Origin of the sequence: Glutamicibacter halophytocola, assembly GCF_001302565.1 — a bacterium.
In the GTDB taxonomy this organism is placed as follows: domain Bacteria; phylum Actinomycetota; class Actinomycetes; order Actinomycetales; family Micrococcaceae; genus Glutamicibacter; species Glutamicibacter halophytocola.
In genome coordinates this window covers 2,118,520-2,176,190 of record NZ_CP012750.1, presented here as the reverse complement: position 1 = coordinate 2,176,190, position 57,671 = coordinate 2,118,520, and the positions used below count along the sequence as shown (strand labels likewise).

Sequence of the window (57,671 nt, the reverse complement as noted above, 5' to 3'; positions counted from 1 at the left end):
ACCGACTGGTCTTCCTGAAGCACGCACTGAGCTTCATCCTGGCCTTCATCGGCGTCAAGCTGGTCTTCCACGCGCTGCATGAAAACAACCTGCCATTCATCAACGGCGGCGAGCCACTGCACTACGCATGGCTGGACATCTCCGTGGGACTGTCCCTGCTGGTGATCCTGGGCGCCATTGTTGTTGCCACCGTCTTGTCGCTGTGGACCCCATGGGGCAAGCGCGCGGCAGCCAACGCCGAGGCTGAAGAAGTCACCAAGGCGTCTGAAAAGGCCGCAAACTCAAACGAAAAGTAGCTAGCAGACGTCAGCCCGCCGGCTGGCCCCTTTGGGCCGGACGGCGGGTTTTCTCTGGCCAGCTTCTATTTCATGGAACTTCTCGTGGGGGATAGCAAATGAGTGATGCACCGCTTGATGCAGGAGCCGTAGCCACCGATCTGGCCCTGGCTTCAGGAACCATGTCCCGCCTGTTGGGGCAGGCCGCCGGGCAGGGGCGCTCTGTCACCGCTTGGCGGGTGCTTTCGTCGCTGGACCGGCTGGGAGCCCAGCGCGTTGGAGACCTGGCAATTGAACAGCGTGTCGCCCAGCCGACGATGACCGGACTGATTATCCGTCTCGAAAACGACCACATGGTGCAGCGCGAACCTGATCCAAAGGACGGGCGGGCAAGCCTGGTCAGCTTGACCGGGACTGGCCGTGAAGAAATCCACGGCTACCGCCAGCGGGCCATCAACGTGCTGCTCGGCGGCATGGACGAGTTCAGCGATGCAGAGCAGCAGGCCCTGGCCCGCGTGGTTCCACTGATGCTGCGAATCAACGATCGGATCGCCGCCGACTTGGACGGCTAGGTTCTGGATTTTATAAAGTCGCGCCGCTCCATGAGGGGAGCAGCGCGACTTTGCTGTTGAACCCTACTGGTCCTTGGCAGCGGCCTCGGGATCCGCGCCGTTGGCCATGGCCAAAAGCCGGCGGAAGATCGCCGGTCCTTCGTCACCGATGCCATCGTGATGGTATTCGTTCGTAACCCAGGCCTGTAGCCCGGCGACCTGGGATGCGGTGCGCAATGACAGCTCGCGGTCGACATAGACATCATCGTGGTACACAGCTGCGGCCACCGGCACGGTGTTCCTTGCGAGCACGTCCAGATCATAGAGCGGAGCAAAATGCTCGTGCTCGGCCAGAATCCGGGCCACATCTTCCAGCGGGCGCAAGGCCGGATCCTCGGCAAAATGCCAGCGGAAGATCATTTCACCGGTCAACAGCGGCGTGGCCGCATGCACGGTGAAATCGGGGAATTCCGGCAGTACCTGTTCGGCGGCGAAGTTTGTTGCCTCGCCCTGGGCATAGATCGTTTCATGCATCAGCGCGTAGAGCGGGTTTGAAGCGAATGATGATTGAGCCTGCAACGCATCGAGGAAGGCATCGGAAAGCCGCGGCCCGCCTGGCGTTTGATTGAAGGCTTCCTCGAAAATGTGGTGCAACAGGTGCACCCGGGTATTGCCGCCCAAGTACATGCCGAGCATCTGCACCAGCGGGACGGTGACCTGCTGGCCGTTGGGCAATCGCTCGTCGCGGTTCTCGCGCACATGCTCGTAGATCCGGTGCAGGGTTTCGAAGTCCTGCGGATACCAGGAAAAGTATTCGCGGTTGCGTTCGGCCATGCGCTGATAGGTGGCCCGGTATACGGTCTTCGCATCTTGATCCAGCGATGCCAGGCCTCCGGTGACCAGGCAGCGGGCGAGGGACTGCGGGAAGAGCGAGAGATAGGTCAGGGTGCAGAACCCGCCGTAGCTTTGTCCCAGTGTGCTCCACTGATCGATGCCCAGATATTCACGGAAGGCCTCTGCATCACGCACGATCGAGTCAGCACGGAAGTGCTCCAGATAGCGTGCCTGGGCCGCTGAGTCTCCGCGCAGCGGCAAGGTTTTTCGGTTCGCCGGTGTTGACAGGCCGGTGCCACGCTGATCAAGCAAGAGAACACGGAAGTGCTTTACCGCTTCTGCCAGCCAGCCCGACAACGAACCGGGCCTTGGCGATTTTCCTCCCGGACCGCCCTGCAGGAACAACAGCCAGGGCTTCGTTGAATCGGTGCTGACTTCTCGGGCGAACACCGAGATTTTTTCGCCTTCTGGATGCGAGTGATCCAGCGGGACCTCGATCCGGTGATCGGTGACGTCCATGCCGCGGTAATGCGCCATTACTTTGCTCCTTGTGTTCCGAGGGCCTGCAGCGCGTCGCCGTCCAGGCGCCGGGTGGTCCATCCGTCCAACGCGCCGGCGCCGATTGCGTCATAAAATTTGATGGCCGGTTCGTTCCAGTCGAGAACTTGCCACTCCAGGCGCTTGTATCCTCGTTCAACGCAGATATTCGCCAGCGTGCGCAACAAGGCACTTCCGGTGCCCAATCCGCGCTGGTTTGCTCGAACGTACAAGTCCTCCAGATGAATTCCGTGGCGGCCTTTCCACGTGGAATAGGTCAGATACCAAATGGCTATGCCGACGACTCCGGATTCGTCCTCAGCCACATGAGCGAACGCCTGGGGGCTGTTGCCAAACAGATGCTGCTCAAGGTCCTCAACGGTGTTGCGCACCGCGTCTGGCTCCTTCTCATAGTCCGCGAGTTCCTGGATCAATTCCAGAATTTGAGGGCAATCATCGATGACAGCTTCACGCACAATACTCATGTGTCCTAGCTTACCGCTGTCATATCGCTAAAACGTCGGTGACCAGTCCTAAGGTTGAATGCATGATGGGTGGACACCACGCGGTGAGCGGCGCAGCCGCATGGTTGGCAATTACTACTCCGGTCACCGTGGGCTCGGTTGACCTGGGGCTGGGTACCTTCCAGATGGACCGCTGGGAGACGCTCGCTGGGGCGATCGTTTGCGCTGGTGCAGCATTGCTTCCCGATGCAGATCATCACGGTGCAACCATCGCCCGCGCCCTGCCGCCCTTTTCCAGTATTTTTGCCCGAGTCATCGGTGAAGTTTCCGGGGGACACCGCAACGGCACGCATTCCATTTTGGGCATGGCCTTTTTTATCTTTATCGCGTGGCTTGCAAATGGATGGGACGTTCATACCGCGGCGCTGGGCACGGTTTATCCAGGAGCGGCCCTCTTCGCGGTGCTGCTGATCTCCTTTGCCGTGAAGTCCGTGAAATTCATGCCGCCGGTGCTGTGCTGGGTCATTGCCTTGGCCACCGGAGCCTTTGTCGGGGTGAATGCTCCCGAAGAAAACACCTGGTTCCTGCTGGCAGTGGCCTTGGGAGTCATCGTGCATGTGCTCGGGGACATGCTGACCGTCGGCGGCTGCAATCTCATTTGGCCGATCAAGATTGGTTCGCCACGCTGGTTCCGCAAGCTGCCGCTGGTTGGCGGTTGCTGGAAAGCCAACGGCCGCGTGGCTGTTCCTGTCCTTGCAGAGACGGGATCCACGGCGGAGTGGCTTTTCGCGACCTTGTTGACGACCTACGTCGGCATTGCGCTCATTGTTGCCTGATCCGCCTTCCTCTGGAAGCGTGTCATTGCAGTAGCGCTTGTTAACTAGGCAGTGATCTGGCAGTATCGCATTTCATGCGAATTGAATTCACGAGGCGGGTCTCGTGGCCTGAACTTCCGCAGGAACTACGTTCAATCATTGAATGCCAATTATGCACCCATGTGGTTGGCTCTGTGAGCCGAACAGGTGGATTCTCGCCTGGAAGCGCCGACCTGCTGAAGCTACGAGATGGACGTACGGTGTTTGTTAAAGCAGTGGATGCTGGCGTTAATCAGCATGCGGCCTCATTACACGCGAGAGAGGCAAAGATTGCCGCTAGCTTGCCAGCAACTATTCCGGCCCCGAAATTCTTGTCAGATGTTCGATGGCACGGGTGGCAAGCGCTGATCTTTGCCGCAGCTGAGGGCACCTGCCCCAGTGTCCCGTGGAAAACCGAGGAACTTCATAGGGTTCTGGACACGTTGGTGAGCATTAGTTCAACCGTTGAAGTGCAAGCGGTCGAGAGTCTTCCAATCCTTGAAGAGGAGCTCCGAGAGGACTTTGCAGGTTTCGGCCGGATGATCAAAGACGGATTTGAACCTGACGATCGTTGGATTGCGCAGAATCTTGAGTATCTTGATAAGTTGTCGGAGCTCGGAGCTGATTCACTCTCGGGGGACGATTTGGTTCATTCCGACTTGCGTGCCGACAATATCCTGATTAGTGACAGTGGAGATATTTCATTCGTGGATTGGCCGTGGGCATCCCGCGGTGCCTCGTGGTACGACGCTTTGACAGTGTTGATCGAGGCCAGATTACACGTTCCTGAACTCGACGTTCAGGCTATCGTCGACTCACACCCTGTTTTCGAGTCAATAGCTCCTGAGGCACTGGTTGCTGTACTGGCTGGGTTAACTGGATTTTACTGGGACGCTGCCCGCAGACCGCCGATACCTTCGATGCCTACTTTGCGCGATTATCACGCACAGCAGGCCGTCGCCTGCTCCAGTTGGCTCAAGGAGCTCGCGGGTTGATAACTTCAGTATTTGGCTTGAGCCGCACGAAGGTTTTCGCCTTGATAGACCAATGCCAGCCCGAGCACCAAAAGCCCAGCCTGGAGCAAGGTGGAGAGCAGCGCTTCGGCGGCAAAAAGTGCCGACCAGCCGCTGAGCAGGACGATCAGGACAAACAGTATGACGCAAGCACCTGCCAGGCGCAGCTGTAATCCGTTCATGGCCATACCCTACGACACTGCCCGCTGCCTGGCTATCGATTTATCGATAACCCTGCAACGGGCAGTATCCTTGAGAGATCAAACCGGATATTGAGGCGAAGCTGCCTTGATCGGGCAGCCGGGCGCTTTGGCCCCTATCGTCGAAGAATCCCTGAGAGCGCTGCTTTCTCATGGGGTGCCAGATTTTCGGGAAGCAGATCATCCCTAAACCAGCGTAAATCCGCGGCCTTATCCGGTTCCATGATCCGAGGCGTTCCAGCCCAAGCGGTGGCCAGATAAAAATGATCTGTCATGCCATCGGCGCCTGCCACCGGTTGCTGCCGCGGCACAGTGGCCAGCGCCCGAAGATCGGCCAGAGCAATGCTCACGCCCAATTCTTCCCGAGCTTCCCGGATCGCCGCGGCCTCGCTTGATTCGCCAGGCTCGACGTGTCCAGCAGCAGAAATACCCCAGCAGCCGTCCATGAAGCCCGTGCCCGTCCGAAGCTGCAACAACACCTCGTTGCCCCGGCGGAGCACCACGTAGCTGATGGCGGTCATCGGGCTAGTCCATGCGCCCCACGGAAGTCACGGTCACCACTGGTGCGCCTACTTCATCTGAGTCGTCCAGGGAGATCGTTGCGCTGATACCCCAGTCGTGGTGCTCGGAAGGGTCGGCGAAGATCTGGCGGACTTCCCATACGCGGCTGGGCAGCTCATTGACAATGAACAGCTTCGAGCTGCGCCCGGTCGGGCCATCGTCGATGTCCTCATGCTCGTCGAAGTAGCCATCCATCGCATCGGCCCACGTATCGGCGTCAAAGCCGTTATGTCCATCGAGCTCGGCCAGAGCCTGATCCTGTTCGTCGGCAAATAGCTTGACGCGGCGGAACATCTCATTGCGCACCATCACGCGGAATGCGCGCTTGTTGCTGGTCAGCTTTTCCGGTGCCGGAGGCGGGGCCGTTTCGGTTTCTTCGCTCAGCTCGCCGCGGGAGAGCTCCTCCCACTCGTCCAGCAGCGACGAGTCGATCTGGCGGATCATCTCGCCGAGCCATTCGATCAGGTCTTCAAGGTCCTCGCGCAGGGCGTCCTGCGGGACGGTCTGGCGCAGCGCCTTGTAGGCATCGGTCAGATAGCGCAGCAGGACGCCCTCGGAGCGTGCCAGCTGGTAGTACTGGACAAAATCGGAGAAGCCCATGGCGCGTTCGTACATGTCGCGCACGATGGACTTCGGCGCCAGCTCGAAGTCCGAAAGCCAGGGGGCGCCGGAGCGGTACTGCTCGAACGCGGATTCCAGCTTCTCGGCCAGCGGCATCGCATAGGTGATTTCGTCCAGCGCGTTCATCCGGTCGTTGTAGTCCATGCCTTCGGCCTTCATCGCGGCAATGGCTTCGCCGCGGGCCTTCTTCTCCTGGCCCGAGAGCACCTGGCGCGGCTTTTCCAGGGTCGCTTCGATCACCGAGACCACATCCAGGGCGTAGCTGGCGGAATCCGGATCCAGCAGGTCCAAGGCGGCCAGGGCGAAGGGGGAGAGCGGCTGGTTCAGCGCGAAGTTCTGCTGCAGGTGCACGGTCAGCTCGTAGTAGTTGCCGTACTCGTCGGGCTCTTCGCGGCGCACCACAACTTCTGTGGCGATCAGCTCTCGCAGGATGCCCAGGGCGCGCAGCTTCAGCTTGCGCTGCGAGGCCGGGGTCTCATGGTTCTCGGAGAGCAGGCGCCGGGCGGCTTCGAAGGCATTGTCTTCGCGCTCCAGCAGGTTCAGCAGCATCGAGTGCGAGACCTGGAAGGAGGACTTCAGCGTCTCGGGGGAGGCCTCGACGATCTTCTCGAAGGTCTTTTCGCCCCAGGTCACGAAGTTCTGCGGCGGCTTCTTCTTCGGGATCTGCTTGAGCTTCGACGAACCCTCGCCATGCTTCTTCAGCGCCTTTTCCATGGCCTTGTGGTTCTCGATCGCATGCTCGGGGGCCTGGACCAGCACGGTGCCTGCGGTATCGAAGCCCGCACGACCGGCACGGCCGGCGATCTGGTGGAACTCGCGGGCGTTCACGATACGGGTACGAGTGCCATCGAACTTGGACAGCGCGGTGATGACCACGGTGCGGATCGGCACGTTGATGCCCACGCCCAGCGTGTCGGTGCCGCAGATGACCTTGAGCAGGCCGGCCTGGGCCAGTTGCTCGACCAGGCGGCGGTACTTGGGCAGCATGCCCGCGTGGTGGATGCCGATGCCGTGGCGCACCAGGCGGTTCAAGGTCTTGCCGAAGCCAGCGGCAAAACGGAAGCCGCCGATCATCTCCGAGATCTTTTCCTTCTCCTCGCGGGTGGCCACATTCACGCTCATCAGCCCGGTAGCGCGGTCGATCGCGTCGAGCTGGGAGAAGTGGACGATGTAGATCGGGACCTGCTTGGTCTTGATCAACTCCTCCACCGCTTCCTGCACCGGCTCCATGGAGTAGTAGAAGTGCAGCGGGATCGGGCGCTCGGCATGAGCCACGGTGACCGTCGGGGTGCCGGTGCGCTCTTCGAGTTCCTTCTCGAAGCGGGTGACATCGCCGAGGGTGGCGCTCATCAGCAGGAACTGCGCCTGGGGAAGCTCAATGAGTGGCACCTGCCAGGCCCAGCCGCGCTGCGGGTCGGCGTAGAAGTGGAATTCATCCATGATGACGCAGCCGACATCGGCCTTTGAGCCTTCGCGCAGCGCGATATTCGCCAGGATCTCCGCGGTGCAGCAGATGATCGGCGCGTCCGCATTGACCGAGGAGTCGCCGGTGACCATGCCGACATTCTCGGCACCGAAGATCTTGCACAGGTCGAAGAACTTCTCCGATACCAGCGCCTTGATCGGCGCGGTGTAGAAACTGATCTGGTCGCGGGCCATGGCGTAGAAATGCGCGGCAATGGCCACCATGGACTTGCCTGAGCCTGTGGGGGTGGCCAAGATGACGTTGTTGCCGCCAGCCAGCGCCATCGACGCTTCATCCTGTGCGGGGTAGAGGGTGATGCCGCGGGTTGCGACCCATTGGCCGAACGACTTGTAGATTTCGTCGTCGGATACGTTTTTGCTGTCTGCTGGCAAATATTCGGTGAGCAACATGATGCTACTAGCCTATCGGTTGAGAAGTGTGACTGAGCGCCTGATCGGGGTGCGGTTCAAAGGTTTAGGCTTAGGGCATGAAATGGGATCCAGCAAAGTACACAGAATTCTCTGATTACCGTGGGCGCCCTTACAAGGATTTGCTCGGCCAGCTAGTCGACGTGGAGCCGAAGAAGGTTGTGGATCTGGGCTGCGGTCCGGGCAATATGACTCGGCTCATCGCCCAAAGATGGCCGCAAGCGCAGGTGACGGGGCTGGATTCCTCGCAGGATATGATCGCCAAGGCCGAATCGTCCGAGCATGAAGCGAATCTGGATTTTGCGTTGGCAGATGCGAGACAATGGCAACCAGAGGAGGATCTGGATCTGCTGTTCTCCAACGCAATGCTGCAGTGGTTGCCGGATCATCGTGACTTGCTGGCTGCCTGGCTTGGGAAGATGAAAACCGGCTCGTATGTAGCGATCCAGGTGCCGGGCAACTTCGGTTCGCCTTCACATGCGCTCATGCGGCAGGTCGCTGAAAGCGCGAAGTGGGCTGGCAAGCTCGGCGGCGTTCTGCGCGACGGCCATGTTGTGGGGGAGCCGGAAGACTATCAGCGCCTCTTGCTCGACGCAGGGTTCCAGGCAAATGTGTGGGAGACGACTTTCCAGCAGTTGCTGCTGGGCGACGACCCGATTCTGGATTGGGTCCGCGGCACGGCCCTGCTCCCGGTGCGCCACGCACTGGACGAGCAGGACTACCTCCGTTTTGAAGACGATTACCGGGCCCAGGTCTCCAAGCACTACCCGTTTTTTGAAACCCGCGATGGCACCAGACTGACGAATTTCCCCTTCCGCCGCATTTTCATGATCGGCCATAAGCTCGGCTGAGGTCAGCGAACAGCCGAAGGACGGACTCTGCGCGGCAGCCCGGGCAGCAAATGGATGCAGGCCAGCACGATCAGCGCGCCGAGCGCCAGGCCGGAGAATACATCGTGGACATAGTGCGCTCCCACGCCCACGCGGGCCAGGGCAACCAGCAGGGCAGCAGGAATGGCCACGGCGGCCAACGCGGGTCGAACCAGCAAGCAGGTTGTGGCGATGGCCGCTGCCACCACCGAATGGTTCGAGGGCCAGGACCAATCCCCGGGCTGCGGGCATGCCATTGCCGTGACCGCTTCAAGGGTTCGACAGGGGCGTTCTTCGGTGACCAGCGCCTTGAGCAGTTCGCTCAGTGCGTAGGCCAGCACCGCCCCGAGGGCACCGCAGATCAGACGCCAGAAGGTGTTGCGGTCCCGGAACCAGATAGCCACCGTGAGCAGGATGGCTCCGAGCATCAAGAACTTGAGCAGGGTTTCCGAGCAGAAGACAGCCGCTGCGGACAACACCGCGGAGTCCCTCACGGATCCTGAAAGGCCCAGATACAGGACATCGCGCAACGGGTAGGACACGACCGCAATCAGTGCCAGGGCCGCAATGAAGATGGCTGGCCGAGAAGGCCGGATGGCATAGCGTCGAGGAGAACTAGAATTCACTAGTGGTGATTATACGGGCCGGGATGCGGTGTGGCCGCATGCCCTTAGCCGAGGGCTACCAGCCGCGTTCACGCCACTCGTCCAGATGCGGGCGCTCGGCTCCCAGAGTGGTCGAGTCGCCATGTCCCGGCAGCACTTTGGTTTCATCCGGGAAGCGGTCGAAGATTCGTTCCGATACGTCAGTGATCAATGAAAGGAAGCGCTGCGGATCTTTCCAGGTGTTTCCCACGCCACCGGGGAACAAGCTGTCGCCGCTGAGGACCACTGGCTGACCGGAGGAGTCCACCAGCGCATAGCCGATGGAACCGGGAGTATGCCCGCGCAGGTGGATGGCTTCGATGATGACATCGCCCAGCTTGAGCTGGTCGCCATGATTCAAACCCTTCGTGACCTGGACGCCTGATTCTTTCTTGATGCCTTCCATATCGTCGGCGCCTGCGTAGGTCGTCACCGGGTTTTGCTCGACAAGCTCTGCCAAGGCGCGAACGTGGTCCCAGTGCTGGTGCGTTGTCGCGATTCCTGCAATCCGCGGATGGTCCGCGTCGTTCCTTGCCTCATCGATCAGCCTCGCGATAGCCGTTGCATCATCCGCGGCATCAACGAGCAGCTGTTCGCCCGACCGGCGGTTGGTAATGAGATAGACATTGTTCGACATGTCGGAAACCGAAATCCAGCGGATGGTCACATCATCTAGCAATAGTTCGTTCATACCATCACACTACGTTGGAATATATGCTCAACGCGATAGGCTCGGGACAGCAGAAGTCATAGTCCTGGAGAATGGAACAAAGCATGAGTGAACTAGGTTTCATCAAGATCGACCCCAAGTCCGCCGTGGCGCCGTACCAGCAGGTCCGTGAACAAATTCTCTCCGCGATCGCCAAAGGCAAATTAGCGCCAGGAAGCAAGCTTCCCTCGGTGCGGGCGCTGTCGGGCACACTGAACCTGGCAGTAAATACTGTCGCCAAGGTTTACAAAGAACTTGAGCTGCAGGGCGCAGTTGTAACGCGAGGGCGCCACGGAACAGTAGTACAGGCTGCAGAGAACCGAGCCGAACAAGAAGTTAGCGATGCGGCAGCGGATTTGGCCCGGATTGCGCAGCTGTGGTCAGTCGATGAGGCCACTGCCGTAAAGTACCTGCGTGCCGCCTTCAGCTCCTTGCCTCGCTAAGCGACTAGGCATTTGAGTCCACGAATCAGTGATTGAAAGATTTGTGGATAGCTCTCCTGGAAGCTCGAGATCCCGGTTTAGACTCTGGAACTAATTAACGTTCCCGGAGGCAGGAATCCACCATGAACTCGGATAGGAATGGTCGCACGCACTACGCGAGTTTCGCGGTCATCGCTGCAGGGGCGCTAATTCTCGGTCTTGGGCTGCCAAGCTGTACTGCGAACAAGGCGGAATCAAGCCCAGAGACGCCACAATAGCAGGTGCCCGTGTCCGCGACTGTTGCCTGGGAAAGCGATGAAGTTCTCGTATCTGACGTAAAAGTTCTCGGCGAGGTAGCCATTGCCTATCGGCGCCAGGGACCGCAGATGGCAGTCATTGCCAGAAACCTGAACAACGGCAAGCAGCTTTGGAAAGATGAAGCGCTTGGGGCGGCCGATGCTCAGGGCATCGTTCCGGAAATAATTACCGCCGAGTACAACGGAAAGACGTATGTCGCATACCTCGGGACTAAAACCGGGGCTTATGGCCAGCTGAAAATCACCAATGTCGCCACGGGCAAGCCTTACAGGATCAAAAACAACTTCGAGTTTTGGGGCGATCGACCGTCGGTCTGTGGCGACACCTTCTGTACTGAAGGACGAAAATCTCGTGGCGAGAACTTGCTCGAACGTGTGAACCTCAAGTTCGATTGGGCTTCGAGGCAATGGCAAGTCGTTCCCGAACGCGAACTTGAAAAAGGAATCCGGGAAGGTGGCAGGAGCCTCGGCGAAGGCATCACGTCCTATTGGAACGAGAATGATCAGGAAATCCTGAGCTATTCGCATGGCAAAAAACTCTTGTGGGAACGACCCTACGAAAAAGTTTTCGCCAAAGGGTATGGTTCCACCGGCGGATGGCATTGGGATTCAGTGGGGAAGAACAAAGAGATCCTGATCGGCTTTGGGTCTCTCACGCAGGATGATTTCATCGATTCTGAAAAGAAAAAGGCCAAATATCGGATGGTCGACCTGAACAAACTTGTCGCGTTGGACGCAAAAACCGGACGTACCCTTTGGCAACTACAAGGAATCGCTTATGGGTGTGGAGACCTAACTGGGCAAGGTTTCATGGCCGACGAAAAAACTGCAGTCGTGTGCCACTACGATGCAGGAACGCAGGTGCTGACGAGAAAACGCGGTCGAATCTACGCCAAGACAACCAACGTCACATGGACCGCGAGTGGGATCGATATAAAAACAGGCGCCAGAAAGTGGCGGCTCAAACTGTCAGACCCATACGCTTACGATGAACGACTTGAGGATGCCGGTATTCCTCTAAATAGAAAAGCGATGACGCTACTTCCAGTTGCTGGTGGCGACCAGGCGGTCACTAAAGAAGAAGGAAGAACTATCGCGCTGCAACAGGTGCTGGGGGAAACGACGATTTGCAGGTTTGACCGAGATCCGTATTACATCTATTCCGCGACATTGGGCACAACAGCACCGTGGGACCATAAGGCATCAGGCGATACTTTGTTCCAAGAGGCCCAGGGAGTCTGCAAGCGTGGTTCGTGGAAACCTACTAATTCAATTCCTGCCGTTCAGGAATTTGGACGTGTCGGCTATGACGAAAAAGAGTTGGTTGTACTTAGCACGCTTCAAGGCATGGTGGCCTATCGCTTGATTGATGCCAGTGGAAACTAGCCCCGGATTGGCGCTCGCCGGGACTGCGAATACACCTCGAGAAAAATTTCTGTGAGATAGGTCCATTCGTACACTTATTCGAAGCAGTTTTCGATTAGTATGGCTTCGTGGCTATTACTGCAGAGAGCAAGAAAACAGATCTCACTCGCCTGGTCGTTAAGGGAGCGCGTGAGCACAACCTGAAAAATGTGGACATCGATCTGCCCCGCGACGCGATGATCGTCTTCACCGGACTTTCCGGATCCGGCAAGTCCTCCCTGGCATTCGACACGATCTTCGCTGAAGGCCAGCGGCGTTACGTTGAGTCGCTTTCTGCGTACGCCCGCATGTTCCTCGGGCAGGTAGACAAGCCAGATGTTGACTTCATTGAGGGTTTGTCTCCGGCGGTGTCGATTGACCAAAAGTCCACCAGCCGGAATCCCCGGTCAACAGTAGGCACGATCACCGAGGTCTACGACTACATGCGTCTGTTGTGGGCTCGTGTCGGACGCCCGCATTGCCCCATTTGCCATGAGCCGATCTCCAAGCAGACTCCACAGCAAATCGTGGACCAGCTCATGGAGCTGCCCGAAAAGACTCGCTTCCAGATTCTTGCCCCCGTGGTTCGCGCACGAAAGGGCGAGTTCGTCGACCTCTTCGCCGAGCTGTCCTCGAAGGGATTCTCGCGCGCCCGCGTTGATGGCACCACCATTCAGTTGAATGATCCGCCGAAATTGGCCAAGCAGGTGAAGCACACCATTGAGGTCGTCGTTGACCGCTTGGCCATCAAGGAAGATGCACGCCAACGCCTGACCGATTCGATTGAAACCGCGCTGGGGATCGCCGACGGCCGCGTGCTGGCCGACTTTGTCGACCTTGCCGAAGATGACCCGAAACGAGTTCGGGCATTCTCGGAAAACCTGGCTTGCCCTAATGAGCATCCACTGGCCATCGATGAAATCGAGCCACGCACATTCTCCTTCAACAATCCTTTCGGCGCGTGCTCGGCATGCTCGGGCATCGGCACCAAGCTGGAAGTTGACGAGCACCTGATCGTGCCCGATCCAGAAGTGGCCCTAGCAGACGGCGCAATCGCCCCATGGTCGTTGGGCAAGGCAACCACTGAATACTGGAATCGCCTGATCGAAGGCCTGGGCCACGAGCTCGGCTTCACCATGGAGACCCAGTGGAAGGACCTGTCTGCCAAGGCCCGCGAAGCGATCCTTAACGGCAAAGACCACAAGGTTGTGGTCCAGTACAAGAACCGCTTTGGCCGTGAGCGCAAGTACTCCACCGGTTTCGAAGGGGTCATCTCCTACGTTCACCGCAAGCATGAAGAAACAGAGTCCGATCATGCCCGTGATCGCTACGAACAGTACATGCGACAGATTCCTTGCCCGACGTGTGGCGGAGCGCGCCTGAATCCTGCGTCGCTGTCGGTCCTGATCGGCGGGCGTTCCATCGCTGAAGTGTCGGCTATGGATTTGCGCAGTGCCGCCAACTTCCTGTCGACCATTGAGCTATCGTCCCGCGAGGCGAAGATCGCAGCCCAGGTGCTGAAGGAAATTGACGCCCGCATGAAGTTCCTCTTGGATGTGGGCCTGGAATACCTCACCCTGGAGCGCGCTGCCGGCACCCTGTCCGGTGGCGAGGCTCAGCGCATTCGCTTGGCAACTCAGATCGGTTCCGGTCTGGTCGGTGTCCTGTATGTCCTTGACGAACCATCTATCGGGTTGCATCAGCGCGACAACCGCCGCTTGATCGACACCTTGCTGCATCTGCGCTCCTTGGGCAATACGCTCATCGTTGTTGAACACGACGAAGACACCATCGCCGAAGCCGACTGGATCGTGGATATTGGGCCAGGTGCCGGTGAGCACGGTGGCGAAGTAGTGCACTCGGGCTCGGTCGAAGGATTGAAGGCCAACACCAAGTCGCTGACCGGAGACTACCTCTCGGGGCGCAAGAAGATTGATGTCCCAGCGAAGCGCCGCAAGGTTGATAAGGACCGCAAGCTCAAGGTAGTCGGCGCCAGCGAAAACAACCTGCAGGATGTTTCCGTGGAATTCCCGCTGGGCTTGCTTACCGCAGTGACTGGCGTGTCGGGTTCGGGCAAATCCACTTTGGTCAACGACATCCTGTACAAGGTGCTGGCCAATAAGCTCAATGGCGCCAAGCAAGTACCGGGACGGCATACCCGGGTGCTCGGCCTTGAGCACCTGGACAAAGTCGTACACGTGGACCAGTCGCCGATTGGCCGCACTCCGCGGTCCAATCCTGCTACGTACACGGGAGTTTTCGACCACATTCGCAAGCTCTTTGCCGAGACCAACGAAGCCAAGCTGCGCGGCTACCAGCCGGGTCGATTCTCGTTCAATGTCAAGGGCGGACGTTGCGAGGCGTGCTCTGGCGATGGAACGCTCAAGATCGAGATGAACTTCCTGCCTGATGTCTACGTGCCGTGCGAGGTTTGCCATGGTGCACGCTACAACCGCGAAACATTGCAGGTGCTTTACAAGGGCAAGAACATCGCAGATGTCTTGAACATGCCAATTGCCGAGGGAGCTGAATTCTTCAGCGCCTTCACGCCGATCGCACGCCACCTGCGGACCTTGGTCGATGTCGGATTGGGCTATGTCCGCTTGGGCCAGCCGGCGACGACGCTATCCGGTGGCGAAGCCCAGCGCGTTAAACTTGCCGCTGAATTGCAGAAGCGCTCGAACGGCCGTTCCATCTACGTCCTGGATGAGCCAACGACAGGTCTTCATTTTGAGGACATCCGCAAGCTTCTGAAGGTCTTGCAAGGCCTGGTGGACAAGGGCAACACCGTCTTGACCATTGAGCACAACCTCGACGTGATTAAGTCGGCCGACTGGGTCATTGATCTTGGTCCTGAAGGCGGTTCCGGCGGTGGCACCATTCTGGCGACTGGAACGCCTGAAAAGGTCGCCAAGGTCGGCGAATCGCACACCGGGAGGTTCTTGGCCGAAATCCTGTAGAAGTGGTGGAGCGGATCGGGGAAATATGCCATTTCGGTCATGGATTCCTGACCCACGCCCGCTTCATGGGAAGATAGCTAAGTGAATATGTCGGTAACAAGTGTGCTCTTTGATCTTGACGGGACCCTCGTTGACCCCGCAGGTGCTATTACCTCGGGTATTCGTCATGCCCTCGTGGCCCACGGTCTCCCGGATCCAGGAGAGGCACGTGTTGAAGCGCTGGTGGGTCCGCCACTGCAAGTTGGGCTGCGCACCCTTGACGGGGTGACCGACGAAAATATCGACTCCATCATCGCGACGTACCGTGCCCGGTACGAAGAGGTGGGCATGGACGATTCGCTGGTTTATCCGGGGATCGTCTCGCTTCTTGAGGCGCTGCGCCACGAGAACATCTACGTCGCTGTGACCACCGCAAAACCGGTGAACATCGCACGCCTGCTTCTGGAACGCAAAGGCCTGACTGAGCACCTCGACGCGATCCATGGAAACGCTGACGAGCACGGCAGTACCGGTTCGAGCAAGACGCATATCGTTGCTGAAGCCTTGTCCCACGGGGATCTTGAGGCGAGTTCGAGCGTTGTCGTGGGGGATCGGTACTACGATCTGGATGCGGCGCGTGAAAATTCTGTTGCATCTATCGGTGTGGCTTGGGGATTCGCGCAAGGCGACGAACTGGCCAGCGCCGACCTCCAAGTCGAAAACGTCAGTGAATTAGCAAAGGCGATCCTGGGGGAGCATATAGCCCGTTCCTTCGAAATTGAAGCAAGCGTCATGCAGGAAGGTGCGAAATAGATGAGCATCTACACCATGACGCGAGCCTCGATTCGCGGCGTAATTAATGGAATATGCCGCGCCGAAGTTACCGGCCTTGAAAATGTGCCCAAAGAGGGCGGATTCATTGTCGCTTCCAATCACCTATCCTTCTTCGACTCCTTGATTATCCAGGCCCTGACCCCTCGTGACGTTGCCTTCTTCGCAAAGGCAGAGTACTTCACCACACCAGGTGTCAAGGGCAAGCTCATGAAAACCTTCTTCGAGTCCGTTGGATCAATTCCCGTGCAGCGCGGCGAGCAGGCTGCTTCTGTGGCTGCCCTGGATTCCTTGGTCGGCATCATTGAGGAGGGCGGCGGAATCGGAATCTATCCCGAAGGAACCCGTTCCCGCGACGGAAAGCTCTACCGGGGACGCACTGGCGTAGGCTGGCTGGCACTGACCACTGGCGTACCTGTAGTCCCTGTTGGCCTCATCGGGACTGAAAAGCTGCAGCCAGCAGGCTCCAAGGGCTTCAGGCCGGCAAAATTCCATATCCACTATGGTGAACCACTGCACTTTGACCAGCTGGGCCGAAAGCATCCGCTGCCGCAACGTCGCCAAGCGACCGACCGCATCGTTGATGCAATTGCTGAGCTTTCTGGCCAGCAGCGCGTGGACTCATATAATCAGTTACCTCCAGACGCGAAATAACCTATGGCTGATCCAGCAAGTTACCGTCCGAAGACCTCGGATATTCCAACAAAGCCCGGCGTGTACCGGTTCCGCGACGAGCATGGCCGTGTGATCTATGTTGGCAAAGCCAAGGTTTTGCGCAATCGACTCACGTCGTACTTCGCCAACCCCGACCGCCTGACGCCCAAAACGCGAGCCATGGTCTTCACCGCGGGCAGTGTCGAGTGGACCGTTGTTGGATCCGAGCTGGAAGCCCTGCAGCTGGAATTCGTATGGATCAAGGAATACAACCCCAGATTCAACATCGTTTTCCGCGATGACAAAACGTATCCGTATCTTGCGGTGACCTTGAATGAAAAGTACCCCCGTGCTCTTGTCATGCGAGGCGACAAGCGCAAGGGCGTCAAGTACTTTGGCCCTTTCTATCCGGCCAAAGCCATTCGAGAAACCCTGGACACCCTTTTACGCGTATTCCCGGTCCGCAGCTGCGCCCCCGGCGTTTTCAAGCGTGCCGAAGCGTCCGGGCGCCCATGCTTGCTCGGCTACATCGACAAGTGCTCGGCACCCTGCGTCGGGCGCATAAGCGAAGAAGACCACCGTCAACTGGCTGACGACCTGTGCACCTTCATGAGTGGTGAGGCAACCAAGTTCACCAAGGCGCTCACGGTAAAAATGCAGGAAGCCGTCGCCGAACTCGAATACGAACAAGCCGCTCGCTATCGCGACGACATTTCTGCGCTGAACCGCGTTTTCGAACGTAATGCCGTTGTCTTGGACGATCGCACTGAAGCCGATATCTTCGGGGTCCATGGGGACGAATTGGAAGCTGCGGTGCAGGTTTTCCATGTGCGGGACGGCCGAATTCGCTCGCAACGAGGCTGGGTAGTTGAAAAGGTATCCGACGCTTCCGATGCTGAATTCGTCGAGCAGCTGCTGACCCAGATTTACGCGGATCACGCCGATCGGATCCCTCGCGAGATCCTGGTTCCGACACTGCCCGAGGACATCAACGAAGTGGCCACCTGGCTTTCGGACCTGCGCGGCTCCAAGGTCTCGCTGCGCGTAGCGCAACGCGGCGACAAGGCGGCGCTGGCCGGAACCGTGAAGGAAAACGCCGAACAGGCATTGCGATTGCACAAGTCCAAGCGGGCTGGGGACATCACTACCCGTTCATTGGCCATGCAGGAACTGCAAGAAGCACTAGGCGCCGAACAGGCCTTGCTGCGCATTGAATGCTACGACGCGTCGCATACGCAAGGCACGAACGTTGTGGCGTCCATGGTGGTATTCGAAGACGGGCTCCCTAAAAAGAGCGAGTATCGGAAGTTTTCCATCACCGGCGATGCGGCACGCGATGATACCGCGAGCATGTACGACGTAATATATCGACGCTTCAGTCGGTACTTGAAAGAAAAAGTCGATCCAACGGCCTTCGTAACCGGTGCAGTCGAGGATGGGTCGATCGGCGAGGTCGAAAAGAAGAAGTTCTCATATCCGCCCTCATTGGTCATCGTGGACGGCGGGCCGCCACAGGTCGCCGCGGCCCAAAAAGCCATGGACGATCTCGGAATTGACGACATTCCAGTGGTCGGACTCGCCAAGCGCTTGGAAGAGCTCTGGCTTCCCGATGATCCCTTCCCGGTCATCCTTCCACGTGCTTCGGCATCCCTGTACCTTGTGCAGCGGCTTCGCGATGAGGCGCACCGGTTTGCCATCACGTTCCATCGCGAGAAGCGGGCGAAGTCAATGATTTCCTCCGAGCTGGACGCGGTGCCTGGACTCGGGAAAGCCAAGCAGGCGGCATTGCGCAAGCACTTCGGATCAATGAAAAAGATTCGTGCTGCGAACGTCGACGAGCTGACTCAAGTTCCTGGCATCGGTGAGAAGCTTGCCACCGTCATCAAAGAAAGCCTTGAGGATGCTTCACGTCCAAGCGTGAATATGACGACAGGCGAAATTGTCGACTAGCCTTGGAACATGAGCGCTGAGTATGAAGCTGTAAAACCGCCTGAGTCTGAACTAGTGATCGTAACTGGCATGTCAGGTGCCGGTCGTACCACGGTCGCCCATGCTCTGGAAGACCAGGGCTGGTATGTGGTGGAGAACCTGCCACCGGCCATGCTGGGACCATTAACCGAAATGATGAGCCGTTCCCAGGGCTCCATTCCCAAGATGGCCGTTGTCATGGACGTTCGCTCGAAGGAAATGTTCCCGGAGATCCGAGATGCCCTGGCGCACCTGACCTCCAGCGGCGTGAAATTCAGGCTGGTCTACCTCAATGCCAGCGACGACGTATTGATCCGCCGCTTCGAGCAGGGGCGCCGCCCGCATCCGCTGCAGGGTGACGGGCGCATCGTTGACGGGATTACCCGCGAACGCGGCATCACCGAACAACTTCGCGAAGCCGCCGAGATCATCTTGGACACCTCCTCGATGTCGGTTCACGACCTGGCGCGCTCGATCAACGAATTGTTCAGCGAATCCGGCCCAATCATTCTTCGCATCAACGTCATGAGCTTCGGCTTCAAATACGGCCTGCCGACCGATGCCAATTACGTGGCTGACGTCCGGTTCATCCCCAACCCGCACTGGGTTCCCGAGCTGCGTCCTCAAACCGGCAAGGACAAAGAAGTTTCGGAGTATGTGCTCAGCCAGGAAGGCACCCGGGATTTCATTGAGAACTATCTCAAGGCCTTGGAGCCTGTCTTCGAAGGCTACCGCCGGGAAAACAAGCACTACGCCACCATCGCGGTGGGCTGCACCGGTGGCAAGCACCGTTCAGTGGCAACAACCATCGAACTGGGACGGCGCCTTGCGCAGTTCCCGAATGTTCGCGTGAGCATCAGCCATCGCGACCTGGGACGCGAGTAGCTGCCATGGCCTTTGCGACAGGTCCAATTTCAATACAGGGACTATCCCGGGGCAATGACCAGCGCAACCCCTCGGTGGTGGCGCTCGGTGGAGGACATGGCCTCTATGCCTCGTTGTCCGCGCTGCGAAGGTTGACCACCGATCTGACCGCTGTTGTCACGGTCGCTGATGATGGCGGCAGCTCGGGCCGCTTGCGAGGGTCCTTCGACGTCTTGCCCCCAGGGGATTTGCGCATGGCATTAGCCGCGTTGTGCGACGACAACGATTGGGGCCGTACATGGCGCGACGTCATGCAGCATCGTTTCGAATCCGACGCGAACCAGGACGAGCCGCTGAACGGGCACGCCGTGGGCAATCTGCTGATCCTGGCCTTATGGGAGTTGCTGGACAACCCGGTGGCAGGACTGCGGTGGGCTGGCGCGCTGCTCGGCGCTCGCGGCCAGGTCCTGCCGATGAGCACTGTCCCGCTGTCCATTCATGGTGAAGTGCTCGAGTCCGACGAAAGCGATTCGCTGGTACGCCGGCGGATCGACGGCCAGGCAAAATTGGCGCGCGCTGGCTCCGGGGGACTGGTCACGAATGTTCATCTGGAGCCGTCGGATGCCCCTGCCTGTTCTGAAGCCTTGGAGTCCATCGAGCTTGCCGATTGGGTCATCCTTGGCCCGGGCTCTTGGTACACCTCGGTACTGCCCCATTTGCTCTTGCCCGACATGCGGCAGGCCATTGCATCGACAACAGCGAAGAAACTGCTGACCATGAACCTGTCGATGGAAACGGAAGAAACCACCGGCATGGATGCGGCCGCTCACTTGGAGGTGCTCGGCCGGTACGCACCGGATGTGACTTTTGACGCGATCATTGCCGATGAGTCCAAGATTCACAATCGCCAGAGATTTGAGCTGGCAGCGCAAAAACTCGGCGCACGGGTCTTTTTTAGTACAGTAGGAGTATCTGACGGTCGTGCAGTGCACGACCCGTTGCGACTAGCGGCGGCCTATCATGAGGTGTTTACCGCGATCGGATCTTAAGAAGATCCAAGTAAGGGAGTTTGATTCATGGCATTGACGGCTTCCGTCAAAGACGAGCTGTCGCGGGTTGAGATTCGCAAGCCATCGGTCCGCAAGGCCGAGGTTTCGACGATGCTCCGCTTCAGCGGGGGACTGCATATTGTCTCCGGGCGAATTGTCATTGAAGCTGAGGTGGATCTGGCTGCGACGGCCCGCCGCCTGAAGCTTGCCGTTGGCGAGTTGTATGGCCACGAAGCAGAGATCGTCATGGTCTCCGGCTCTGGCATCCGCAAGGGCAGCCGATACATTGTCCGCGTGGCCAAAGACGGTGAAGTTCTAGCCCGGCAGACGGGACTTCTCGACCAGCGCGGGCGGCCGGTGCGCGGACTGCCCTCGGTCATTGTCAATGGCTCAACAGCTGATGCCGAAGCCGTCTGGCGTGGCGCATTCTTGTCTCACGGTTCATTGACCGAGCCTGGCCGCAGCTCAGCGCTTGAAATTACCTGCCCCGGTCCAGAAGCAGCATTGGCTCTGGTGGGCGCAGCGCGTCGATTGGGCCTGACTGTCAAGGCTCGCGAGGTGCGCGGTGTTGACCGCGTAGTCATTCGCGACGGCGACGCAATCGCGCAACTATTGACCCGCATGGGTGCCCACGACGCTTTGATGGTCTGGGAAGAACGCCGCATGCGAAAAGAGGTACGCGCTACGGCCAACCGGTTGGCGAACTTTGATGATGCCAACTTGCGCCGCAGCGCGCAGGCAGCGGTGGCTGCCGGCGCTCGCGTTGAGCGTGCGCTTTCCATTCTGGGTGATGAAGTTCCCGAGCATTTGCGTTATGCCGGGCTGCTGCGCCTGGAGCACAAGCAGGCCTCGTTGGATGAGCTTGGCCGCATGGCCGAACCTCCGATGACCAAGGACGCCATCGCTGGCCGAATCCGCCGCCTCTTGGCCATGGCGGACAAAAAAGCCAGTGATCTGGGAATACCAGGTACGGAGTCCAGCGTTCCATTAGACGAACTGGAACACTAAAAATGTCCCCGTGGGAGACCTCCCGCGGAGATTCAACCAATTGAGAAGATTGAGGAGAATCATGGCTGTTTATTCACTGCCAGAACTGCAGTACGACTACGCCGCACTTGAGCCAAGCATCTCGGCTCGCATCATGGAATTGCACCACTCCAAGCACCACGCAGCCTACGTTGCAGGCGCAAACTCGGCACTGGAGCAGTTGGCTGACGCTCGCGAAAAGGGCGAGTTCGGCAACATTCCAAAGCTGTCCAAGGACCTGGCATTCCACCTCGGTGGCCACACCAACCACTCGATCTTCTGGAATAACCTGTCCCCAGAGGGCGGCGACAAGCCAGAGGGCGAGCTGGCTGCAGCCATCGACGATTTCTTCGGTTCCTTCGATGCTTTCCGCGGCCACTTCACCGCAGCAGCCATGAGCCTGCAGGGCTCGGGCTGGGCTGTCCTGGCATACGACGCACTCGGTGGCCAGCTGGTTATCGAGCAGCTCTACGATCAGCAGGGCAACATTCCAGTGGCAACCACCCCGCTGCTGATGCTGGACATGTGGGAGCACGCTTTCTACCTGGATTACGTCAATGTGAAGGCCGACTACGTCAAGGCCTTCTGGAATATCGTGAACTGGGCAGACGTCCAGGCTCGTTTTGAAGCTGCCCGCAATGGCGCAGCATCGCTGATCGTTCCAGGCAAATAATTAATCTGGTAAGTTAGCTCACATTCAGCGCAAAAATAGCGTAGAATGTTTCAAGTGTGTTGCGGGTCCCAGTGATCCACTGGGATCCGCAAAGCACGGCACAACGGAGTGTCCTCACAAAGAAGGCCACTTCCGTCTACGTGCGGACGTGGCGCAATCATCCCGTTTAGAGGAGATAGTCACGTGACAACCCGTGTTGGAATCAATGGTTTCGGTCGTATCGGACGCAACTTCCTGCGTGCAGTATTGGCCCATAAGGCAGACATCGAAATTGTCGCCGTCAACGACCTTGGTTCAATCGATTCGCTTGCTCACCTTGTGAAGTTTGACTCTGTACTCGGCCCAGTCGGCGAGGCAGTTTCCGTAGAAGGCGACACCATCGTCGTCGGAGAGCGCCGCATCAAGGTCCTTTCCGAGCGCGATCCAGCAAACCTCCCATGGGGAGAATTGAACGTCGACGTCGTCATCGAGTCGACCGGCTTCTTCACCAAGGCAGCAGATGCCAAGAAGCACATCGCCGCCGGTGCAAAGAAGGTCATCATCTCGGCTCCGGCCACCGATGAGGACATCACCATCGTGATGGGCGTGAACCAGGACAAGTACGATCCTGCAAACCACAACATCATCTCGAACGCTTCGTGCACCACCAACTGCTTGGCCCCACTGGCCAAGGTGCTGAACGACGAATTCGGCATTGTTGACGGCCTGATGACCACCATCCACGCATACACCGCTGACCAGCGCCTGCAGGATGCACCGCACAGCGACCCACGTCGTGCTCGTGCCGCCGCACTGAACCTGATCCCTACCTCGACCGGTGCCGCCAAGGCAATCGGCGTTGTACTGCCAGAGCTCAAGGGCAAGCTGCACGGCTACGCTATGCGCGTTCCAGTTCCAACCGGTTCGGCAACCGACCTGACCGTCAACCTGGCTCGCACCGCAACCGCTGAGGAAATCAACGCTGCATTCGAGAAGGCCGCTTCCGAAGGTCCATTGAAGGACGTTCTGGAGTACTCGACCGATCCACTGGTTTCCTCGGACATCGTCACCAACCCGAACTCGTCGATCTTCGACTCCGGCCTGACCACCGTCATGGGCAACAGCGTGAAGGTTGTTTCGTGGTACGACAACGAGTGGGGCTACTCCTCGCGACTTGTTGACCTCGTTGGATTCGTGGGATCAAGCCTCTAGTCGATAACCTAGAGATATGTCTTCTCACACTATTGACGAATTGATCGCTGACAACGGTGTCCGCGGACGGCACGTTCTGGTCCGAAGCGACCTGAACGTGCCGCTCGACGGTGCAACTGTGACCGATGACGGCCGCGTACGCGCATCTTTGCCGGTCATCACCAAGCTGGTTGAAGCAGGTGCCAAGGTCATCGTGATGGCGCACCTGGGCCGCCCCAAGGGGCAGGTTGATGCGAAGTACTCGATCGCACCTGCAGCACAGCGCCTGAACGAACTGGCTGACTTCGACGTAACGGTCGCCGAGGATGTTGTGGGCGAATCCGCTCGCAAGGCCGCGGCAGAACTTGCAGAAGGCTCCGTTCTTGTCCTTGAAAACGTCCGCTTTGACGCTCGCGAGACCTCCAAGGTCGATGCAGAGCGTGAAGAGTTCGCCAAGGAGCTTGCAGCTCTGACCGGCGAGAACGGCGCTTACGTGAACGACGCCTTTGGCGCTGTGCACCGCAAGCATGCATCCGTTTACGACATTGCCAGCCTGCTTCCCAGCTACCAGGGCGACCTGGTGGCTACCGAGGTCAAGGTCCTCAAGACCCTGACCGAAGCTCCAAAGCGCCCCTACGTGGTGGTGCTTGGCGGTTCGAAGGTATCGGACAAGCTTGCAGTGATCGACAACCTGCTGGGCAAGGCCGATCAGCTGCTGATCGGCGGCGGCATGGCATTCACCTTCCTGAAGGCACAGGGCTACGCCATTGGCGGCTCGCTGCTCGAAGAAGACCAGATTGCTGTGTGCCAGGAATACCTCAAGCGCGCCGAGCAGCTGGGCTGCGAGATCATCGTTCCTGTTGACGTTGTTGTCGCCGAGAAGTTCGGCGCCGACGCGGCACACGAGATCCTGCCTGCTGACAAGATCGAAGAGGCAAGCTTCGGCTCCACCGGATTGGGTCTGGACATCGGGCCAAAGTCGGCCGAGCAGTTCGCAAGCTACATCACCAGCGCCAACACCGTGTTCTGGAATGGCCCCATGGGCGTCTTCGAGATCCCGGCGTTCGCCGAAGGTACCCGCACCGTTGCACAGGGACTGGCAAACTCTGAAGCATTCAGCGTTGTCGGCGGTGGCGATTCCGCCGCGGCCGTCCGCGCATTGGGCTTCTCGGAGGAGGACTTCGGTCACATCTCCACCGGTGGCGGCGCTTCATTGGAGTACCTCGAAGGCAAGACCCTGCCGGGCGTTGCCGCATTGGAAGGCTAGAAAATGACCATTTCGCAGAACGGCGCCTACGTGCGCCAGCCGCTGATCGCTGGCAACTGGAAGATGAACATGGACCATGTCCAGGGCATCACCCTCGTCCAGAAGCTGGCGTGGACCCTCAAGGACCACGAGCACAACTACGATCGTGCTGAAGTGGCAGTATTCCCGCCATTCACGGACATTCGTGGCGTTCAGACCCTGGTCCTGGGCGACAAGCTGGAGGTTGTTTACGGCGCCCAGGATTTGTCGGCACAGGATTCGGGTGCCTACACCGGAGAAATCTCCGGCCAGTTCCTGAACAAGCTGGGTTGCTCCTACGTGCTGGTCGGCCACTCGGAACGCCGCGAGTACCACAACGAAACCAACGATGTGATTGCAGCCAAGCTGGCAGCCGCATACCGACACGAGCTGACTCCAATGCTTTGCGTTGGCGAAGGCCTGGAGGTTCGCAAGGCTGGCGAGCATGTTGCTTTCACCTTGAACCAGTTGGCTGAATCGCTGGAAGGCGTGAGCGCTGAGCAGGCAGAAAACCTGGTCATCGCCTACGAACCAGTGTGGGCTATCGGTACCGGTGAAGTTGCTGGTCCGGCCGACGCGCAGGAAATGTGCTCGGCGATTCGCGGTGCATTGGCTGAACGCTTCAGCGAAGCAATTGCCGAGAAGACCCAGGTGCTTTATGGCGGTAGTGTTAAGGCAGCAAACGCGGCAGCGATCATGCGCGAGCGTGACGTTGACGGCGTGTTGGTTGGCGGAGCCAGCCTCGACGCCGAGGAGTTTGCTAATATTGTCAGGTTCGAGCATCACCTCGTGACCGACTGAATCTAGCTAAGGAACCGTCGACTTGGATATCATCAAGATCATTTTGCAGGTACTGCTGGGCATTACCAGTGTCTTGCTCACCCTCCTGATCCTGCTTCATAAGGGTCGTGGTGGCGGTATGTCGGACATGTTCGGCGGCGGTATGACCAGCTCAATGGGCTCTTCAGGTGTTGCCGAGCGCAACCTGAATCGCATCACCATTATTCTCGGTCTTATCTGGGGCGCCGTGATTATCGGCCTGGCCCTGGTCCTGAGATTCAGCGCCGAAGGCTGATTCGCGGTCTTCAGCAGCAACAGCCAATGGGCGCCTTCCACTTGATGTGGAAGGCGCCCATTGCCATATCCCGGCTCAGGGCAGGCGGCCGAAGTTCTCGGTATCGGCAACGGAACCGAGCACCAGGATCCGGTCTCCGGTATGCAGCACAGTGTTGCCATCGGTATTGATCCATTCACCCGCGGCGTTGGTGGTGGCCGCGATGGTCACCCGGAACTTGTTGCGCACCCCGGCATCGCTGAGCTTGACGCCGTGCAGCTGCGCAGGCGTGGTCATCTTCACCATGGCGTACCCCGGATCAACCTCCAGATAATCCATCAGCGAGCCGCGAACCAGGTGGGCCACCCGCTTGCCCATGTCCTTTTCCGGATACACGATGTGGTGGATGCCCAGCTGCTCCAGGATCAACCCGTGCCGGTCATCCTGCGCCTTCGCCCAGATCTGCGGAATGCCCATGCTCACCAATAGCGAGCAGCACAGGATGGATGATTGCAGGTGGCTGCCCACGGCTACCACTACGCGGTCGAATTCCTGGATGGACAGCTGTTCCAGTGTCTCGCGATTGGATGCGTCGGCACGCACCACCTGGGTCAGCTCCCCGTTCAAGGCCTGGACATTCTGTTCCAGCGTATCGATGCCCAGCACGTTCGTGCCGGATTTCATCAGTTCCAAGGCCAGGGACTCGCCGAAGCGGCCCAAGCCGATCACCGCCACGGAATCGGCGTTGGCCAGTCCTCGGGTGTCATTGCGAAAATTCAGTAGCTTAGCCAATGGCTGGCCTTTCCTTGGGTAGTTCGAATAGGGCCTTGCGGTCGCGCAGGGCCAGAGCGGATCCGAGCGATAGGACGCCGACGCGGCCCAGGTACATCAGGGCGATAAGAATCCCCTTGGCGCCATCGGGCAGGTCTGGGGTGATGCCGGTGGACAGCCCCACCGTGGCGAAAGCGGAGGTGGCCTCGAAGAGGCAGCGATCCAGTGTGTACCCGGTGAGCAGCATCAACCCCATGGTTCCGGCGAAGACGGCTGCAACGCCCATCAGGGCCACGGTGATCGCCTGGCGGTGCACCGAACGAGACAGCCTCTTGCCCAGCACATTCACGGCCGTCTCGCCGCGCAGCTCGGTGATGATGATGAACAGCAGAACGGCCGCGGTGGTGATCTTGATGCCGCCGGCGGTGCCGGCCGGACCGCCTCCGATGAACATCAGGACATCCATTCCCAGCCACGAGGCAGGGTGCATGGCGCCGATGTCGATGGAGTTGAACCCGGCCGTACGGGTCTGCACGGATTGGAAGAAGCCAGCCAGGATCCGCTCCTGGGGGTCGAGCCGGCCGAGGGTCTCCTGGTTGTTCCATTCCATGGCCGTGATGAACACGGTGCCCAGGACCAGCAACAAGACGGTCATCAGCAGCACCAGCCTGGTGTTCATGCTCCACTTCAAGGAGTTGTTCCAATGGCGCCTGAGCTGGACGAGCACCGGGAATCCCAGCCCGCCGAGGATGATGGCCAAGCTGATCGGCAGGCACAGCCAGGGGTCCGCAACAAAATCCATCAGGTTATTCGAATACAGCGCGAAACCGGCGTTGTTGAACGAGGAGACCGCATGGAAGGCGCCGTGCCACAAGGCCTTGAGCGGGTCATAGCCGTATCCGGCCCAGAACCTCACCCCGAGGAGCACCGCCACGATCGACTCGATGATCAGGGATACCTTGATGATGACCATGGCGGCGGAACGGACATCTGAGCCGCTGACCGCGTTGCTTTCACGCTGGGTTGAGAGCCTGGTCAGGTACCCGATGCGCCCCATGACCAGCATGCTGAGCAAGGAGGCAACCAGCATCAAGCCGAGCCCGCCGACCTGAATCAGCAGCAGAATGACGCTCTGGCCGAAGGGAGTGAAGTCGGTAGCGGTGTCAAGCACGGTCAGGCCGGTGACGCAGACTGCCGAGGTGGCGGTGAAGACGCCATCGATCAGCGGAGTGAATTCGCCGTTGGTGCTGGACAGCGGCGAGGAAAGCAGCAGGCCGCCGACGAGAATTGCGGCAGCAAACATGAGTGCGACCATGCGCGCAGGCTTGGCCGAGGCGTTGTGGCCCAGCGGAGCCAGGAGCCGAAGTTTGGTGAAGGGCATTTACGTCGCAATGGTAGAAGCAGCGTCTCGCGAAACCGCGGGATGCGTAGTACGAATTGAAATACTACGCCCACGCAAGGGCCTGTCAATGGTGATGTCCCGCACATTTTGTCTTCGAACCCGCTCTTTTGCGGACGCAGCCTGCGCAACTGGCTAGAGCCCGCAAGCTGGGCCGGGGTGGCATGGCGTGCAGCTTCATGGATCTGGGCACGTCTTGAACGACGCGTATCCGGACCAGGCGGGAATGACCGGTGGCGTTGCGCCAGGGGGATATCCCGCTCGGATCCAATTCAAATCCTGTGCGCTACCCGCCGCAGCTGAGCACCACAACAGATTGGGCCTTGGCGGCATATCGTTCTGATACGGTGCCTGCTGGATGCCCAGGCAGGGCGCTATCCAATTCGAGCAGCCATGGGGCTGTACCGCCAGTGCCGGGCAATTGGAATTCGCAGTCCCCGCCGAGGTTGAAAATGATCATCACGCTACCGTCGAGGGCTTCACCGCGCGGGTCGTGGGCGCCGCCGCGCAGCTGGAGCGCCAGGGCTCGGGAGTCCGGGTCTTGCCAATGCTCGGCAGTGGGGGTGGACCCATCCGGGCACAGCCAACGCACATCGGGCAGTCCGTTGGCACGCACTTGTCCATGCAGGAAGCCGCGCTGGCGCAGCAGCGGGAGGCGGCGGCGCACATCAATGAGCCGCCGCACATAGTCCATCAGCTCGCGGTCCGGGGCCGACCAATCGAGCCAGCCCAATTCATTGTCCTGGGCGTAGGCGTTGTTGTTGCCGCGCTGGCTGTTGCCCAGTTCATCGCCGGCCAAAAGCATGGGCACGCCCTGGGCAAGGAGCAGGGTGGCGAGCATGCCGCGGACACGCAGGCCGCGGGCCTCAGTGATGGCTGGGTCGTTGGCGGGGCCTTCCACCCCGAAATTATCCGAGTAGTTCTCGTCGTGGCCGTCCCGGTTGTCCTCGCCATTGGCCTCGTTGTGCTTGTGCGAGTAGGAGACCATGTCGTGCAGGGTGAACCCGTCATGGGCGCTGATGAAGTTGATCCCTGCCGCGGTGCTGCGCCCGGAGTGGTCGAAGAGATTCGCGGATCCGAGCAGCAACGCGCCGAAATTGGCTTGACCCAGCACGTCGCCGCGCCAGGCCCGGCGCACCCCGTCGCGGAACTGGTCGTTCCACTGGGCAAAGGGGGCAGGAAAGTTCCCCAGCTGGTAGCCGCCCGGGCCCAGATCCCAGGGTTCGGCGATCAGCTTGAGCGTGGCGAGCACCGGATCCTGGGCGATGGCCTGCAGGAAGGCGCCTTGCGTGTCGAAGCCCTGCGGGCCGCGTGCGACCGCTGTCGCCAAATCAAAGCGGAAGCCATCCACGCCGAAAGTCTGTGCCCAATAGCGAAGGCTGTCCAGCACCATGCGCAGCACCATGGGGGAATGGACCGCAAGGGTATTGCCCGTACCGCTGTCGTTGGCATAGTGGCCTTTGTCCTCGAGCAGGCGGTAATACCCGGTGTTGTCCAGGCCGCGCAGGTTCAGGGTCGGCCCGTCGGCCCCGCCTTCGCCGCTATGGTTGTAGACCACGTCGAGGATGACCTCGATGCCGGCTTCATGGAGGACATGAACCAGTTGGCGAAGCTCGGCCACGGCATCGTGCTGGGCGTAGCGGGGCTCCGGGGCGAACCAGGCCACCGGCTGATAGCCCCAGTAGTTGTGCAGATCCTTCTTCGCAATATGCTCGTCGTCGAAGAAGGCCTGTACCGGCAGAAGCTCTACCGCGGTGACCCCGAGGCCGCGAAGGTGCTCGATGACCGCCGGATGGCCCATGCCGGCATAGGTTCCGCGCAGCTGGGCCGGGACCTCGGGATGCGCCGCCGAGATCCCTTTCAGATGGGTTTCGTAGATCACCAGATCGGGCAGGTCGTGGCCGGGGCGGTTGCTGGCTGGGTCTGGCCCTGCCGGCGGTCCGGCAACGATGCACTTGGGCACCACCGCGGCACTGTCGCGCGGATCCAACTGGGAGCCGGGGTCATCGTTGTCTGCGCGCTGGGTGCCGTTCATCAGCTCGTGATAGCGCACCGGGCGGCCCAGGGACCGGGCGTAGGGGTCGATAAGCAGCTTGTTGACGTTGAAGCACAGGCCATCGGCCGGGCGGAACTCGCCGTCGGCGCGCAGCCCGTAGCGGGCCCCAGCGCCCAGGCCGGCAAAATGGGCGTGCCAAATGCCGTCCTGGCGATAGGGGATGGCTAGGCGCTGTTCGGTTTGCTGGTCCCCTTCCGGGAACAGGCAAAAGTACAGGGCGCTGGCCGCGGGAGCATAGACGGCAACGTTCACCCCGGCAGAATCCACGGTGACACCCAGCGGCCAGGGACGGCCGGCGGAAGTCACCCCCGCCGGGGCTCCGGCCATCAGATGAGCTCCGTGAACAGCTGGGCATAGATGGCCGCCGACGTGCCCCAGTCCACCGGGGTATTCAGGGCCTGGGCGCGCAACCGCTCCCACGCTTCGCGATCCGCATACAGGTCCACCGAACGGCCGAGGGCAAATCCCAAGCCGCCCGCGTCAATGTCGCTGAAGGTGAAGCCCGTGGCAGATCCGTCGGCCAGATGCTCCGGCGTAGCGTCCACCACGGTGTCGCGCAGCCCGCCGGTGGCGGCCACCAGTGGGATGGCGCCGTAGCGCAGCCCGATGAGCTGGGTCAGCCCGCAGGGCTCGAACCGCGAGGGCACCAGCACCAAATCCGCGCCGGCATATAACCGGTGGCTCATTGGCTCGTCGTAGCCGATGTGCAAGCCCACCGATTGCGGATAGCGCGCCGCCAGCTCGCCCAGCGCGTACTCGTAGCCGGGGTCCCCGGAACCGAGCACCACCACGGCGCCACCGGATTCGATGAACGTCGGCAGCTTCTCCAGGAGCAGGTCCACGCCCTTTTGATGGGTGAGCCGGGTGACCACTACCGCCAGCGGGCCGGCAGGTTCCTCAAGGCCGAATTCCTCGATGAGCGCTTGCCGGTTTGCGGCCTTGGCGCCAGGATCTGCCGCGGAATAATTGGCTATCGCCGGATCCGTGGCAGGGTTCCAGACCTCGGTGTCGATGCCGTTGAGGATCCCGCTCAGTTCCCCGCGTTCGCCACGCATGGACACGACCCCCTGGAGCCCGAAGCCGAACTCCTCGCGGGTCAGCTCCTGGGCATAGCTCGGGCTCACGGTACTCACCTTCGAGGCATGGACGAGGCCCGCCTTCAGGGTGCTGACCAGCCCGTGGTACTCCAAGGCGTCCGGATGGAAATCCCATGTCGGAAGGTGCAAAGCATCCAGCTGGTCAGGTCCGAAGATTCCCTGGAAGGCGATATTGTGGATGGTCAGCAGACTGGGCGTCTGGGCGCCGGCGTACTTCAGGTACGAGGGCACCAGCCCGGCCTGCCAATCGTGGGCATGCACCACGTCCGGCCGCCAGCGGTCGGAGGTCCCTTCGATGGCCAGGCGGGCACCCACCCAGGACAGCGCCGCAAAACGCACGTGGTTGTCGTGGTGGTCGTGCCCATCGACCATATATGGTCCGCCGGGCCGGTCGTAGAGATGCGGGGCATCCAGCAGCAGGAGGTCCAGCCCCTCGTAGCGGCAGGAACGGACCGAGGCCGGGCCGCCGAAGAGGTTCTCCTCGCGCCAAATCCGCCGGGTGCGGCCCACCCGCTCGAGCAGGCCCGGATAGGCAGGCATCAGGATGCGGCTGCGCCATCCCAGCGGCTCCAGTGCCGCCGGCAGGGCGCCAACCACATCGGCCAGGCCGCCGGTTTTCACCAGCGGAGCGCATTCCGAGGCGACAGACAGCACGCGCAGTTGTCTTTTAGCCATCGGGTTCCTACTTCCCCTCCAGCGCATCGGCGCCCAAGTCCAGGCGGCCATCGAGCACTGCGGCCCGGCGGTCGAGCATGGGCTGCGTAATGAGCACCACGCCGGAATCCGTGCGGCGGAACCATTTCGAATCCTCGACCGGGTCCTGGCCGACGATCAGGCCCTCGGGAATGCGCACCCGGCTGTCGATCACGCACTTGGCCAGCTCGGCATTGCGCCCCACATCGACGTTCGGCAGCGACACGACCTGGTCCAGCTTCGAGAAGGAGTGGGCCCGGTTGCCGGTGAACAACAGCGACTTGTGGACTTCGGCACCGGAAAGGATGCAGTTGCCCGAGATCAGCGATTCGATCGCATGCCCGCGCCGGGCCTCGTCATCGTGGATGAATTTTGCCGGAGGCGTCAATTCCGCGTAGGTCCAGATGGGCCAGCTGTTGTCGTACAGGTCCAGCGAGGGGACGACCTCGGTGAGGTCAAGATTCGCCCGCCAGAAGGAATCGATGGTGCCCACATCGCGCCAGTACGGCTCGGTTTCCAGCCCGCTCATCACGCAGGAGTCGGTGAACTTGTGGGCGAAGGCGCGGCCGTTCTTCACGATGGCGGGGATGAGATCGTGGCCGAAGTCGTGGCTTGAGCTCGCGTCTTCGGCATCGTCCAGCAGCAACTCGCGCAGGAACTTCCAGTTGAATACGTAGATGCCCATGGAAGCCAGTGCCATCTCCGGATCGTCAGGCATCCCGGGAGGATCCGCCGGCTTTTCCAGGAAGTCAACGATGCGGCCGTTCCCGTTCACGTGCATGACGCCAAAGCCGGTGGCTTCGGCGCGCGGAACGGTCAGGCAGCCGATGGTCACATCAGCCTGCGTGTTCACATGCTGGCGCAGCATGATCTCGTAGTCCATCTTGTAGACGTGGTCCCCGGCCAGGATGATCACGTACTCGATGTCGTAGTCGTCGACGATATCGATATTCTGCGTGACAGCATCCGCGGTGCCCAGGTACCACTTGTTTTCCTGGACGCGCTGGCTGGCAGGAAGAATGTCGAGATACTCGTTGCGCTCGGCCCGGAAGAAGCCCCAGCCGCGCTGCATATGGCGGATCAGCGAGTGCGCCTTGTATTGGGTGGCGACGGCCATCTTGCGAACCCCGGAATTCAGGGCGTTGGAGAGCGGGAAATCGATAATGCGCGACTTGCCGCCGAAGTGGACCGCCGGTTTTGCGCGGCGGTCGGTGAGCTCTTCAAGCCGGCTGCCTCGGCCACCGGCCAGAACAAAGGCCATCGCCTGGCTGGAGAGGCGCGGCGGCGCCCCGATCAGGTGGCGGGTATCGGGAGCAGTATTCATGAGCGTTCCTCCACAAAATAGATTGCCGATAAAGGTGGGAGCGTAAGTAGTGCTGACTGTGCCTCGCCGCCAGCGGGGACAGCTTCGGTTTCGATGGCACCGCCGTGGCCGCGATTGGCCCCGTGGTAGCACTCGGAATCGGTGTTCAATGCCTCGATCCAGCGTCCAGCCACCGGGAACCCGATGCGGAATCCGGTGCGTTCAACCGGGGTCAGGTTCACGACGACAACCACATGGGGGTCGCCAGGCTCGCCGCGGCGCAGCCAGGCGAAGACCTGGTGCTCCACGTCGTCGACGAGCAGCCACTGGAATCCATCGGATTGGGTGTCGCGCCGGTGCAGGGCGGGCTGTTCGCGGTAGAGCCGGTTCAGATCGCGCACCAGTGCGAGCACCCCTGCATGGCCCGGATCATCGAGCACGCCCCAGTCGAGTTCGCCCTTGTAGTTCCATTCGCTGCGCTGCCCGAATTCTTGGCCCATGAACAGCAGCTTCTTGCCGGGGTAGCCCCACATGTAGCCGTAGAAGGCCTTGAGGTTGCCGAGCTTGTCGGCATGGCTGCCGGGCATCCGCGAGTACATCGACCCCTTGCCATGCACTACCTCGTCATGGCTGATCGGCAGCAGGAAGTTCTCGCTGAAGGCGTAGGTGATGCCGAAGGTCAGCTGGTTATGGTGTTGCTTGCGGTAGACCGGATCCTTGCCGAAGTACTCCAGCGAATCATTCATCCAGCCCAGGTTCCACTTGTAGCCAAAGCCCAGGCCCCCGGCATCCACCGGGCGGGTGACCCCGGGATAGGCGGTGGAGTCTTCGGCAATCATCGCGATGCCCGGATGCTGCCCGTAGCTGGCCACATTGGTCTGCTTGAGGAAGTCGAGCGCCTCGTAGTTCTCGTTGCCGCCGTCCTTGTTGGCGATCCACTGGCCCTCGGCACGCGAGTAGTCGCGGTTGATCATCGAGGCGACCGCGTCCACGCGCAACCCGTCGAGGTGGTATTCCCCGAGCCAGTACAGCGCGTTGGCCACCAGGAAGTTGCGCACCTCGGGCCGGCCGTAGTTGTAGATCAGCGTGTTCCAGTCCGGATGGAACCCCTCGCGCGGATCGAGGTGCTCGTACAGGGCGGTGCCGTCAAAACGGCCCAGGCCGTGCTGGTCGGTGGGGAAGTGCCCGGGCACCCAGTCGGCGATCACCCCGAGCCCGCGGGCGTGCGCGGCGTCGACAAAGGCGGCGAAGTCCTGCGGGGTACCGTAGCGGATGGTCGGGGCGAAGAGCCCAATGGGCTGGTAGCCCCAGGACCCGTCAAAGGGGTGCTCGCTGACCGGCATGACCTCGATATGGGTGAAACCCAGATCCGCGGCATAGTCCACGAGCTGCGAAGCCAGCTGCAGGTAGTTCAGCGATTCGTTGCCGCTGCGGCGCCAGGAGCCCAGATGCACCTCATAGATGCTGATCGGGGCGTCGACGGAGTTGATTTCCTCGCGCCGGGCCACCCACTGCTGGTCCTGCCACTGGTGGGCGCCCAGCTGCCGCACCACCGAACCGGTGGCTGGCGGGTGCTCGGAGCCGAAGCCGACGGGGTCGGCCTTCAACGGCATCAGCGTGCCGTCCGGGCCGAGGATCTCGTACTTGTAGACCACGCCTTCATCCAGCCCGGGCAGGAAGAGCTCCCAGACGCCGGTGGCGCCGCGCGAGCGCATCGGGTGCGCGGTGCCGTTCCAGGCGTTGAATTCTCCGACTACCGAGACCCTTTGGGCGTTGGGTGCCCAGAGCGCAAAGTGCACGCCGGCCACCTTTTCATGGGTGAGCAGGTGGGCGCCGAGTGCGTTCCACAGGCTCTGGTGCTCGCCCTCGCTGATGAGATGCTCATCGAGCTGGCCCATGACTGGGCCAAAGCGGTAGGGATCGTCGCGTTCTTCCAGCTGCCCCGAAGCCCAGCGGATGCGCAACCGGTAGTACGGCAAGGCCGGACCGGTGAACAGCGCCGGGTCGGTTGAATCCGCAAGAAGCTGTACCTCATCGGTGGCGTTGAACAGCCATAGCTGCTCGGCTCCCGGAAGGCGCACGACCACATTTTTGCCGTCGTCGGTGGGGCCGAGCGCAGCGAAGGGATCCGGGTGCCGCCCCTGGGCCAACAGGCGTGCCTGCTGGGCGTTGAGCACCGAAAGCGTCTTGTCCTCGTCTTTCATTGGGACTCCTTGCTGTTTCGAATGCTCTCATCCAAGCACAATCGGGGCACCCTGACCTTAAGATGACGCAGGTCAAAGCTGTATGACTTGCCGTGACCGAATGTGCCGGGCTAAAGAGCGGATTCCACGTTCCAAATTTGCGACATATACTCGCGAATTGAGCGATCGGAGCTGAAATAGCCCATGCGGGCGACGTTGAGGATGGCCATCCGCTGCCAGCGTGCAGGGTCGCGATAGCAGTCGGCCACTTCGCTTTGCGCACGGTCGTAGTCCTCGAAGTCCGAGGCCACCAGGAACCAGTCGCTGTTCCACATCGCATCAAGCAATCCATCGTAGCGATGGCGGTCATCGGGGCTGAATACGCCCTCCGCAATGGCTTGGAGCACATCGCGCAGGGTTTGGCTGGCTTCCAGCGCGGTGCGTGCGTGGCCGGGCTGGGCCCGGCGTTCGGCGACCTGTTCGGTCGTGAGCCCGAAGAGGAAGAAGTTCTCCGCCCCGACGTGCTCGCGGATTTCGACATTGGCCCCGTCCAGGGTGCCGATGGTCAGCGCGCCGTTGAGCGCGAACTTCATGTTGCCGGTGCCCGAAGCCTCCATTCCGGCCGTGGAAATCTGCTCGGAGAGATCCGCCGCGGGGATCAGCTTCTCTGCCATGGACACGCCGTAGTTCGGCGGGTAGGCCACACGCAGCAAATGACTGGTCTCCGGGTCGTTGTTGACCAGCTCGGCGACGTCGTTGATCAGCTGGATGATCAGCTTGGCCATATGGTAGCTCGGTGCGGCTTTGCCGCCGAAGATCTTGACCCGCGGAGCCCAGCCGGCCTGCGGATCGCGCTTGATCCGCTGCCAGTGCGCAATGGTCCACAGGATATTGAGCAGCTGGCGCTTGTATTCGTGCAGCCGCTTCACCTGGGCGTCGAATAGCGCGTCGGCAGGCAGCTCGATTCCATGCTCCTGGGCAAGCCAGCCGGTGAAATGCTCCTTGGCCTGGCGCTTGCTGCGTCCGAAGGCATCGCGGAAGGCCGGATCATCGGCAAAAGGCTCCAATTCGCGAAGCCGCTCCAGGTCGGTTTCCCAGCCTGCGCCGATGGTGTCGGTGATCAGCGATGCCAGCGACGGGTTGGCCAGCTTGAGCCAGCGGCGCGGGGTGATGCCGTTGGTGATGTTCACGATGCGCCCCGGATGGAGCTCGTTGTGCACCGGGAACAAGTCCTTGCTGACCAGCTCGGTATGCAGGGCCGAGACCCCGTTGACCTTGTGGCTGGTGGCGAAGGCCAGATCGCCCATGCTGACCTGGTCGTTGCTGACCAGGCGCACCGGATCGGGGGCAGAGCCCTGCAACTGGATGAACTGGGTGTCCAGGGTTTCGATGATCTGCAAGTGGCGCGGGAGGACCTTGCGCATCAAGCCCACGCTCCAGCGTTCCAGTGCCTCGGGCAGCAAGGTGTGGTTGGTGTAGCCCAGCACCCCGGTCACGGTCTGCACTGCCGTGTCGAAATTGACGCCGTGCTCGTCCACCAGCAGGCGGATCAGTTCGGGGCCGGCGATGGCCGGGTGGGTGTCGTTCATCTGGATGGCAACAAACTCGGGCAGCTTGAGCAGATCCTGATGGGCCGCGAGGTAGCGGCGCAGGATGTCCTGCACGGAAGCAGAGGTCAGGAAGTATTCCTGGGAGAGCCGCAGCTCCTTGCCGCCGTCGGTGGTGTCATTCGGGTAGAGCACCCGGCTCAGGCTGCGCGCCAGCGCCTCCGGCTCGGAGGCCGCGGCGAAGTCCCCGGCATTGAAGCGGTTCAGATCGAACAGGTCGGCGCTGGGCATGGCCGCCCAAAGCCGCAAGGTGTTGGCCCATTTCCCGCCGTAGCCGACAACTGGAGTGTCATGGGCAGAAGCGAGCACCTGGGAGCCCGGCGACCAGATCCAGGCGCCGTTGTGCTCGGCCAGCGCGCCGCCGAAGCCCACCGGGTAGGCGACCTCGGGGCGGGTGAAGTCCCAGGGGTTGTCTGTGGCCAGCCAGTTTTCCGGGGTTTCGATCTGCCGCCCATTTTCGAAGTGCTGGCGGAACAGCCCATGCTCGTAGCGCAGGCCGTACCCGTAGGCCGGGCATCCCATGGTGGCCATGGATTCCAGATAGCAGGCGGCCAAGCGGCCCAATCCGCCATTGCCCAAGGCCGCGTCAGGCTCGCCCTCGGCCACTTCGGCAAAGCTCAAGCCGAATTCGCCCAGCACTTGCACCACGACTTCGCGCAGTCCCAGATTGATGGCTTGGTCCTCCAGCAGCCGGCCGATCAGGAATTCCATCGACAGGTAGTAGACCCGCTTGCGTTCTTCGTCCCAGGTGCGCCGGGTGGCGTTGAACCACGGGTCGACCGCGTGGTCGCGCACCGCGTGGGACAAGGCGATCCGCCAGTCGAAGAGCGAAGCTTTCTGCGGGCTCTTGCCGACCGTGTACTGCAGATGGCGCAGCAGGGCTTGGCGAAACTGTGCAGGCGTTGGCGCAGGCTGCGCGGCTGCAGCATCGCGGAGTTCGAAGGCGTCGATGGGTTGCGACATGTGCTGCTCTCCTGGTCTTCGGACGGATATGGATTTCCACTGGTGGTGCGTGAAAGGTGACATTACTCTAAGGCAGGCTATCTGTCCTCGCCCATGACGTTGAAGCGTCATCGAGGATCCCATGCACGGCTGGTGCTGGTGTTTTGCCTCCTGGATGCACCGGGGAAGCCGGTGCGCTGAGCCGAACATATCCTGCGATGGAAAACGGGGTGTTGACAGGGCGTGAAGTCCGGGTTTACTGGTGCGTGGCTTGCGCCGGGGCATCGAGCAATTCCACCACGCGTTGCGCTGTGCCCCAGGAGAGGGTGACCCCGCCGCCACCGTGGCCATAGGCCGCGATCACCGTCATGTCCTGGCCGGAAACCCGTTCCAGGCGGATCGTTTCCCGCGCAGGGCGCAGTCCGACCTTGTGCTCCAGAACCTCGCAGCCGGCCAGTTGCGGAACCAGGCTGATGGCTCGGGCGAGCATCTCGGAAGCTGTTTGCGCATCAACTTCGAGGTTGGTGTCGTGAGCGGCATCGGTGCCGCCCACGATGATGTCATCGCGGCGCGGAATGATGTAGCAGACGCCCCCGGGGTGGTCGTCATCGCTGAGCCAGTTGCGCAGTCCCGCGGAATTGGCCAGCCGGATCACCTGGCCGCGAATCGGATACACGCTGTGGTCATCGCCCAGCAGTTCGGCTGAGCGCATCCCGCCGGCAAGCACCACCGCATCGGCGCCGGCCCGCAGATCGCCAATGGCATTCACGGTACGCTGCTCGAATTCCACGCCGTGGCGCTGGCACTGGTCCTGCAGCCAGGAAAGGTAGGTGGGCATCGTGATGACCGGGACCGTGCCGCTGGTGGCGCTGAGCGCGCCTTCGGGCAGCAAGGCGGCGTCGACCACCTCGGAGTCGGCCACATGCTTGGCCCAGGAGCGATCGGCGTCCGCGCGGCGTTCGATATCCATGCCGAAGCGCAGGTCGACGCCGGTCTCCGGAATCAGGGACAGGGCCTTGAAGCGGGCCAGGGTTCGCGCCAGCAGCACGTCGGCGGCGGGGGAGTTCTCCGAATGATAAGGGAACCAAATGGCAGCTGCGATGGCCGAGACGGTTTGCAGCGGTTCCTGGTCGCTGATCACGCGCACCTTGTGGCCGTGCGAGGCCAGCTCGTGTGCGGTGGACAGGCCGATGACTCCGGAGCCGATGACGGTGACGTTGAGCGGGGAGGGCAATTCTGGCATGAAGATCCTTGATGACGGTGTTTAGCGCAAAGGCCGGCCCCGGGAACCAGGGGTTCCGGGAGCCGGCCTTGCGGTGCTCGCTAGAGCAGTGTTGATGCGGCGCGATCCACGATCCAGCGGGTTGCTTCCGTGCCGTGCACGGCGCTGGCCGGGACGGCCGCCTCGTTGATTTCATGGGAGGCCGCGGCCAAGGCCGGAGCCTTGTCGGCGCCGGCAACCACCAGCCACACCTCGCGAGCGGTGTTGATGGTCCCCATGGTCAGGGTCACCCGATGCGGTGGCGGCTTGGGGGAGTCATGGACCGCGATGGCCCCGAGCTCATCCGAGCGCGTGTGGTTGGGGAACAGCGACGCCACATGCGAATCCGGCCCCATGCCCAGCATCAGCACGTCGAAGACGGGCGAGGCCGATCCTTCCGGCGCTTCTTGCGCCAGCAGCTGCGTGTAGGCGGCGGCGGCCTGCTCGGCGCTGTCGTACTGGTCGCTGGAGCCCATGGCGTGCACGGTGCCGCGGTCCAGGCCCAGCTCATCCAGTGCAGCAAAGAGCGGCTCGGCCTGCAGCACGTTGCGATCGGCGCTGCCGCTGTCGACAAAGCGCTCGTCACCCCACCAGAAGTGCACCTGGGACCAGTTCACCGAAGTCCTGGCCGGGTTCTGCGCGAGAGCCACGAGCGAAGCGATGCCCAGGGTGCCGCCGGTGACCACAACATGCGCGACTCCACGGGCGGCGATCGCGTCGGTGATCGAGGTGATCAGCCGGGCGGCGATGGCGTGCGCCGTGGAGGCGACATCTTCATGGATGGTGATTTGCCTAGCGATCACTGGGGACAACGCTCCTGAGGTTGGTGAGGTTCAGGCCCTTGGTGATGACTTCGCCGAAGACGTCGTCGGCATCCAGCCGGCGCATTTCCTCGGCGAGGCATTCGGCCACCGAACGCCGCGGCAGCGAGATCCGCTGCGGGGCAGAACCAGGCAGGTACAGGTGGGCCACCGCGCCGGAAGGGCGCGAGAGCTCCACGTCCCCGTCTTCGCGGGTCAGCCGCACGCTGGACAGGCCGCCGGTGGTCTTGTCCGCGGCAATGGTCACCGGAACATCCAGGCACATGGTCAGCCAGGCGGCCAGCAGCGTGGTGGACGGGGAATTCTCCGAGCCCTTCACGGTGATGCCGGTCAGGCCCTCGGTGCCCACCAGGTCGATGATGCTGGCCAGCTGGGCACGCCAGAAGGTCAGGCGGGTCCATGCCAGGTCGGTATCGCCGGCCTGGTAGGTCTCGATGCGGCCAAAGAGCGAGGCGGTAGGGTCCTCCATCTCGGCGGAGTCGGTGATCCGCCGGTGGGCGAGCTTGCCCAGGGCCGTGCCGTAGGGATCTTTCGGCACGCCATGCGGCCACCAGGCCACAATCGGGGCATCAGGCAGCAGCAGGGCCGAGATCAGCGCCTCGTCGGCCACCACATCCGGGCCGTAGGTGCGCATGACGATGACCTCGGAAGCGCCGGCGTCGCCGCCCACGCGGATCTGCACATCCAGGCGGTTCTTCTCGCTGGCATTGCCGCGCACTACCACGATGATGCGGCAGGGGTGCTCGCGGCTGGCCAGGTTGGCGGCCTCGATGGCGTTCTCCGCAAATCCCTCGCGGGTGATGACCACCAGGGTCAATACCCGGGAGAGGGCTACCACGCCGTGGGTGCGGCGCGAGGAGATCAGCTTCTTGGCCACCTTGGAGGTGGTGGTGTTGGGAAGATCGATCATCATGGGCGTCGCCACGTCCTTCCATCTTTGGCCATCAGCTCATCGCTGCTGGCTGGGCCCCAGGATCCCGGAGCATAGGGATCAGGCTGGGTTGGCTGCGCTGCCCAGTATTCCTCGAACGGATCCAGGATGCGCCAGGACTGCTCCACCTCTTCATGGCGCGGGAACAGCGGCGGCTCGCCGAGCAGCACGTCGAGGATCAAGCGCTCGTAGGCTTCCGGGGAGGATTCGGTGAAGGCGTTGCCGTAGCCGAAGTCCATGGTGACATCGCGGATCTCCATCTGGGTGCCGGGCACCTTGGAGGAGAAGCGGATGGTCGCGCCCTCATCGGGCTGCACCCGGATCACAAACGCGTTCTGGCCGAACTCGTCATCCTCGTGATCGGTGAACAGCAGGTTCGGAGCCTTCTTGAAGACCACCGCGATCTCGGTGACACGTCGTCCCAGGCGCTTTCCGGCGCGCAGGTAGAACGGCACGCCGTCCCAGCGGCGGGTGTTGATGTTCAAGCGCACCGCAGCGTAGGTTTCGGTCTTGGACTTCGGGTTGAAGCCTTCCTCGTCGAGGAAGCCGACGACTTCCTCGGCGCCCTGCCAGCCGGAGGTGTACTGGCCGCGCGCGCTGGCGGCACCCAGATCCTCTGGCAGCTGGACGGCGGTGAGCACCTTCTCCTTTTCGCTGCGCAGGTGATCGGCATTGAAGGAGATGGGCTCCTCCATGGCGGTCAGCGCCAGCAGCTGGAGCAGGTGGTTCTGGATGACGTCGCGGGCCGCGCCCACCCCGTCGTAGTAGCTGGCGCGTCCGCCGATGCCGATGTCCTCGGCCATGGTGATCTGCACGTGGTCCACGTACTTGTTGTTCCACAGCGGCTCGAACATCTGGTTGCCGAAGCGCAGGGCCAGCAGGTTCTGCACGGTTTCCTTGCCCAGATAGTGGTCGATGCGGAACACCTGGTCTGCAGGGAAGACGGATTCCACGATCTGGTTCAGCTCGCGGGCGCTTTGCAGGTTGTGGCCGAAGGGCTTTTCGATGACCACGCGTTCCCAGCCCGGGTTTGAATCGTTGGCCAGGTGGTGCTCGGAGAGCTTCTGGCAGACGATTTCGAACCAGCTGGGCGGGATCGAGAGGTAGAAGGCGTGGTTGCGACCGGTGGAACGGGACTCCGCCAGCTCGTCGAGGGTTTCGGCGAGCTTCTGGTAGGCGTCGTCATCGTCGAATGCGCCCGAAATGAAGCGCATGCCGGAAGCCAGCTGGGCGAACACCGTTTCATTGAACGGGGTTCGGGAACTGGCCAGGATCCATTCACGGGCCTGGTTCGCGAAGTCCTCGGCGCTCCAGTCGCGGCGGCCGAAGCCGACGATGGCAAAGTTTGGGGGGAGCAGCCCGCGGTTGGCCAGGTCATAGACCGCTGGCATCAATTTCTTGCGGGCAAGGTCGCCGGTGATTCCGAAGAACACCAGCGCGCCCGGACCGGCAATGCGGTTAAGCCGCCGGTCGCGGGCATCGCGTAGTGGATTACTCATTGGTGCCTTACTTCGCTGCCTCAAGCAGGGCAGCGATTCCGGCTGCGCGGTCCGTGAGGTTCACGCGCAGCACTGGGCGGTTGTGCTCGGCATCCGAAAGCACTGCACCATCGCCGATGGCCTGGGCAGTGATCAGGGAGCCGAAGGAGTACGGACGATCCGGGATGTCCAGGTCGTCCTGGTGATCGGCGGTAATCTGCAGGAACACGCCCTGGGCCGGGCCGCCCTTGTGGTACTGGCCGGTGGAGTGCAGGAAGCGCGGGCCCCAGCCGAAGGTGACCGGGCGTCCGGTCTTTTCGGCGAAGAGGTCGCGCAGGGCCTGCAGCTGGCTGTCGGAGGTGCGGTTCAGGTACGCCTGGATGGCCAGGTAGCCATCTTCCGGCAGCTGCGCGGTCAGCTCATCCAGGGCTGCATCCAGCGTGCTGGCGGTGGTGCCGAACAACTGCACCGATCCGTCAACTGCGTCTGGTTCGGCGGCCGCCGGGGCCTCCAGCATCGAGCGGGCTGCCACCTTTGCGGCCTCGACATCGGGCTGGTCGAAGGGGCTGATGCCCAGCAGGTAGCCGGCTACGGCGGTGGCGTACTCGAAGATCATGAACGCGGTGCCCAGCGGCGCGCTGAAATGCACCGCGGTTGCTTCCTCGTCGATCTCTTCGGGAAGTTCGTCGTAGACGAACAGCGGCACCACGTCGGCCGGCAGGTTCTTCAGCTCCGGTGCATCAACATGGGCGGCTACGGGCAGAACGCCCTTGCCGTCCTTGCCGGTGGACTCGGCGATGAGCTGCTCGGCCCAGTCGCCAAAGCCTGGCAGCGCGTCGCCAACACAGGCGATCAGCAGCTTGTCGCGGCCTGCGGTCGCCATGGCGGCACCCAGGTGCAATGCCAGGTTGTCCTCGTCGTCCGAGGCCAACACGTCATTGATCAGCCCGGATTCTTCCACCAGGGCTTCGATGTCCGCGCCGGCCAGGCCCGAAGGCACCAGGCCGAAGGCGGTCAGCGCCGAGTAGCGCCCGCCGACATGCGGGTCGGCGTTGAAGACCGCGCGAACACCCTCGGGGTTGTCCATTGGCGATCCCGGATCGGTCACCAGCACCAGGCGGGTGGCCGGGTCGATCCCGGCAGCCTGGAAGGCGGCGGTGAAGGCGCGGCGCTGCGAGTCGGTTTCCACGGTGGAACCGGACTTGGAGGAAACGACCACTACGGTGCGCTCCAAGTCGGTCTCGACGATCTGCTTGACCATCGATGGATCGGTGGTGTCGCAGATGACCAGATCCACTTCGTCGTGCGCGGCAATGACCTCGGGGGCCAGGGAGGATCCGCCCATGCCGCACAAGACAATGCGGGTCAGGTTCTCCTGCTGCAGTTCTTCGCGCAGTTCCAGAATGGCTGGAATCAGCTTGCCAGCAGCCTCGAAGGGGTTGACCCAGCCCAGGCGGATAGCGGATTCTGCCTCGGCCGCAGGTCCCCAGACGGTGGGGTCCTGGGCTGCGATGCGGCTGCCAACTTTTGCTTCAATGAGCTTTGGAAGCAGCGCATCCACCGAGGCCAGTGCCTCGCCTGAGGTCACCAAACCTAGTTCCATTTACTTGGCTCCCTTCAGTGCGACCGACATGTCTTCGAGCAGCTCGTTCCAAGCGACCTCGAACTTGTCAACGCCCTCGACCTCAAGCAGGTTGACGATCTCGTTGTAGTCGATGCCCTGGGCTGCGAGCTTGTCCAGCACGCGGTTGGCGGCATCGTAGCTGCCAGCGATTGCATTGCCGCGGATTTCCGCCTCGGCTGCGGTGGCATCCAGGGTCTTTTCCGGCATGGTGTTCACGGTCTGCGGTGCCACCAGCTCGGTGACGTACAGGGTGGATGGGTAGGCAGGATCCTTGACGCCGGTCGAAGCCCACAGCGGACGCTGCACGTTGGCGCCGGCGGCTGCCAATACCTCGAAGCGCGCCGAGGCGAAGGACTCCTCGAAGACCTGGTAGGCGAGGCGGGCGTTGGCCACGCCGGCCTGGCCACGCAATGCGGCGGCTTCCCCGGTGCCGATGGCAGCCAGTCGCTTGTCGATCTCGGTGTCCACGCGGGAGACGAAGAAGGAGGCGACCGAGTGGATCTTGGACAGGTCCAGCCCCTTGGCGTGGGCCTTCTCCAAGCCGATCAGGTAGGCGTTGATCACTTCGCGGTAGCGTTCCAGCGAGAAGATCAGGGTCACGTTGACGGAAATGCCTTCGGCAATGGTCTCGGTGATCGCTTCCAGGCCCTCAAGGGTGGCTGGGATCTTGATCAGCACGTTTTCGCGGTTCACGCGCTCGTACAGGGCCTTGGCCTGGGCGATGGTTGGCGCGGTTTCGTGGGCCAGGCGGGGATCAACCTCGATGGACACGCGGCCGTCGAAGCCCTTGGAGGACTCGTAGATGCCCTTGAACAGGTCGCAGGCTGCGGCCACGTCGTCGCTGGTGATTTCGGTGATCGCATCTTCAACGGACTTGTCGCGCTGTTCGGCGATCGCTTCGCCGTACACCTCGGCCTTGGAGAGCGATGCGGCGAAAATGGCAGGGTTGGTGGTCACGCCAACAACGTTCTTCTCTTCGATCAGCTTGGCCAGCGAGCCGCTGGTCAGCCGTTCGCGGGAGAGGTCATCGAGCCAGATTGAAACGCCGGCATCGGAGAGGGCCTGGGTATTTGGGTTGCTCATGATATTTGCTTCGGTTCCTTACTTTGCGGCGTTCTGCACGGAGGTTTCGGCGGCGGCGACTACGGCCGCGGTGGTGATGCCGAATTCCGAGTACAGCTTCTTGTAATCGGCGGAAGCGCCGAAGTGGTCCAGCGAGATGATCTCGCCGTTGGCGCCGACCAGCTCGCGCCAGCCCTGGGCTACGCCTGCCTCTACGGACACGCGGGCGGTGATGGCTGCCGGGAGCACCTCTTCACGGTAGGCGGCATCCTGCTTGGCGAACCATTCCAGCGATGGCAGCGAGACCACGCGGGCGGCGATGTTCTTGGCGGCCAGTTCCTCGCGAGCCTCAACTGCCAGCTCCACCTCGGAACCGGTAGCCAGCAGGATCACGTCTGGGGTGACCTCTGCGCCGTCGCGCACGGCTTCGGCCAGGATGTAGCCGCCCTTCAGGGTGCCTTCGGCGCCGCGGAAGCCGGTGGCTGCGCGGTCGTAGATTGGCAGGTTCTGGCGGGAGAGCACGATGCCCGATGGGGTATCGGTCAGTTCCAGCATGCCGCGCCATGCGTAGGCAACTTCGTTGGCGTCCGCCGGGCGGACCACGTCGAAGTTCGGGATGATGCGCAAGCTGGCGAGCTGCTCTACCGGCTGGTGGGTCGGGCCGTCTTCGCCCAGGCCGATCGAGTCGTGGGTCCATACGAAGATCGATGGAACGCCCATCAGCGCAGCCAAGCGGATGGCAGGGCGCTGGTAGTCCGAGAAGATCAGGAAGGTGCCGGAGAAGGCGCGGGTCGGGCTGGAGAGCACGATGCCGTTGACGATCGACGCGGCGGCGTGCTCGCGGATGCCGAAGTGCAGGACGCGGCCGTAGGGGCTGGCATCCCATGAAGCGGTGGAGCGGCGCTCCGGCGCGAAGGACTTGGCGGTGTCGATGGTGGTGTTGTTCGAACCGGCCAGGTCGGCCGAGCCGCCCCAGAGTTCTGGCAGCTCATCGGCAATGGCGTTGATGACCTTGCCCGAAGCCGAGCGGGTGGCCATAGTGGAGCCTGGCTCGAAGACTGGAAGCTTTTCGGTCCAGCCCTCAGGCAGCTTGCCCGACTCAAGGCGCTCCAGCAGGGCGGCCTGTTCAGGGTTGGCCGCCTTCCACGCGTCGAAGTCCTTGTTCCATGAGGCGTGCAGGTCTGCACCGCGGGTGACGACTTCGCGAGCGTGATCCAGAACTTCCTGGTCGATGTGGAAGTTCTTTGCTGGATCGAAGCCCAGGACCTCCTTGAGGCCTGCAACTTCTTCGGTGCCCAGCTTCGAGCCGTGGATGCCGCCGGTGTTCTGCTTGGTTGGCGCTGGCCAGCCGATGACGGTGCGCAGGGCGATGATCGACGGGCGGGAGGTCTCGGCCTTGGCGGCTCGGATGGCCGCATCCAGTGCTGCCATGTCCTCGACGTATTCGCCGGTGACGGTCCAGTCAACGCGCTGGGTGTGCCAGCCGTAGGAGTCGTAGCGGCCCAGCACATCTTCAGTGAAGGCGATGTCGGTGTCGTTCTCGATGGAGATCTTGTTGTCATCGTAGATCACTACGAGGTTGCCAAGTTCCTGGTGGCCGGCGAGCGAGGAGGCCTCGGAGGTGACGCCTTCCTGCAGGTCGCCATCGGAAGCGATGACGTAGACGGTGTGGTCGAATGGGCTCGTCCCGGCTTCAGCAGCTGGATCCAGCAGGCCGCGCATGCGGCGCTGCGAGTAGGCGAAGCCCACGGCGGAGGCCAGGCCCTGGCCCAGCGGGCCGGTGGTGATCTCGACGCCGGCGGTGTGGCCGTACTCCGGGTGGCCCGGAGTCTTGGCGCCCCAGGTGCGCAGTGCTTCGATGTCTTCCAATTCCAAGCCGTAGCCGGAGAGGAACAGCTGCAGGTACAAGGTCAATGACGTGTGACCAGGGGAGAGAACGAAACGGTCGCGACCGATCCAGTTCGGATCCTTCGGATCGTGGCGCAGGTGCTTCTGGAAAATCAGGTAGGCAGCCGGGGCCAAGCTCATTGCGGTACCGGGGTGGCCATTGCCAACTTTTTCAACAGCGTCGGCTGCCAGGACACGGGTGGTGTCGATGGCCTTACGATCCAACTCGGTCAGTGAAAACTCTTCTACTAAGGATTCAGTCGCCACAGCGGCGTTCCTTCCATTCAGGCTCGGACGGGAGATATCTCCCGCTGACACGCAATACGCCGTCGCCTCCTATATGTTCCTGAGCTCGTTGAAGACCAGAAATATGTAGGTTGCGACGGCGCAATCTCGTCCAACTCTATCGCGAAAACGATGTGTGAGGTGATGGTTATAGCAAGATGACGCGCAAGTTTATTTCCGCCGTGTAACGGTTGATTCGTTCCGGAGAGAAAGCCGGTGGCTGCCGCCTTCAGTGCCGGGCATCGTTCGGTGCTCGGCTGGGAACCAGCATCCATAGCCCAGAAGCCTCTTGAGACCTGCGGCACATGAGCTCCACTGTGGGTTTGAACAAAATTGAAAATTTGTAACGATGCGTTAAATCAAATTCAGGTGCTGTTGATTCGGTTGTGAGCGTTGCGGTGGAAATCTCGCTACGACTCGAAATCAGCGGTGAAAAAATTGTTCAGCCTTCAATTATTCATTACCGAAAACGGAATGGCTCAGGTGTCCGAATGTTGATATCAGATGACGGTGTTCGCTGTTAGGTGAGCGGTTGGTCGTGGCCTCGGAGGCGGATGGTGCACAGGTCATTTTCGACTAGCTGGGGAATTTTCGCTATTGCGGAATGGGAATTGAGGGGTTGACCAAGGTCACGAACTTTTGCCGATGAACTATACGCGGGGGAGTTTCAAAGAATTTCTATCAGGCGTAGAATGATTGTGTCTGTCTTGTACCCGTGAAGAACTGAGTGCGTTTAATTGAAGACTCAAAGTGTCGCCGGAGCATCAGTGCCACGCGCCTCGCGTCAGCCTGGTGAAAGCACCGGAGACTATGTGAAGCGCAAGGCCAGCGCCTACGTGGCGTTGACCAAGCCTCGTGTCATCGAGTTGCTGCTGGTGAGCACCTTCCCGACCATGATTTTTGCCCAGCGCGGATTCCCTTCGTTGTGGCTGATGATTTCCACCCTTGTGGGTGGTGCAATGGCTGCTGGGGCGTCAGGCGCTTTCAACTGCTATATCGATCGCGATATGGACAAGTTGATGAAGCGCACCAAGGGGCGTCCTCTGGTCACCGGCGACTTGACTCCCAAGGAAGCGCTGATCTTCTCCTGGGCACTGGCGATTGCTTCGCTGGTGGTGCTGTGGGTCGGAACAAACCCACTGACCACCGCCCTCGGTCTGGCAGCAATCCTTCTGTACGTGGTCTTCTATACGATCATCCTGAAGCGACGCACGGCTCAGAATATTGTCTGGGGCGGTATCGCAGGCTGCATGCCGGTGCTAATCGCCTGGGCTGCTGTCAAAGAGACCATTGAATGGCCGGCAATCATCCTGTTCCTGGTCATCTTCCTGTGGACGCCGCCGCACTACTGGCCGCTGTCCATGAAATATGCAGACGACTACAACGCCGCATCGGTGCCGATGCTCGGGGCAATTGCCAACGCCCGCCGCGTATCTGTTCAGGTTGTTCTCTATGCCTGGGCCACCGTAGTCTGCTCGCTTCTGCTGGTGCCACTGGGCCACGCAGGCATCGTCTACACGGCCATTGCCGGCGGTGCTGGCATCTGGTTCATCTACGAATCGCATGTCCTTTACCGCGAAGCACAGGGCGACCACAAGCCTGCGGTAGTCAACCGCAAGGCGATGAAGGTCTTCCATATCTCCATCACGTACTTGTCGATTGTCTTCTTGGCTCTCGCCATTGATCCTTTTGTGGGAAGCCCGCTCTTCGGCTAGCCACCGAATAATTCACAGAATTCTTAACTTGCCCGGCCACCCGATCACTTGGATCGGGTGGCCGGGTTTTTGGTGCCAGTGGCAACTAAACGGAGGACCGCAGGTCGGCTATAGGGAATCTGCGAAGTCCATTATTGCTCGTGGACGTTGCATCCTCTTGAGCTAGCAAGGCAGGGGACGGCGGGAGGCAAATGGAAATTCCCGTGCAGGACGCGTGAACCTGACGACCTTTTGGTGCCCAAGCTGCGTCAAGTGCTCATGATGGAGGTCCGCTCAGAATTCTTGCTGCCAGGTTTCGCTTTCAACATAGGGCGTCAAAGCAACAGAGCCTTTAGGCACTGCTGTTCGGCGTCCTTGCAAGTACTGCCGACGGAAAATACTGAGCTGGATCTCAGCTGATATCAGTTGCGTTCGGGCGCTAAAAAGCACGCGTGGCCAGGCAACGAAAATGCCTGGCTGCGCGTGCTCTACTTTGTGACTAGTTATCGACCCGCTGGTACTTGGGAAGAAGCGTTGCTCGATCCCAGGCATCAGTGCTGGATACCAGCAGCAGGCTGGCCCCAAGCATGTGCAGTAGTACCAAACCGATTGGCAGTCCGGTGAAGTGCTGGGTATATCCGATAGCTGCTTGGAGAAGAATGACGGCCACGAGCCACCATGCGGATGCGCGCAAACGGTCATTGCCACCGGTCTTGTAGGCCAAGACCAGCAAGGCGGCGGTAGCGATGATCAGCAAGTAAACCGGAGCAGTGTGCATGCGGGTGACCAGCAGTGGATCAAACATGTGCCGCGGAGTCGTCGCGTCACCTGCATGCGGTCCTGTTCCGGTGACGATCGTGCCCATGATGACTGCCAGAATGCCGAAGATCCACGCAGCCGTCGCAGTCTGGCGAATGGTCTTGGTTGTTGGCGGATTCTCCTGGGCCTTGATTTCTGCGCGTGTGCGGTTGACCAGCAGGGTAGCCAGGATCACCAGGGTTCCAGAAAGCAGGAAGTGCAAGGACACGACCCAAGGGTTCAGCCCGGTCCATACCGTGATGCCACCGATGACACCCTGTGCTGGAATGCCCAGCAGAAGAGCCAGTCCCAGCTTGAAAACGGTCGAGTGCGTGCGCCGCATGGACCAAACCGAGAGCAGGAACCCGATGGCGATCGCCAAGAGAACAAACGTCAAAGTGCGGTTGCCGAACTCGATGATGCCGTGGATTCCCATCGCAGGAACCGGCGTCATGGAACCGGGAACACAATTAGGCCAATGCGAGCAACCGAGGCCGGACTCGGTGAGGCGAACTGCGCCACCGGTCACGATGATGCCCACCTGAGAGATCAGCGAAGCAATCGCGAGGCCGTGCACAAGGCGGGTGACCTTCGTTGGCAGCTTGTCGGCCCAGCTTCTAGTGGCCAGGTCTGAAGACATGGAAATCTCCCTTGAGGATGTGTTTGGTGGTTAGTTCCATTTGAAGAGCTTGATGGCGGCAAATGAGCCAGCAGCCGACCAGAGAACTAGGAAAATAAGTCCAGCGATGCTGAAGTGGCCCGAGATTAGTGCCTCGCGCATGGCATCTCCAAGCGCTGCAGATGGCAAAGCGTTGAGCGTTGGCTGAATCCATGCTGGTGCCATGCTTAGTGGATACAGCACGCCGCCTGCACCGGCCAGGAGGATCCAGGCCAGATTGGTAATGGCCAGCGTCGCTTCTGGGCGGACTGTGCCCGCGATGAGCAGGCCGAGCGAGGTAAATGCTGCCGCGCCGAGCAGCAGGAAGAGGATTGCGGGAGCAATGCCCCAAGCATTCGGTTCCCAGCCCATGAAGAGCGCGACCACCGTAATGAGCACTACTTGAATCAGCAAGACCGTGAGCACTGCAATGACTTTGCCGAAAATCAGGCCAGTCTTGCCCAACGGCGTCGTGGAGAACATTTTCAGTACGCCGTAGCGCCGATCAAATCCGGTGCCAATTCCTTGGCCGGTAAACGCCGTCGAGATCACGCACAATGCCAGTACACCTGGAACTGCAGCATCAATGCTTCGCTCGGCAACTCCGTCAAGAAGATCGGTGAGCGTGAGTACCACTAGCGCGATCATCGGCATGACCACCGCGAGGATCAGCTGTTCCCCGTTGCTCAGCATTTGCAAAGACTCATACTTGCCTTGGATGAGAATGCGCTTAAATGGCGACACGGCGTTGCTTGCTGTTATTTGTTCGCTCATGCGCGTTCCTCCTTCTGTGCGAATTCGAGGAATACGTCTTCGAGGCTTCGTGACTGCAGGTTCAGTTGTGATGGCAGGATGCCTTCTCGGAGCCACCAGCTCGTAAGCCAATGCAGGTGATCGGGGGAGCTGACACCGTCCAATCGATATTCACCGGCTGAGGTCTCTGAGAGATATAGCCCGGCTGGCGGTTCGGGCAGAACCAGGTTGACCGGAGCTGCGAAGGATATCGGGCGGGCGTCCTGGTCTTCGGCGGCACGAGCGGTCAGTTCAGCCACCGTTCCCTGCGCTACCGTGCAGCCCTTGTCGATGATGTACACGTAGTCGCTGAGGCGCTGCGCGTCATCCATAAGGTGCGTGGTGAGGATGATGGCCTTGCCGGCGTCGCGCAATTCGGCGATCAAGTCGAAGACGACTTGGCGCGATTGCGGGTCGAGGCCTGCGCTTGGTTCATCGAGGAAGACAACTTCGGGGTCCCCGGCGAGGGCCAGGGCCAGTGCGACCCGCTGCTTTTGGCCGCCGGAGAGCCGGCGGATGGTGCGCGTCCCAAAGGATTCGAGGTCCAGTCGGGTGATCAGCGCATCGATGTCAATGGGGTTTCGGTACAGGGATGCGACGTGCCGCAAGAGCGGGACCGGTCGCATCGATGGCGGCAATCCGCCGTCTTGGAGCATGACGCCGACTCGCGAGCGAAGTTCAGGGTTGTCGCCGTAGGGGTTTTGACCCAGCAGCTCAATGGTGCCGCCTTCTGGCTGCAGAAGGCCCTGGGCACAGGCCAACGTAGTCGACTTGCCGGCGCCATTGGCCCCGAGAAGAGTGGTGACTTGGCCTGGATAAGCCTTCAGGGACACCGACTCCAGGACGCGCAGCATGCGGTTGTCCAAGGCGGGAACTGGCCCTAAATCTTTGGCCAGTTCATTGATGATGAGACTGGGGGTTACGGAAGACACCAAAACATTCTACGACATGTCGAACTCCTGTTTTTTAGGACTGTGTCACCAACACTCGCCACCGTTGCGCGTGAGCGAGAGAATAAAAAGGTGCCAATAGTTAATAAGGAGTAGATCGATAAGTGGGCAAGCTCTCCCTTAGTAAGTCCTTCCTTACTAGACCTGGCGCAAAAATTTACGCATGATTGTGTTGTGTATTCATCAAATTTAGACTCACCTAGTGGCTCCACTGCCGACACGGTTGGTGCAGTTGGGGATACCGAGGAACGCACGCGCGATCGCGTCCTTTACGCAGTACTAGAGGACGGGCCGGTCAGTGCCGCCGAGCTTGGCAACAAGCTGGGTTTCACGCCAGCTGCGGTTCGCCGTCACCTTGATGCGCTGTCAAAATCAGGGCTCGTTGAGGTGAAACTGGTAGCAAACCAGAAGTCGGGCGCCGGGCGCCCGTCTCGTCGCTACGTGCTCTCGCACCGCGGCCAGACGAAGCTTGGCAACGACTATTTGGAAATTGCTACCGATGCATTGAAGATGCTTGGCGATGCTGCCGGTGACGATGCGATCCGAAAGTTCGCGCGTAATCGATTCGCCGAAATGGAAACCCGGTACGCCAAGGCGTTGGCCGGGGTTGAAGGGCTGGAAGCACGAGCCGAAGTGCTAAGCAACTTGCTTAGTTCCGATGGGTTCGTGGGGTACACCCGAAAAGTTGATACGAAAGTGGCAACGGCCTTGATGCACAGCGTTCAGCTGTGCCAGGGACACTGCCCGATACAAGACTTGGCACGAGAGTTTCCGGTGTTTTGCGACACCGAAACTGAAATGTTCGCCCGGTTGCTGGGTGTCGATGTTCGACGATTGTCGACCTTGGCCGGCGGCGGACACGTGTGCACGACCCACATCCCTGTGGGACGTGGAAAGGCGCCAATGCGCGCCGAGAAGAGAACTCGAATTCAGTTCACGAAGCAGGAGAGGCCGCGATGACGGATCAGATTGCACAGGAGTCTGCCGACCCAGGTGTAATTTCCGAAATTCTGGAGAAGAACCCCGAACTCCACGGAATCGGCAATTACGAATATGGCTGGTCAGATAAGAACGACGCGGGTGCAAACGCTCGCCGCGGCGTCGACAAGGACGTTGTGGCGAATATTTCCGCCCTCAAGTCCGAGCCAGAATGGATGCTGGAGCGCCGCCAGAAGGCGCTGAAGTACTTCGATCGCAAGCCAATGCCAACCTGGGGTCCAGACCTCTCGGGCATTGATTTCGACAACATCAAGTACTTCGTTCGCTCCACTGAAAAGCAGGCTGCGACGTGGGACGAACTTCCTGAAGACATCAAGAACACCTACGACAAGCTGGGTATTCCCGAGGCTGAAAAGCAGCGCCTGGTTTCCGGCGTGGCTGCCCAGTACGAGTCCGAGGTTGTCTACCACCAGCTGCGCGAAGACCTCGAAGCCCAGGGCGTCATCTTCCTCGACACCGACACCGGTTTGAAGGAACACCCTGAGATCTTCGAAGAGTACTTCGGCTCGGTCATTCCAGCAGGCGACAACAAGTTCGCTTCGCTGAACACCGCTGTGTGGTCCGGAGGTTCCTTCGTCTACGTTCCCAAGGGCGTACACGTTGAGATCCCGCTGCAGGCCTACTTCCGAATCAACACGGAAAACATGGGCCAGTTCGAGCGCACCCTGATCATCGCCGATGAGGGCTCGTACGTTCACTACATCGAAGGTTGCACCGCCCCGATCTACCAGTCGGACTCGCTGCACTCCGCGGTTGTGGAAATCATCGTGAAGAAGGACGCGCGCGTTCGCTACACGACCATCCAGAACTGGTCGAACAACGTATACAATCTGGTGACCAAGCGTGCCGTTTGTGAAGAGGGCGCAACCATGGAATGGGTCGATGGCAACATCGGTTCCAAGGTCACCATGAAGTACCCTGCGGTCTACCTCGTTGGCGAACGCGCCAAGGGCGAGACCCTGTCCATCGCCTTCGCCGGCGAAGGCCAGCACCAGGACACCGGTTCCAAGATGGTTCACATCGCTCCGAACACCTCCTCGGCAATTGTGGCCAAGTCGGTGGCTCGCAACGGTGGCCGCTCGGCCTACCGCGGCCTGGTCCAGGTCCAGGAAGGCGCCAAGGGCACCAAGAACTCGGTGGTTTGCGACGCGTTGCTGGTTGACCAGATCTCGCGTTCGGACACCTACCCATACATCGACGTTCGCGAGGACGACGTGACCATGGGCCACGAGGCGACCGTCTCGCGCGTTTCCGAAGAGCAGCTGTTCTACCTGATGTCCCGCGGCATGGCCGAGGACGAGGCAATGGCAATGATCGTGCGTGGCTTTGTCGAGCCAATCGCCCGTGAGCTCCCCATGGAATACGCGCTCGAACTGAACCGCCTTATTGAACTTCAGATGGAAGGATCGGTCGGCTAAGAATGTCGGAGACCACCACCCATATCCCAGATGAGAAGGTGCGCATCGGCGCTCCGTCCATCCCTGGTTTCACCGAAGAGGGCGAAGACCTTTCGCCGATCAACGACAACGACAATTCGCCCCTGGGCGGAGCGTCGGCCAAGGCGCACAGCCATGGCGGCGGCGTTGGCGTGCCGGATTCCTCGCGTGCCGGTCGCTTGACCAGCACCAACGTTGAGGATTTCGCCAAGCTGACCGGTCGCGAAGAAGATTGGCGCTTCACCCCGCTCAAGCGGCTGAAGGGCCTGCACAGTGACGAGCTCACTGGCGCGGCTCCCAAGGTCGAGCTGACCGGCAACGGAATCGCAACTTTGTCAGCCGTGTCGGCAGATGACGCGCTGAACGGCGTGGCGCACACCCCGGACGACCGTGTTTCGGCCAACGCTTGGAAGTTCGCTTCCGAGACCCAGGTGCTGACCATTCCCAAGAACGCCGAGGGTGCCAACGCCAGCGTTCGCATCACCGGTGATTCGCTGGCTCCAGCAGCTCAGCACCTGATCGTTGTGGCTGAGGAAAACTCGGAAGCCACCGTGATCCTGGACCACGTTGGTTCGGCAGTTCTGGCCCAGAACGTTGAATTCGACGTTCGTGCCAACGCTCGCTTGACCGTCGTGTCCCTGCAGGCTTGGGAAGATGACGCAGTGCATGCGTCCTCGCAGCAGGCTCTTGTCGCCCAGGGCGCATCGTTCAAGCACATCGCAGTTTCCTTCGGTGGCGACCTGGTTCGCGTGAACCCCTCGGCTCGCTTCACCGGCGAACGCGCGGAAATCGAGCTGTACGGCCTGTACTTCGCCGACGCTGGGCAGCACCTGGAGCACCGCTTGTTCGTTGACCACGCCGTGGCCAACTGCAAGTCGAATGTTCTCTACAAGGGCGCGCTGCAGGGCAAGGACGCGCACACCGTCTGGGTTGGCGATGTGCTTATCCAGAAGGACGCTGTTGGCACCGATTCCTACGAAGCTAACCGCAACCTGGTGCTGACTGACGGCGCACGCGCCGATTCGGTTCCAAACCTGGAAATCGAAACCGGCCTGATTGATGGTGCCGGACACGCATCGACCACCGGTCGTTTCGACGATGAGCACCTGTTCTACCTGATGGCTCGCGGTATCGATGAAAAGACCGCCCGCCGCTTGGTAGTCCGCGGCTTCCTGAACGAGATCGTTCAGCAAATCGGCGACGAAGCTCTGCAGGAGCGACTGACCGACACCATCGAAGAAGAATTGGCTGCTACCGAGAACTAGGTAGCGCTCGCTTCACCAGCTTTTTAGCCTCAGAGCTTTTTAGAAAGAAACGGATCGACGTATGTCTACTCTGGAAATCAAGGACCTGCACGTCTCGATTGAAACCGAGCAGGGCGAGAAGGAAATTCTCAAGGGTGTAACCCTCACCATCAACACCGGCGAGACCCACGCAATCATGGGCCCCAACGGTTCGGGCAAGTCGACCTTGGCTTCGACCATCGCTGGCCACCCGCGCTACACCGTCACCTCCGGCAGCATCACCCTCGATGGTGAAGATGTTCTGGAGATGAGCGTTGACGAGCGTGCCAAGGCTGGCCTGTTCCTGGCTATGCAGTACCCAGTCGAGGTGCCAGGCGTAACCATGACCAACTTCCTGCGCACCGCCAAGACCGCAATCGACGGAGAAGCTCCGAAGCTGCGCACCTGGACCAAGGACGTCAAGGAAGCCATGGGCAAGCTGAAGATCGATGCCGACTTCGCTGGCCGTAACGTCAACGAAGGTTTCTCGGGCGGCGAGAAGAAGCGTGTTGAGATCCTTCAGCTCGAATTGTTCAAGCCAAAGTTCGCGGTTCTCGACGAGACCGACTCTGGCCTGGACGTTGACGCGCTGAAGGTCGTCTCCGAGGGCGTTAACCGCGCCCAGGCCGAGAACGACATGGGCACCTTGCTGATCACCCACTACACCCGCATCCTGCGCTACATCAAGCCAGAGTTCGTGCACGTGTTCGTTGACGGCCGTGTCGCTGAACAGGGCGGCCCGGAACTGGCTGACCGCCTGGAAGAAGAAGGCTACGACCGCTACCTGAACGTCAAGGCCTAAAGGTAATTTCATGAGTGAATCAACCGAACAAAGCCAGGGAGCCGTCTCGACTCCGCTGGAAGATGTTGAGGAAGCGCTAAAGGACGTTATCGACCCGGAGCTCGGCGTCAACATCGTCGACTTGGGGCTGCTCTACGGCTTGAAGTACGCAGAAGACGGCGTACTGCTGCTGGACCTCACCCTGACCACCGCGGCTTGCCCACTCACCGATATTATCGAGGAGCAGGTAGCCAAGGCGTTGGAGAGCGTCGTGGATGACCACCGCCTGAATTGGGTCTGGATGCCGCCATGGGGTCCAGAACGCATTACCGACGATGGCCGCGATCAGATGCGAGCCCTCGGCTTCAACATCTAAGCTCGACAAATCAACACGAATGGCTGCTTTCATCCGATATGGATGGAGGTGGCCTTTCGTGTTTTAAATTATCCGGTCTTGGCCCGCCAAGGCTGAGCCAACATGAACGATCGCACCTGGCCGGTTTCCCAACGCAACGAGACTCCGATTGGCGTTAGAAGCAAAAACGTGACTATAGTTTCGTTTAATAGAATTAGGGGAACCTTAGAATGATAGGTGGAGTCGTTGATGAGCGAAACAGCACCAACTGCAAATAGTAAGATCGCACGCCCCATAGGCGAGATAGCGGAGGCCCTCAAGGACGTTATCGACCCAGAACTTGGTGTCAATATCGTTGACCTGGGACTCGTTTATGCCTTGCGTTTCGTTGAGGGTGCCGTGCTTGAAATCGATATGACTCTGACAACGCCAGCGTGTCCGCTCACGGACATCCTTGAAGAGCAAATCAGCCAAGCCTTGAAAAATCTTGTCACCGTACACCACATAAATTGGGTGTGGAGCCCGCCATGGGGCCCAGAACGCATCACCGGCGAAGGGCGAGAGCAGATGCGGGCACTAGGTTTTAATATCTAGGGTCGAAACCGTTCGACGTCAAGAAACAACGGACTCGAAGGCGATGGCGCTTCCGGTTCCGCCAGCAGCTGCCATCAGCGCCAGGGCCCGCTGGCCAGGAAGGCGAAGTTTGCTTGCCTGCCAAAACAGCCTTGTGGTCAATATGGCGCCACTTGCCCCATAGGGATGACCCAGCGCCAGTGCACCACCTTGACGATTCACTGTGGTTGAATCGATGCCCAGCTCTTCGAGGCAAGCCAACGCCTGCACG

The 57,671-nt window shown here is 60.7% G+C and carries 51 protein-coding genes (2 of these 51 only partly in view); 26 read left to right on the top strand and 25 right to left on the bottom strand.

The window, feature by feature from the left end; all coding sequences use genetic code 11:
- Both AOZ07_RS10000 and AOZ07_RS09995 read left to right on the top strand, forming a co-directional pair.
- Window positions 1-296: the 3' portion of a TerC/Alx family metal homeostasis membrane protein gene (locus tag AOZ07_RS10000; protein WP_060701868.1), read on the top strand. The gene continues 745 nt to the left of window position 1, outside the view; only the last 296 of its 1,041 coding nucleotides appear in the window; its start codon lies beyond the left edge, outside the window; it ends in the stop codon at window positions 294-296.
- 98 nt (window positions 297-394) lie between these two features.
- The gene (locus AOZ07_RS09995) at window positions 395-847 is read left to right on the top strand and encodes a MarR family winged helix-turn-helix transcriptional regulator (protein WP_060701867.1); all 453 of its coding nucleotides are present in this window, start codon (window positions 395-397) and stop codon (window positions 845-847) included.
- 63 nt (window positions 848-910) lie between these two features.
- Here the strand turns inward: AOZ07_RS09995 and AOZ07_RS09990 are convergent, their stop codons facing one another.
- Both AOZ07_RS09990 and AOZ07_RS09985 read right to left on the bottom strand, forming a co-directional pair.
- Window positions 911-2,197 (bottom strand): alpha/beta fold hydrolase, encoded by a 1,287-nt coding sequence (locus AOZ07_RS09990; protein ID WP_060701866.1) that lies wholly within the window; start codon window positions 2,195-2,197, stop codon window positions 911-913.
- On the bottom strand, window positions 2,197-2,682 hold the full coding sequence (locus tag AOZ07_RS09985; RefSeq protein WP_207758450.1) for a GNAT family N-acetyltransferase: 486 nt from the start codon (window positions 2,680-2,682) through the stop codon (window positions 2,197-2,199). Before AOZ07_RS09985 ends, AOZ07_RS09990 begins: the two co-directional genes overlap by 1 nt.
- 62 nt (window positions 2,683-2,744) lie before the next feature.
- Between AOZ07_RS09985 and AOZ07_RS09980 the strand changes: the two genes are divergently transcribed.
- Window positions 2,745-3,497, top strand: coding sequence for a metal-dependent hydrolase (locus tag AOZ07_RS09980; RefSeq protein WP_060701865.1), 753 nt, complete (start codon window positions 2,745-2,747; stop codon window positions 3,495-3,497).
- A gap of 74 nt (window positions 3,498-3,571) precedes the next feature.
- Window positions 3,572-4,510: a protein kinase family protein gene (locus tag AOZ07_RS09975; protein ID WP_171919690.1), complete on the top strand. Its 939-nt coding sequence runs from the start codon at window positions 3,572-3,574 to the stop codon at window positions 4,508-4,510.
- Window positions 4,511-4,515: 5 nt separating this feature from the next.
- Here AOZ07_RS09975 and AOZ07_RS09970 read toward each other — a convergent pair whose 3' ends face one another.
- From AOZ07_RS09970 to AOZ07_RS09960, 3 genes are all read right to left on the bottom strand, one after another.
- A complete protein-coding gene (locus AOZ07_RS09970; protein WP_171919689.1) occupies window positions 4,516-4,710 on the bottom strand; it encodes a hypothetical protein in 195 nt (64 codons plus the stop codon).
- Between the two features lie 134 nt (window positions 4,711-4,844).
- Window positions 4,845-5,249 (bottom strand): NUDIX domain-containing protein, encoded by a 405-nt coding sequence (locus AOZ07_RS09965; RefSeq protein WP_060701862.1) that lies wholly within the window; start codon window positions 5,247-5,249, stop codon window positions 4,845-4,847.
- Between the two features lie 4 nt (window positions 5,250-5,253).
- Window positions 5,254-7,785, bottom strand: a complete 2,532-nt coding sequence (locus AOZ07_RS09960) for a DEAD/DEAH box helicase (RefSeq protein ID WP_060701861.1) — start codon at window positions 7,783-7,785, stop codon at window positions 5,254-5,256.
- Between the two features lie 77 nt (window positions 7,786-7,862).
- Here AOZ07_RS09960 and AOZ07_RS09955 point away from each other — a divergent pair, with 77 nt between their 5' ends.
- On the top strand, window positions 7,863-8,654 hold the full coding sequence (locus AOZ07_RS09955) for a trans-aconitate 2-methyltransferase (protein WP_060701860.1): 792 nt from the start codon (window positions 7,863-7,865) through the stop codon (window positions 8,652-8,654).
- 2 nt (window positions 8,655-8,656) lie between these two features.
- On the opposite strand, the gene AOZ07_RS09950 is transcribed toward AOZ07_RS09955, so the two are convergent.
- Both AOZ07_RS09950 and AOZ07_RS09945 read right to left on the bottom strand, forming a co-directional pair.
- The gene (locus AOZ07_RS09950) at window positions 8,657-9,298 is read right to left on the bottom strand and encodes a phosphatase PAP2 family protein (protein ID WP_194943637.1); all 642 of its coding nucleotides are present in this window, start codon (window positions 9,296-9,298) and stop codon (window positions 8,657-8,659) included.
- A 55-nt stretch (window positions 9,299-9,353) separates the two neighbouring features.
- Complete coding sequence (locus AOZ07_RS09945; RefSeq protein ID WP_060701858.1) at window positions 9,354-10,007, bottom strand: MBL fold metallo-hydrolase; 654 nt, start codon at window positions 10,005-10,007, stop codon at window positions 9,354-9,356.
- Between the two features lie 83 nt (window positions 10,008-10,090).
- On the opposite strand from AOZ07_RS09945, the gene AOZ07_RS09940 reads away from it, so the two are divergent.
- The 14 genes from AOZ07_RS09940 (at window position 10,091) to secG (ending at window position 25,702) form a co-directional block, all read left to right on the top strand.
- Entirely contained in the window at window positions 10,091-10,468 is a 378-nt protein-coding gene (locus AOZ07_RS09940) for a GntR family transcriptional regulator (RefSeq protein ID WP_060701857.1), read from the top strand.
- Window positions 10,469-10,734: 266 nt separating this feature from the next.
- Window positions 10,735-12,150: a PQQ-binding-like beta-propeller repeat protein gene (locus tag AOZ07_RS09935; RefSeq protein ID WP_060701856.1), complete on the top strand. Its 1,416-nt coding sequence runs from the start codon at window positions 10,735-10,737 to the stop codon at window positions 12,148-12,150.
- Window positions 12,151-12,257: 107 nt separating this feature from the next.
- Window positions 12,258-15,128, top strand: coding sequence for an excinuclease ABC subunit UvrA (gene uvrA / locus AOZ07_RS09930; RefSeq protein ID WP_060701855.1), 2,871 nt, complete (start codon window positions 12,258-12,260; stop codon window positions 15,126-15,128).
- Window positions 15,129-15,215: 87 nt separating this feature from the next.
- Window positions 15,216-15,920, top strand: coding sequence for an HAD hydrolase-like protein (locus tag AOZ07_RS09925; RefSeq protein WP_075972474.1), 705 nt, complete (start codon window positions 15,216-15,218; stop codon window positions 15,918-15,920).
- Entirely contained in the window at window positions 15,921-16,592 is a 672-nt protein-coding gene (locus tag AOZ07_RS09920) for a lysophospholipid acyltransferase family protein (RefSeq protein ID WP_060701853.1), read from the top strand.
- A gap of 3 nt (window positions 16,593-16,595) precedes the next feature.
- A complete protein-coding gene (uvrC, locus tag AOZ07_RS09915) occupies window positions 16,596-18,542 on the top strand; it encodes an excinuclease ABC subunit UvrC (RefSeq protein ID WP_060701852.1) in 1,947 nt (648 codons plus the stop codon).
- A 9-nt stretch (window positions 18,543-18,551) separates the two neighbouring features.
- Window positions 18,552-19,445, top strand: a complete 894-nt coding sequence (gene rapZ / locus AOZ07_RS09910) for an RNase adapter RapZ (protein WP_060701851.1) — start codon at window positions 18,552-18,554, stop codon at window positions 19,443-19,445.
- Window positions 19,446-19,450: 5 nt separating this feature from the next.
- A complete protein-coding gene (locus AOZ07_RS09905) occupies window positions 19,451-20,473 on the top strand; it encodes a gluconeogenesis factor YvcK family protein (protein WP_060701850.1) in 1,023 nt (340 codons plus the stop codon).
- 27 nt (window positions 20,474-20,500) lie between these two features.
- Entirely contained in the window at window positions 20,501-21,481 is a 981-nt protein-coding gene (gene whiA, locus AOZ07_RS09900; RefSeq protein ID WP_060701849.1) for a DNA-binding protein WhiA, read from the top strand.
- A 61-nt stretch (window positions 21,482-21,542) separates the two neighbouring features.
- Window positions 21,543-22,172, top strand: coding sequence for a superoxide dismutase (locus AOZ07_RS09895; protein WP_060701848.1), 630 nt, complete (start codon window positions 21,543-21,545; stop codon window positions 22,170-22,172).
- 183 nt (window positions 22,173-22,355) lie between these two features.
- Window positions 22,356-23,363: a type I glyceraldehyde-3-phosphate dehydrogenase gene (gap, locus tag AOZ07_RS09890; protein WP_060701847.1), complete on the top strand. Its 1,008-nt coding sequence runs from the start codon at window positions 22,356-22,358 to the stop codon at window positions 23,361-23,363.
- Between the two features lie 16 nt (window positions 23,364-23,379).
- Entirely contained in the window at window positions 23,380-24,609 is a 1,230-nt protein-coding gene (locus AOZ07_RS09885; protein ID WP_060701846.1) for a phosphoglycerate kinase, read from the top strand.
- Between the two features lie 3 nt (window positions 24,610-24,612).
- The gene (tpiA, locus tag AOZ07_RS09880) at window positions 24,613-25,428 is read left to right on the top strand and encodes a triose-phosphate isomerase (RefSeq protein ID WP_060701845.1); all 816 of its coding nucleotides are present in this window, start codon (window positions 24,613-24,615) and stop codon (window positions 25,426-25,428) included.
- Between the two features lie 22 nt (window positions 25,429-25,450).
- Window positions 25,451-25,702, top strand: a complete 252-nt coding sequence (gene secG, locus AOZ07_RS09875) for a preprotein translocase subunit SecG (RefSeq protein ID WP_013349244.1) — start codon at window positions 25,451-25,453, stop codon at window positions 25,700-25,702.
- Window positions 25,703-25,777: 75 nt separating this feature from the next.
- On the opposite strand, the gene AOZ07_RS09870 is transcribed toward secG, so the two are convergent.
- From AOZ07_RS09870 to tkt, 14 genes are all read right to left on the bottom strand, one after another.
- Window positions 25,778-26,473, bottom strand: a complete 696-nt coding sequence (locus AOZ07_RS09870; RefSeq protein ID WP_060701844.1) for a potassium channel family protein — start codon at window positions 26,471-26,473, stop codon at window positions 25,778-25,780.
- A complete protein-coding gene (locus AOZ07_RS09865; protein WP_060701843.1) occupies window positions 26,466-27,833 on the bottom strand; it encodes a TrkH family potassium uptake protein in 1,368 nt (455 codons plus the stop codon). The genes AOZ07_RS09870 and AOZ07_RS09865 overlap by 8 nt, the downstream gene beginning before the upstream one ends.
- Before the next feature lie 304 nt (window positions 27,834-28,137).
- Window positions 28,138-30,234, bottom strand: coding sequence for a glycogen debranching protein GlgX (gene glgX, locus AOZ07_RS09860; protein WP_060701842.1), 2,097 nt, complete (start codon window positions 30,232-30,234; stop codon window positions 28,138-28,140).
- Window positions 30,234-31,679 (bottom strand): glycogen synthase GlgA, encoded by a 1,446-nt coding sequence (gene glgA / locus AOZ07_RS09855; protein WP_060701841.1) that lies wholly within the window; start codon window positions 31,677-31,679, stop codon window positions 30,234-30,236. The genes glgX and glgA overlap by 1 nt, the downstream gene beginning before the upstream one ends.
- A gap of 7 nt (window positions 31,680-31,686) precedes the next feature.
- On the bottom strand, window positions 31,687-33,021 hold the full coding sequence (gene glgC / locus AOZ07_RS09850; RefSeq protein ID WP_060701840.1) for a glucose-1-phosphate adenylyltransferase: 1,335 nt from the start codon (window positions 33,019-33,021) through the stop codon (window positions 31,687-31,689).
- On the bottom strand, window positions 33,018-35,204 hold the full coding sequence (gene glgB, locus AOZ07_RS09845; RefSeq protein ID WP_060701839.1) for a 1,4-alpha-glucan branching protein GlgB: 2,187 nt from the start codon (window positions 35,202-35,204) through the stop codon (window positions 33,018-33,020). Before glgB ends, glgC begins: the two co-directional genes overlap by 4 nt.
- A gap of 110 nt (window positions 35,205-35,314) precedes the next feature.
- Window positions 35,315-37,753: a glycogen/starch/alpha-glucan phosphorylase gene (locus AOZ07_RS09840; protein WP_060701838.1), complete on the bottom strand. Its 2,439-nt coding sequence runs from the start codon at window positions 37,751-37,753 to the stop codon at window positions 35,315-35,317.
- A 235-nt stretch (window positions 37,754-37,988) separates the two neighbouring features.
- A complete protein-coding gene (locus AOZ07_RS09835; RefSeq protein WP_060701837.1) occupies window positions 37,989-38,975 on the bottom strand; it encodes an NAD(P)/FAD-dependent oxidoreductase in 987 nt (328 codons plus the stop codon).
- An 80-nt stretch (window positions 38,976-39,055) separates the two neighbouring features.
- Window positions 39,056-39,796, bottom strand: coding sequence for a 6-phosphogluconolactonase (pgl, locus tag AOZ07_RS09830; RefSeq protein WP_060701836.1), 741 nt, complete (start codon window positions 39,794-39,796; stop codon window positions 39,056-39,058).
- Window positions 39,786-40,727, bottom strand: coding sequence for a glucose-6-phosphate dehydrogenase assembly protein OpcA (locus AOZ07_RS09825; RefSeq protein ID WP_060701835.1), 942 nt, complete (start codon window positions 40,725-40,727; stop codon window positions 39,786-39,788). Before AOZ07_RS09825 ends, pgl begins: the two co-directional genes overlap by 11 nt.
- Window positions 40,724-42,244, bottom strand: a complete 1,521-nt coding sequence (zwf, locus tag AOZ07_RS09820; protein ID WP_060701834.1) for a glucose-6-phosphate dehydrogenase — start codon at window positions 42,242-42,244, stop codon at window positions 40,724-40,726. The genes AOZ07_RS09825 and zwf overlap by 4 nt, the downstream gene beginning before the upstream one ends.
- Window positions 42,245-42,251: 7 nt before the next feature.
- The gene (locus tag AOZ07_RS09815) at window positions 42,252-43,826 is read right to left on the bottom strand and encodes a hypothetical protein (protein WP_060701833.1); all 1,575 of its coding nucleotides are present in this window, start codon (window positions 43,824-43,826) and stop codon (window positions 42,252-42,254) included.
- Window positions 43,827-44,930, bottom strand: coding sequence for a transaldolase (tal, locus tag AOZ07_RS09810; RefSeq protein WP_060701832.1), 1,104 nt, complete (start codon window positions 44,928-44,930; stop codon window positions 43,827-43,829).
- Between the two features lie 18 nt (window positions 44,931-44,948).
- Complete coding sequence (gene tkt / locus AOZ07_RS09805; protein ID WP_084793210.1) at window positions 44,949-47,063, bottom strand: transketolase; 2,115 nt, start codon at window positions 47,061-47,063, stop codon at window positions 44,949-44,951.
- A gap of 785 nt (window positions 47,064-47,848) precedes the next feature.
- Between tkt and AOZ07_RS09800 the strand changes: the two genes are divergently transcribed.
- Window positions 47,849-48,796: a heme o synthase gene (locus AOZ07_RS09800; protein WP_060701830.1), complete on the top strand. Its 948-nt coding sequence runs from the start codon at window positions 47,849-47,851 to the stop codon at window positions 48,794-48,796.
- Between the two features lie 478 nt (window positions 48,797-49,274).
- On the opposite strand, the gene AOZ07_RS09795 is transcribed toward AOZ07_RS09800, so the two are convergent.
- The 3 genes from AOZ07_RS09795 to AOZ07_RS09785 are packed head-to-tail and all read right to left on the bottom strand — an operon-like array spanning window position 49,275 to window position 51,958.
- Window positions 49,275-50,213 (bottom strand): COX15/CtaA family protein, encoded by a 939-nt coding sequence (locus AOZ07_RS09795; RefSeq protein ID WP_060701829.1) that lies wholly within the window; start codon window positions 50,211-50,213, stop codon window positions 49,275-49,277.
- Between the two features lie 30 nt (window positions 50,214-50,243).
- Window positions 50,244-51,005, bottom strand: a complete 762-nt coding sequence (locus tag AOZ07_RS09790; protein WP_060701828.1) for an ABC transporter permease — start codon at window positions 51,003-51,005, stop codon at window positions 50,244-50,246.
- A complete protein-coding gene (locus AOZ07_RS09785) occupies window positions 51,002-51,958 on the bottom strand; it encodes an ABC transporter ATP-binding protein (RefSeq protein WP_060701827.1) in 957 nt (318 codons plus the stop codon). The genes AOZ07_RS09790 and AOZ07_RS09785 overlap by 4 nt, the downstream gene beginning before the upstream one ends.
- Before the next feature lie 189 nt (window positions 51,959-52,147).
- Here AOZ07_RS09785 and AOZ07_RS09780 point away from each other — a divergent pair, with 189 nt between their 5' ends.
- The 6 genes from AOZ07_RS09780 (at window position 52,148) to AOZ07_RS09755 (ending at window position 57,421) form a co-directional block, all read left to right on the top strand.
- Complete coding sequence (locus AOZ07_RS09780) at window positions 52,148-52,933, top strand: helix-turn-helix transcriptional regulator (RefSeq protein ID WP_060701826.1); 786 nt, start codon at window positions 52,148-52,150, stop codon at window positions 52,931-52,933.
- On the top strand, window positions 52,930-54,390 hold the full coding sequence (gene sufB / locus AOZ07_RS09775) for a Fe-S cluster assembly protein SufB (RefSeq protein WP_060701825.1): 1,461 nt from the start codon (window positions 52,930-52,932) through the stop codon (window positions 54,388-54,390). Before AOZ07_RS09780 ends, sufB begins: the two co-directional genes overlap by 4 nt.
- Window positions 54,391-54,392: 2 nt before the next feature.
- Complete coding sequence (sufD, locus tag AOZ07_RS09770; RefSeq protein ID WP_084793209.1) at window positions 54,393-55,673, top strand: Fe-S cluster assembly protein SufD; 1,281 nt, start codon at window positions 54,393-54,395, stop codon at window positions 55,671-55,673.
- 61 nt (window positions 55,674-55,734) lie between these two features.
- Complete coding sequence (gene sufC / locus AOZ07_RS09765; protein ID WP_060701824.1) at window positions 55,735-56,493, top strand: Fe-S cluster assembly ATPase SufC; 759 nt, start codon at window positions 55,735-55,737, stop codon at window positions 56,491-56,493.
- 10 nt (window positions 56,494-56,503) lie between these two features.
- Entirely contained in the window at window positions 56,504-56,848 is a 345-nt protein-coding gene (locus AOZ07_RS09760) for a metal-sulfur cluster assembly factor (protein WP_060701823.1), read from the top strand.
- Between the two features lie 228 nt (window positions 56,849-57,076).
- A complete protein-coding gene (locus tag AOZ07_RS09755) occupies window positions 57,077-57,421 on the top strand; it encodes a metal-sulfur cluster assembly factor (protein ID WP_060703402.1) in 345 nt (114 codons plus the stop codon).
- An 18-nt stretch (window positions 57,422-57,439) separates the two neighbouring features.
- Here the strand turns inward: AOZ07_RS09755 and AOZ07_RS09750 are convergent, their stop codons facing one another.
- Window positions 57,440-57,671, bottom strand: partial view of a thiolase family protein gene (locus AOZ07_RS09750; protein WP_060701822.1) — the final stretch only. It continues 932 nt past the right edge of the window; the window shows 232 of its 1,164 coding nt (coding positions 933-1,164); its start codon lies off the right edge, out of view; its stop codon occupies window positions 57,440-57,442.

Excerpts from the sequence above, each read along its gene's own strand:
- AOZ07_RS09840 (WP_060701838.1), bottom strand. The coding sequence starts at position 37,753 with ATGTCGCAACCCATCGACGCCTTCGAACTCCGCGATGCTGCAGCCGCG.
- glgB (WP_060701839.1), bottom strand. The coding sequence starts at position 35,204 with ATGAAAGACGAGGACAAGACGCTTTCGGTGCTCAACGCCCAGCAGGCA.
- whiA (WP_060701849.1), top strand. The coding sequence starts at position 20,501 with ATGGCATTGACGGCTTCCGTCAAAGACGAGCTGTCGCGGGTTGAGATT.
- AOZ07_RS09760 (WP_060701823.1), top strand. The coding sequence starts at position 56,504 with ATGAGTGAATCAACCGAACAAAGCCAGGGAGCCGTCTCGACTCCGCTG.
- AOZ07_RS09965 (WP_060701862.1), bottom strand. The coding sequence starts at position 5,249 with ATGACCGCCATCAGCTACGTGGTGCTCCGCCGGGGCAACGAGGTGTTG.
- AOZ07_RS09815 (WP_060701833.1), bottom strand. The coding sequence starts at position 43,826 with ATGGAACTAGGTTTGGTGACCTCAGGCGAGGCACTGGCCTCGGTGGAT.
- AOZ07_RS09905 (WP_060701850.1), top strand. The coding sequence starts at position 19,451 with ATGGCCTTTGCGACAGGTCCAATTTCAATACAGGGACTATCCCGGGGC.
- AOZ07_RS09970 (WP_171919689.1), bottom strand. The coding sequence starts at position 4,710 with ATGAACGGATTACAGCTGCGCCTGGCAGGTGCTTGCGTCATACTGTTT.
- AOZ07_RS09835 (WP_060701837.1), bottom strand. The coding sequence starts at position 38,975 with ATGCCAGAATTGCCCTCCCCGCTCAACGTCACCGTCATCGGCTCCGGA.
- AOZ07_RS09885 (WP_060701846.1), top strand. The coding sequence starts at position 23,380 with ATGTCTTCTCACACTATTGACGAATTGATCGCTGACAACGGTGTCCGC.
- AOZ07_RS09825 (WP_060701835.1), bottom strand. The coding sequence starts at position 40,727 with ATGATGATCGATCTTCCCAACACCACCACCTCCAAGGTGGCCAAGAAG.
- tal (WP_060701832.1), bottom strand. The coding sequence starts at position 44,930 with ATGAGCAACCCAAATACCCAGGCCCTCTCCGATGCCGGCGTTTCAATC.
- AOZ07_RS09790 (WP_060701828.1), bottom strand. The coding sequence starts at position 51,005 with ATGAGCGAACAAATAACAGCAAGCAACGCCGTGTCGCCATTTAAGCGC.
- AOZ07_RS09955 (WP_060701860.1), top strand. The coding sequence starts at position 7,863 with ATGAAATGGGATCCAGCAAAGTACACAGAATTCTCTGATTACCGTGGG.
- sufB (WP_060701825.1), top strand. The coding sequence starts at position 52,930 with ATGACGGATCAGATTGCACAGGAGTCTGCCGACCCAGGTGTAATTTCC.
- rapZ (WP_060701851.1), top strand. The coding sequence starts at position 18,552 with ATGAGCGCTGAGTATGAAGCTGTAAAACCGCCTGAGTCTGAACTAGTG.
- AOZ07_RS09985 (WP_207758450.1), bottom strand. The coding sequence starts at position 2,682 with ATGAGTATTGTGCGTGAAGCTGTCATCGATGATTGCCCTCAAATTCTG.
- glgC (WP_060701840.1), bottom strand. The coding sequence starts at position 33,021 with ATGAATACTGCTCCCGATACCCGCCACCTGATCGGGGCGCCGCCGCGC.
- tpiA (WP_060701845.1), top strand. The coding sequence starts at position 24,613 with ATGACCATTTCGCAGAACGGCGCCTACGTGCGCCAGCCGCTGATCGCT.
- AOZ07_RS09865 (WP_060701843.1), bottom strand. The coding sequence starts at position 27,833 with ATGCCCTTCACCAAACTTCGGCTCCTGGCTCCGCTGGGCCACAACGCC.
- AOZ07_RS09990 (WP_060701866.1), bottom strand. The coding sequence starts at position 2,197 with ATGGCGCATTACCGCGGCATGGACGTCACCGATCACCGGATCGAGGTC.
- AOZ07_RS09960 (WP_060701861.1), bottom strand. The coding sequence starts at position 7,785 with ATGTTGCTCACCGAATATTTGCCAGCAGACAGCAAAAACGTATCCGAC.
- AOZ07_RS09940 (WP_060701857.1), top strand. The coding sequence starts at position 10,091 with ATGAGTGAACTAGGTTTCATCAAGATCGACCCCAAGTCCGCCGTGGCG.
- AOZ07_RS09980 (WP_060701865.1), top strand. The coding sequence starts at position 2,745 with ATGATGGGTGGACACCACGCGGTGAGCGGCGCAGCCGCATGGTTGGCA.
- AOZ07_RS09755 (WP_060703402.1), top strand. The coding sequence starts at position 57,077 with ATGAGCGAAACAGCACCAACTGCAAATAGTAAGATCGCACGCCCCATA.
- zwf (WP_060701834.1), bottom strand. The coding sequence starts at position 42,244 with ATGAGTAATCCACTACGCGATGCCCGCGACCGGCGGCTTAACCGCATT.
- sufC (WP_060701824.1), top strand. The coding sequence starts at position 55,735 with ATGTCTACTCTGGAAATCAAGGACCTGCACGTCTCGATTGAAACCGAG.
- AOZ07_RS09995 (WP_060701867.1), top strand. The coding sequence starts at position 395 with ATGAGTGATGCACCGCTTGATGCAGGAGCCGTAGCCACCGATCTGGCC.
- AOZ07_RS09795 (WP_060701829.1), bottom strand. The coding sequence starts at position 50,213 with ATGTCTTCAGACCTGGCCACTAGAAGCTGGGCCGACAAGCTGCCAACG.
- uvrC (WP_060701852.1), top strand. The coding sequence starts at position 16,596 with ATGGCTGATCCAGCAAGTTACCGTCCGAAGACCTCGGATATTCCAACA.
- AOZ07_RS09920 (WP_060701853.1), top strand. The coding sequence starts at position 15,921 with ATGAGCATCTACACCATGACGCGAGCCTCGATTCGCGGCGTAATTAAT.
- AOZ07_RS09895 (WP_060701848.1), top strand. The coding sequence starts at position 21,543 with ATGGCTGTTTATTCACTGCCAGAACTGCAGTACGACTACGCCGCACTT.
- AOZ07_RS09945 (WP_060701858.1), bottom strand. The coding sequence starts at position 10,007 with ATGAACGAACTATTGCTAGATGATGTGACCATCCGCTGGATTTCGGTT.
- glgA (WP_060701841.1), bottom strand. The coding sequence starts at position 31,679 with ATGGCTAAAAGACAACTGCGCGTGCTGTCTGTCGCCTCGGAATGCGCT.
- sufD (WP_084793209.1), top strand. The coding sequence starts at position 54,393 with ATGTCGGAGACCACCACCCATATCCCAGATGAGAAGGTGCGCATCGGC.
- AOZ07_RS09975 (WP_171919690.1), top strand. The coding sequence starts at position 3,572 with ATGCGAATTGAATTCACGAGGCGGGTCTCGTGGCCTGAACTTCCGCAG.
- AOZ07_RS09925 (WP_075972474.1), top strand. The coding sequence starts at position 15,216 with ATGTCGGTAACAAGTGTGCTCTTTGATCTTGACGGGACCCTCGTTGAC.
- glgX (WP_060701842.1), bottom strand. The coding sequence starts at position 30,234 with ATGGCCGGAGCCCCGGCGGGGGTGACTTCCGCCGGCCGTCCCTGGCCG.